This window comes from Pseudomonas sp. A6 (genome assembly GCF_052367875.1).
Lineage (GTDB): Bacteria > Pseudomonadota > Gammaproteobacteria > Pseudomonadales > Pseudomonadaceae > Pseudomonas > Pseudomonas citronellolis.
The window spans coordinates 7,026,625-7,081,622 of the sequence record NZ_CP198970.1; the positions used below are offsets into that span (position 1 = coordinate 7,026,625).

At 68.3% G+C, this 54,998-nt stretch carries 54 protein-coding genes (2 of these 54 only partly in view); 25 read left to right on the plus strand and 29 right to left on the minus strand.

The features are described from left to right. The 6 genes from alr to ACTWJ5_RS30925 form a co-directional block, all read right to left on the minus strand. Positions 1–897, minus strand: the 5' portion of a protein-coding gene (gene alr / locus ACTWJ5_RS30900; protein WP_444437158.1) for an alanine racemase. It extends 183 nt beyond the left edge of the window; the window shows 897 of its 1,080 coding nt (coding positions 1–897); it begins with the start codon at positions 895–897; its stop codon lies off the left edge, out of view. A gap of 112 nt (positions 898–1,009) precedes the next feature. After that, the gene (locus tag ACTWJ5_RS30905; RefSeq protein WP_043268137.1) at positions 1,010–1,363 is read right to left on the minus strand and encodes a RidA family protein; all 354 of its coding nucleotides are present in this window, start codon (positions 1,361–1,363) and stop codon (positions 1,010–1,012) included. Continuing rightward, a complete protein-coding gene (gene dadA / locus ACTWJ5_RS30910) occupies positions 1,338–2,633 on the minus strand; it encodes a D-amino acid dehydrogenase (RefSeq protein ID WP_116425181.1) in 1,296 nt (431 codons plus the stop codon). Before dadA ends, ACTWJ5_RS30905 begins: the two co-directional genes overlap by 26 nt. A 352-nt stretch (positions 2,634–2,985) precedes the next feature. Next, on the minus strand, positions 2,986–3,330 hold the full coding sequence (locus tag ACTWJ5_RS30915; protein WP_444437159.1) for a YdbL family protein: 345 nt from the start codon (positions 3,328–3,330) through the stop codon (positions 2,986–2,988). Positions 3,331–3,341: 11 nt separating this feature from the next. Beyond that, complete coding sequence (locus ACTWJ5_RS30920) at positions 3,342–3,533, minus strand: YnbE family lipoprotein (RefSeq protein ID WP_009614103.1); 192 nt, start codon at positions 3,531–3,533, stop codon at positions 3,342–3,344. A gap of 18 nt (positions 3,534–3,551) precedes the next feature. Further along, positions 3,552–6,110 carry an intermembrane phospholipid transport protein YdbH family protein gene (locus ACTWJ5_RS30925; protein WP_444437160.1) on the minus strand — a complete coding sequence of 853 codons (2,559 nt, stop codon included), beginning with the start codon at positions 6,108–6,110 and terminating at the stop codon, positions 3,552–3,554. A 163-nt stretch (positions 6,111–6,273) separates the two neighbouring features. Here ACTWJ5_RS30925 and dadR point away from each other — a divergent pair, with 163 nt between their 5' ends. The 3 genes from dadR (at position 6,274) to ACTWJ5_RS30940 (ending at position 9,786) form a co-directional block, all read left to right on the plus strand. Next, positions 6,274–6,762, plus strand: coding sequence for a transcriptional regulator DadR (gene dadR / locus ACTWJ5_RS30930; RefSeq protein WP_009614106.1), 489 nt, complete (start codon positions 6,274–6,276; stop codon positions 6,760–6,762). Between the two features lie 105 nt (positions 6,763–6,867). Then, the gene (locus tag ACTWJ5_RS30935) at positions 6,868–8,187 is read left to right on the plus strand and encodes an NAD(P)/FAD-dependent oxidoreductase (RefSeq protein WP_444437161.1); all 1,320 of its coding nucleotides are present in this window, start codon (positions 6,868–6,870) and stop codon (positions 8,185–8,187) included. A 45-nt stretch (positions 8,188–8,232) separates the two neighbouring features. Beyond that, entirely contained in the window at positions 8,233–9,786 is a 1,554-nt protein-coding gene (locus ACTWJ5_RS30940) for a phospholipase D family protein (RefSeq protein WP_444437162.1), read from the plus strand. 293 nt (positions 9,787–10,079) lie between these two features. Here the strand turns inward: ACTWJ5_RS30940 and ACTWJ5_RS30945 are convergent, their stop codons facing one another. Next, on the minus strand, positions 10,080–11,249 hold the full coding sequence (locus tag ACTWJ5_RS30945; protein ID WP_444437163.1) for an MFS transporter: 1,170 nt from the start codon (positions 11,247–11,249) through the stop codon (positions 10,080–10,082). 156 nt (positions 11,250–11,405) lie between these two features. Beyond that, the gene (locus ACTWJ5_RS30950; protein ID WP_009614115.1) at positions 11,406–12,899 is read right to left on the minus strand and encodes an aldehyde dehydrogenase; all 1,494 of its coding nucleotides are present in this window, start codon (positions 12,897–12,899) and stop codon (positions 11,406–11,408) included. Positions 12,900–13,170: 271 nt separating this feature from the next. Between ACTWJ5_RS30950 and ACTWJ5_RS30955 the strand changes: the two genes are divergently transcribed. Continuing rightward, positions 13,171–13,533: a cupin domain-containing protein gene (locus ACTWJ5_RS30955; protein ID WP_089390755.1), complete on the plus strand. Its 363-nt coding sequence runs from the start codon at positions 13,171–13,173 to the stop codon at positions 13,531–13,533. Between the two features lie 894 nt (positions 13,534–14,427). Here ACTWJ5_RS30955 and rpmG read toward each other — a convergent pair. Beyond that, on the minus strand, positions 14,428–14,583 hold the full coding sequence (rpmG, locus tag ACTWJ5_RS30960) for a 50S ribosomal protein L33 (RefSeq protein ID WP_009614117.1): 156 nt from the start codon (positions 14,581–14,583) through the stop codon (positions 14,428–14,430). Between the two features lie 12 nt (positions 14,584–14,595). Next, complete coding sequence (rpmB, locus tag ACTWJ5_RS30965) at positions 14,596–14,832, minus strand: 50S ribosomal protein L28 (protein ID WP_009614118.1); 237 nt, start codon at positions 14,830–14,832, stop codon at positions 14,596–14,598. Positions 14,833–15,198: 366 nt separating this feature from the next. Here rpmB and ACTWJ5_RS30970 point away from each other — a divergent pair, with 366 nt between their 5' ends. After that, positions 15,199–16,770: an ABC transporter substrate-binding protein gene (locus ACTWJ5_RS30970; RefSeq protein ID WP_444437164.1), complete on the plus strand. Its 1,572-nt coding sequence runs from the start codon at positions 15,199–15,201 to the stop codon at positions 16,768–16,770. A 48-nt stretch (positions 16,771–16,818) separates the two neighbouring features. On the opposite strand, the gene radC is transcribed toward ACTWJ5_RS30970, so the two are convergent. After that, on the minus strand, positions 16,819–17,493 hold the full coding sequence (gene radC / locus ACTWJ5_RS30975; RefSeq protein WP_074983232.1) for a RadC family protein: 675 nt from the start codon (positions 17,491–17,493) through the stop codon (positions 16,819–16,821). A gap of 140 nt (positions 17,494–17,633) precedes the next feature. Here radC and coaBC point away from each other — a divergent pair, with 140 nt between their 5' ends. From coaBC to ACTWJ5_RS31000, 5 genes are read left to right on the plus strand one after another with little or no spacing between them, the layout of a single operon-like run. Then, positions 17,634–18,842: a bifunctional phosphopantothenoylcysteine decarboxylase/phosphopantothenate--cysteine ligase CoaBC gene (gene coaBC, locus ACTWJ5_RS30980; RefSeq protein WP_444437165.1), complete on the plus strand. Its 1,209-nt coding sequence runs from the start codon at positions 17,634–17,636 to the stop codon at positions 18,840–18,842. Positions 18,843–18,849: 7 nt separating this feature from the next. After that, positions 18,850–19,305, plus strand: a complete 456-nt coding sequence (dut, locus tag ACTWJ5_RS30985) for a dUTP diphosphatase (RefSeq protein WP_009614122.1) — start codon at positions 18,850–18,852, stop codon at positions 19,303–19,305. 37 nt (positions 19,306–19,342) lie between these two features. Further along, the gene (locus ACTWJ5_RS30990; protein ID WP_444437166.1) at positions 19,343–21,949 is read left to right on the plus strand and encodes a phosphomannomutase/phosphoglucomutase; all 2,607 of its coding nucleotides are present in this window, start codon (positions 19,343–19,345) and stop codon (positions 21,947–21,949) included. Positions 21,950–21,974: 25 nt separating this feature from the next. Continuing rightward, the gene (argB, locus tag ACTWJ5_RS30995) at positions 21,975–22,883 is read left to right on the plus strand and encodes an acetylglutamate kinase (RefSeq protein ID WP_089390748.1); all 909 of its coding nucleotides are present in this window, start codon (positions 21,975–21,977) and stop codon (positions 22,881–22,883) included. Between the two features lie 57 nt (positions 22,884–22,940). Then, the gene (locus tag ACTWJ5_RS31000) at positions 22,941–23,384 is read left to right on the plus strand and encodes an acyl-CoA thioesterase (RefSeq protein WP_074983239.1); all 444 of its coding nucleotides are present in this window, start codon (positions 22,941–22,943) and stop codon (positions 23,382–23,384) included. Positions 23,385–23,388: 4 nt separating this feature from the next. On the opposite strand, the gene ACTWJ5_RS31005 is transcribed toward ACTWJ5_RS31000, so the two are convergent. Next, positions 23,389–24,027, minus strand: a complete 639-nt coding sequence (locus tag ACTWJ5_RS31005) for a DUF4124 domain-containing protein (protein WP_116425189.1) — start codon at positions 24,025–24,027, stop codon at positions 23,389–23,391. Between the two features lie 19 nt (positions 24,028–24,046). Next, entirely contained in the window at positions 24,047–24,688 is a 642-nt protein-coding gene (gene pyrE / locus ACTWJ5_RS31010) for an orotate phosphoribosyltransferase (protein WP_058072109.1), read from the minus strand. An 81-nt stretch (positions 24,689–24,769) separates the two neighbouring features. On the opposite strand from pyrE, the gene ACTWJ5_RS31015 reads away from it, so the two are divergent. Then, positions 24,770–25,549, plus strand: a complete 780-nt coding sequence (locus tag ACTWJ5_RS31015; protein WP_043315008.1) for an exodeoxyribonuclease III — start codon at positions 24,770–24,772, stop codon at positions 25,547–25,549. A gap of 276 nt (positions 25,550–25,825) precedes the next feature. Here ACTWJ5_RS31015 and ACTWJ5_RS31020 read toward each other — a convergent pair whose 3' ends face one another. Next, on the minus strand, positions 25,826–26,188 hold the full coding sequence (locus ACTWJ5_RS31020) for a DUF4870 domain-containing protein (RefSeq protein ID WP_043268113.1): 363 nt from the start codon (positions 26,186–26,188) through the stop codon (positions 25,826–25,828). A 16-nt stretch (positions 26,189–26,204) separates the two neighbouring features. After that, entirely contained in the window at positions 26,205–26,924 is a 720-nt protein-coding gene (rph, locus tag ACTWJ5_RS31025) for a ribonuclease PH (protein WP_444437167.1), read from the minus strand. A gap of 164 nt (positions 26,925–27,088) precedes the next feature. Here rph and ACTWJ5_RS31030 point away from each other — a divergent pair, with 164 nt between their 5' ends. From ACTWJ5_RS31030 to ACTWJ5_RS31055, 6 genes are all read left to right on the plus strand, one after another. Continuing rightward, the gene (locus tag ACTWJ5_RS31030; RefSeq protein WP_444437168.1) at positions 27,089–27,952 is read left to right on the plus strand and encodes a YicC/YloC family endoribonuclease; all 864 of its coding nucleotides are present in this window, start codon (positions 27,089–27,091) and stop codon (positions 27,950–27,952) included. Positions 27,953–27,993: 41 nt separating this feature from the next. Continuing rightward, positions 27,994–28,614: a guanylate kinase gene (gene gmk, locus ACTWJ5_RS31035; RefSeq protein ID WP_074983244.1), complete on the plus strand. Its 621-nt coding sequence runs from the start codon at positions 27,994–27,996 to the stop codon at positions 28,612–28,614. A 90-nt stretch (positions 28,615–28,704) separates the two neighbouring features. After that, a complete protein-coding gene (gene rpoZ, locus ACTWJ5_RS31040; RefSeq protein ID WP_009614145.1) occupies positions 28,705–28,971 on the plus strand; it encodes a DNA-directed RNA polymerase subunit omega in 267 nt (88 codons plus the stop codon). Between the two features lie 54 nt (positions 28,972–29,025). Beyond that, on the plus strand, positions 29,026–31,137 hold the full coding sequence (gene spoT / locus ACTWJ5_RS31045; RefSeq protein ID WP_043268111.1) for a bifunctional GTP diphosphokinase/guanosine-3',5'-bis pyrophosphate 3'-pyrophosphohydrolase: 2,112 nt from the start codon (positions 29,026–29,028) through the stop codon (positions 31,135–31,137). Between the two features lie 24 nt (positions 31,138–31,161). Further along, the gene (locus ACTWJ5_RS31050) at positions 31,162–31,542 is read left to right on the plus strand and encodes a RidA family protein (protein WP_089390740.1); all 381 of its coding nucleotides are present in this window, start codon (positions 31,162–31,164) and stop codon (positions 31,540–31,542) included. A gap of 71 nt (positions 31,543–31,613) precedes the next feature. Further along, complete coding sequence (locus ACTWJ5_RS31055) at positions 31,614–32,345, plus strand: hypothetical protein (RefSeq protein ID WP_444437169.1); 732 nt, start codon at positions 31,614–31,616, stop codon at positions 32,343–32,345. 28 nt (positions 32,346–32,373) lie between these two features. Here the strand turns inward: ACTWJ5_RS31055 and ACTWJ5_RS31060 are convergent, their stop codons facing one another. The 3 genes from ACTWJ5_RS31060 to ACTWJ5_RS31070 form a co-directional block, all read right to left on the minus strand. Next, a complete protein-coding gene (locus ACTWJ5_RS31060) occupies positions 32,374–32,997 on the minus strand; it encodes a LysE family translocator (protein ID WP_444437170.1) in 624 nt (207 codons plus the stop codon). 67 nt (positions 32,998–33,064) lie between these two features. Then, positions 33,065–33,865, minus strand: coding sequence for an AraC family transcriptional regulator (locus tag ACTWJ5_RS31065; RefSeq protein WP_444437171.1), 801 nt, complete (start codon positions 33,863–33,865; stop codon positions 33,065–33,067). A gap of 1 nt (position 33,866) precedes the next feature. Next, the gene (locus tag ACTWJ5_RS31070) at positions 33,867–34,724 is read right to left on the minus strand and encodes an NAD-dependent epimerase/dehydratase family protein (RefSeq protein ID WP_444437172.1); all 858 of its coding nucleotides are present in this window, start codon (positions 34,722–34,724) and stop codon (positions 33,867–33,869) included. A 94-nt stretch (positions 34,725–34,818) separates the two neighbouring features. Here ACTWJ5_RS31070 and ACTWJ5_RS31075 point away from each other — a divergent pair, with 94 nt between their 5' ends. The 3 genes from ACTWJ5_RS31075 (at position 34,819) to ACTWJ5_RS31085 (ending at position 39,317) form a co-directional block, all read left to right on the plus strand. Continuing rightward, positions 34,819–35,751 carry a hydrogen peroxide-inducible genes activator gene (locus tag ACTWJ5_RS31075; protein WP_009614159.1) on the plus strand — a complete coding sequence of 311 codons (933 nt, stop codon included), beginning with the start codon at positions 34,819–34,821 and terminating at the stop codon, positions 35,749–35,751. Continuing rightward, entirely contained in the window at positions 35,748–37,823 is a 2,076-nt protein-coding gene (gene recG / locus ACTWJ5_RS31080; RefSeq protein WP_249918389.1) for an ATP-dependent DNA helicase RecG, read from the plus strand. Before ACTWJ5_RS31075 ends, recG begins: the two co-directional genes overlap by 4 nt. Before the next feature lie 93 nt (positions 37,824–37,916). After that, a complete protein-coding gene (locus ACTWJ5_RS31085; protein ID WP_444437173.1) occupies positions 37,917–39,317 on the plus strand; it encodes an aminoacyl-tRNA deacylase and HDOD domain-containing protein in 1,401 nt (466 codons plus the stop codon). 796 nt (positions 39,318–40,113) lie between these two features. On the opposite strand, the gene ACTWJ5_RS31090 is transcribed toward ACTWJ5_RS31085, so the two are convergent. From ACTWJ5_RS31090 to glcD, 10 genes are all read right to left on the minus strand, one after another. Beyond that, positions 40,114–40,518 (minus strand): helicase, encoded by a 405-nt coding sequence (locus ACTWJ5_RS31090; RefSeq protein ID WP_074983260.1) that lies wholly within the window; start codon positions 40,516–40,518, stop codon positions 40,114–40,116. 140 nt (positions 40,519–40,658) lie between these two features. Continuing rightward, positions 40,659–40,931, minus strand: coding sequence for an HU family DNA-binding protein (locus ACTWJ5_RS31095; RefSeq protein WP_009614168.1), 273 nt, complete (start codon positions 40,929–40,931; stop codon positions 40,659–40,661). A gap of 197 nt (positions 40,932–41,128) precedes the next feature. Further along, entirely contained in the window at positions 41,129–42,283 is a 1,155-nt protein-coding gene (locus tag ACTWJ5_RS31100) for an NAD(P)/FAD-dependent oxidoreductase (protein WP_256513409.1), read from the minus strand. A 71-nt stretch (positions 42,284–42,354) separates the two neighbouring features. Then, positions 42,355–42,522 carry a rubredoxin gene (locus tag ACTWJ5_RS31105; protein ID WP_009614171.1) on the minus strand — a complete coding sequence of 56 codons (168 nt, stop codon included), beginning with the start codon at positions 42,520–42,522 and terminating at the stop codon, positions 42,355–42,357. 174 nt (positions 42,523–42,696) lie between these two features. Further along, complete coding sequence (locus ACTWJ5_RS31110; RefSeq protein ID WP_009614173.1) at positions 42,697–42,864, minus strand: rubredoxin; 168 nt, start codon at positions 42,862–42,864, stop codon at positions 42,697–42,699. 459 nt (positions 42,865–43,323) lie between these two features. Continuing rightward, positions 43,324–45,501, minus strand: a complete 2,178-nt coding sequence (locus tag ACTWJ5_RS31115; RefSeq protein WP_444437174.1) for a malate synthase G — start codon at positions 45,499–45,501, stop codon at positions 43,324–43,326. 30 nt (positions 45,502–45,531) lie between these two features. Further along, positions 45,532–45,933 carry a heme-binding protein gene (locus tag ACTWJ5_RS31120; RefSeq protein WP_009614175.1) on the minus strand — a complete coding sequence of 134 codons (402 nt, stop codon included), beginning with the start codon at positions 45,931–45,933 and terminating at the stop codon, positions 45,532–45,534. Positions 45,934–45,937: 4 nt separating this feature from the next. After that, positions 45,938–47,164 carry a glycolate oxidase subunit GlcF gene (gene glcF / locus ACTWJ5_RS31125; RefSeq protein WP_444437175.1) on the minus strand — a complete coding sequence of 409 codons (1,227 nt, stop codon included), beginning with the start codon at positions 47,162–47,164 and terminating at the stop codon, positions 45,938–45,940. Positions 47,165–47,177: 13 nt separating this feature from the next. Next, entirely contained in the window at positions 47,178–48,257 is a 1,080-nt protein-coding gene (glcE, locus tag ACTWJ5_RS31130; RefSeq protein ID WP_444437176.1) for a glycolate oxidase subunit GlcE, read from the minus strand. Continuing rightward, positions 48,257–49,756: a glycolate oxidase subunit GlcD gene (gene glcD / locus ACTWJ5_RS31135; RefSeq protein ID WP_074983271.1), complete on the minus strand. Its 1,500-nt coding sequence runs from the start codon at positions 49,754–49,756 to the stop codon at positions 48,257–48,259. Before glcD ends, glcE begins: the two co-directional genes overlap by 1 nt. 251 nt (positions 49,757–50,007) lie before the next feature. On the opposite strand from glcD, the gene glcC reads away from it, so the two are divergent. From glcC to ubiA, 3 genes are all read left to right on the plus strand, one after another. Next, a complete protein-coding gene (glcC, locus tag ACTWJ5_RS31140; protein WP_249918383.1) occupies positions 50,008–50,781 on the plus strand; it encodes a transcriptional regulator GlcC in 774 nt (257 codons plus the stop codon). Positions 50,782–50,893: 112 nt separating this feature from the next. Beyond that, positions 50,894–51,424, plus strand: coding sequence for a chorismate lyase (locus tag ACTWJ5_RS31145; RefSeq protein ID WP_083426820.1), 531 nt, complete (start codon positions 50,894–50,896; stop codon positions 51,422–51,424). Positions 51,425–51,452: 28 nt separating this feature from the next. Continuing rightward, a complete protein-coding gene (gene ubiA / locus ACTWJ5_RS31150; RefSeq protein WP_074983279.1) occupies positions 51,453–52,343 on the plus strand; it encodes a 4-hydroxybenzoate octaprenyltransferase in 891 nt (296 codons plus the stop codon). A 165-nt stretch (positions 52,344–52,508) separates the two neighbouring features. Here the strand turns inward: ubiA and ACTWJ5_RS31155 are convergent, their stop codons facing one another. Then, entirely contained in the window at positions 52,509–52,874 is a 366-nt protein-coding gene (locus tag ACTWJ5_RS31155; protein WP_074983281.1) for a COG4315 family predicted lipoprotein, read from the minus strand. A gap of 246 nt (positions 52,875–53,120) precedes the next feature. On the opposite strand from ACTWJ5_RS31155, the gene phoB reads away from it, so the two are divergent. Both phoB and phoR read left to right on the plus strand, forming a co-directional pair. Beyond that, a complete protein-coding gene (gene phoB, locus ACTWJ5_RS31160) occupies positions 53,121–53,810 on the plus strand; it encodes a phosphate regulon transcriptional regulator PhoB (protein WP_009614187.1) in 690 nt (229 codons plus the stop codon). 39 nt (positions 53,811–53,849) lie between these two features. After that, positions 53,850–54,998, plus strand: the 5' portion of a protein-coding gene (gene phoR / locus ACTWJ5_RS31165; protein ID WP_256513420.1) for a phosphate regulon sensor histidine kinase PhoR. The gene runs 147 nt beyond the window's last position; 1,149 of the gene's 1,296 nt are visible here — the first part of the coding sequence; its start codon is at positions 53,850–53,852; its stop codon lies off the right edge, out of view.

Here is a 54,998-nt window from a genome sequence, read left to right on the forward strand (position 1 = left end):
GCCAATGATGCGGCTGGCCTGGCCGTCGATGAACACCGGGGTGCCGTCTGGCGCGTGGCGCGGGTAGCCGTCGGCGTAACCCATGGCGACCACGCCGACGCGCACCGAGCGCTCGGCGACGTAGCGCGCGCCGTAGCCCACCGGCTCGCCGGCCGGCAGTTCGCGCACGCCGATGATCTTCGACTCCAGGGTCATCACCGGGCGCAGCTGGTCGGCCAGCGGCTGGGCCTGTTCGAAGGGGGTGGCGCCGTAGAGCATGATGCCCGGGCGCACCCAGTCGCTGGGCACGCTCGGCCAACCGAGAATGCCAGGGGAGTTGCGCAGGCTGACCTCGTAGGGCTGGCCCAGACCGGCGCGCACGGCCTCGAAGGCGGCGACCTGTTCCTCGGTGCGCGCACAGTCCAGCTCGTCGGCGCGGGCGAAGTGGCTCATCAGCACCACCTTGGCCACGTGCGGCAGGGCCTGCAGGCGCGCCAGGGCGGCAGCGTAGTCCTGCGGGAAGAAGCCGACGCGGTGCATGCCCGAGTCCATCTTCAGCCACAGCGTCAGCGGCTTGGCCGGGCGGGCGCGCTCGATGGCCTCCAGTTGCCAGGCCGAGTGCACCACGCACCAGAAGTCATGGCGCTCGATCAGTTCCAGCTCGCTGGCCTCGAAGAAGCCTTCCAGCAGCAGGATGGGCGCGCGGATGCCGGCTTCGCGCAGCTCCAGGGCCTCTTCGATGCAGGCCACGGCGAAGCCGTCGGCTTCCGCCTCCAGGGCCTTGGCGCAGCGCACCGCGCCGTGGCCGTAGGCATCGGCCTTGACCACCGCCAGCGCACGCGCGCCGCTGACTTCGCGGGCCAGGCGGTAGTTGTGGCGCAGGGCCTGGAGGTCGATCAGGGCACGGGCTGGACGCATGGCGGGAACTCTCTGTCATTCGGGTACGGCGCAGCCGCGGGCGAACCCGCGCCAACGAAGGCCGTGAAGCAAAAAAAGGCCTGGCAATCCGACCAGGCCCCACGCAAAGGATTTACGGCAGGGCCGCGACCACCGACATCTCCACCAGGATCTCCGGCTCGCAGAGCCTGGCTTCCACGGTGGCGCGGGCCGGGGCGGTGCCTTGCGGCAGCCACTGGTCCCAGACGGCGTTCATGCCGGCGAAGTGCGCGTCGATGTCCTTCAGGTAGATGGTCACCGAGAGGATGCGCGTCTTGTCGGTGCCGGCCTCTTCGAGCAGGCGCTCGATGCTGGCCAGGACTTCGCGGGTCTGCTGTTCGACGCCGGCAGCCATGTCGTCGCCCACCTGGCCCGCCAGGTAGACGGTGCCGTTGTGGACGACGATCTGGCTCATGCGGCCATTAGTGTGCAGGCGCTGGATGGCCATTCTGAGCCTCCGAGGCGTTGCTGTAGCGGGAAATGTCCAGGCCGTCGGTGCTGATCTGCGGGCGCTTCTTCGCCATCAGGTCGGCCAGGTAGCGGCCCGAGCCGCAGGCCATGGTCCAGCCCAGGGTGCCGTGGCCGGTGTTCAGGTACAGGTTGCGGTAGCGGGTGCCGCCGACGATCGGGGTGCCGTCCGGGGTGGCCGGGCGCAGGCCGGTCCAGAAGGTCGCCTGGCTGACGTCGCCGCCCTCGGGGTAGAGGTCGGTGGTGATCATTTCCAGGGTTTCGCGGCGGCGCGGGTTCAGCGACAGGTCGAAACCGGCGATCTCGGCCATGCCGCCGACGCGGATGCGCTGGTCGAAACGGGTGATGGCGACCTTGTAGGTCTCGTCGAGGATGGTCGAGGTCGGCGCCATGTCCGGGTTGGTGATCGGCACGGTCAGCGAGTAGCCCTTGAGCGGGTAGACCGGGGCGTTGATGCCCAGCGGCTTGAGCATCTGCGGCGAGTAGCTGCCCAGGGCCAGCACGTAGTGGTCGGCGGTGACCAGTTGGCCATCGATCCACACGCCGTTGATGCGGTCGCCGGCGAAGTCCAGGCGCTGGATGTTCTGGTTGAAGCGGAACTCCACGCCCAGGCCCTGGGCCAGTTCGGCCAGCTTGGTGGTGAACATCTGGCAGTCGCCGGTCTGGTCGTTGGGCAGGCGCAGGGCGCCGACCAGCTTGTCGGCCACCTTGGCCAGGGCCGGTTCGACGCGGGCGATGCCGGCGCGGTCGAGGACTTCATAGGGCACGCCGGAGCTTTCCAGCACGGCGATGTCCTTGGCGGCGGAGTCGAGTTGGGCCTGGGTGCGGAACAGCTGGGTAGTACCCAGGGTGCGGCCTTCGTAGGCGATGCCGGTCTCGGTGCGCAGTTCGTCGAGGCAGTCGCGGCTGTACTCGGACAGGCGCACCATGCGCTCCTTGTTCACCGCGTAGCTGGCGGCGTTGCAGTTGCGCAGCATCTGCCACATCCAGGCGTACTGGCTGGGGTCGCCGGTGAGCTTGATGGCCAGCGGCGCGTGCTTCTCCAGCAGCCACTTCATGGCCTTGAGCGGGATGCCCGGGGCGGCCCAGGGCGAGGCGTAGCCGGGGGAAACCTGGCCGGCGTTGGCGAAGCTGGTTTCCAGGGCCGGGCCGGGCTGGCGGTCGACCACCACCACTTCGAAACCGGAACGGGCCAGATAGTAAGCACTGGCGGTGCCGATCACACCGCTGCCAAGAACCAGAACGCGCATCGCTGCCTCCCACGTCGCGTGGGGCACGCGACGTTTCTTATTTTGAACGTCAGTTGCGCGCAGTATAGGAATTCGACCGCAGAAATAATCACTATTTAACAGGCGGTAATTGAAGGAAATTCTTGGTGAAAACGCCTTTCACGGAGTCGCATCCACCAGATAACCCACAAAAACACCTGAAAAATCCATAGCCATGCAAGTATGTCGGATCGCGGTTTTCAGCAACTAATTCGGTGCGCTTTGGCGAACGCGGGATTTACTCCCGCCAGGGCCAGTGCCGACAGGAATAAGCGCTGCCGCGACGCCGGGTCGCAGGCGCCGCCCGACAGGCGGCGGCGCCAGGGAAATCCCCTTACTTGCGTACCCACTTGCCATTGAGCTGGATGTATTGCCCGGACGGGGTGCGGTCCATGGCCTTCTTGCCGGCCAGGGCTTCCACGTCGCCGAGCTTGGCGCCGCTCTGGCCGGCCACCTTCTGGTACTCGGCGCGGCGCGCGGCGTTGATCTGGGCGGCGATGTCCGCCGCCTGGCCGCTGTTGCTGACCACCCCGAGGTAGCCGTCGGACTGCTCGCCGACCAGGCCCTGGGCCTTGGCCCCGCCCAGGGCCGACATGGCCTGCTCCAGGCTCATGGCCAGGACCGGCAGGCTGACGCAAAGGGCCAGCAGGGCGACGCCGAGTTTGCTGCGCAGTGTCATGTAGAAGCTCCTCAGAACAGACCGCTGTTCTCGTTGATGATGCCATCCAGGGCCTTGTCGACCTTGATGTAGATCTCGTGCTCGATCTTCACGTTGAGGTTGATGTTGATCGGCTCCTTGGGCGCCGCCAGCTGTACCGTTGGCGTACAGCCCTGGCTGAGCCCGAGCAGGGCCAGGACGGCGATGAGTGCGCATGGGCGCATGCGGTGTTCTCCTTGCGATCAGGGCGCGGCAGGTGACTGGTTGCGCAGGCGTTCCTGCACGCGCTTGCGGATGGTGTCGCTGACCCGGTCGCTCAGCTGCAGGCTGGTCAGCAGGTCCGGGATGTTCTCCTCCAGGTTGACGTTGAGGTTCACCGGCCGCCCCTGCTCCAGCGCCGGGTTATGGCCGCTGATGGCCAGGGCCAGGAGCAGGCGGCCGCCCTCAGCATAATCCACGCGGCTGGCCAGGCGCTCGTAGCGGAAGTCGTCGAGCATGGTCGCCACCAGTTGCATGGCCGGGTTGCTCTGGCCGAGGGCGCGGATCTTCTCCGAGCGGAACTGCAGGGTGCCCGGCTGCCGCGCGGCGACCTGGCCGCCCTGGATGCGCAGCCCGCCCGGGCCGAGCAGCAGCGGCAGCTCGCCGTCGAGGATGCCGTTGCCGGCCAGGCCCTCGGCGGGATAGGCCTTGAGGATTTCCTCCAGCAGCACGCCTTGCAGATGCAGGCTCTGCGCGGGGTTTTCGCGGGCCAGTTGCAGCGTGCCGCCGTCCAGCCAGGCGCGGCCGCCGAACAGCTTCAACTCGGCCTGGCGCCAGTCCAGGCGGCCGGCCAGCGGCTGGTCCAGGCTGGCGCTGTAGCCGCCCTGGAACTGCAGGGGCCCGAGCAGCACGCCGGGGTTGAGCTGCTCCACCCGCAGGCCGGGCAACTGCAGCGTCAGCTGCGAGCCGCGCAGTTGCAGCCTCGCCTCGCCGTCCAGGCCGTGGATCTCGCTGCGGTCGTAGACGCCTTCCAGGCCCCGGCCGTTCAACGTCAGGTCCAGCTGCTGGGCGCCCTGCCCCGGCGGCAGGCGCCATTGCGCGCGGGCCTGCAGGCGGCCGTTGTTCAGGCTGAGCAGCGCCGGCCAGTCGGCCAGGCTGGCCGCCAGCGGGTTGCCGCTGCGCAGGAAGAATTCCGGCAGTTGCGCCGTCAGCTCCAGGCTGCCATCGGCCTGGTGGCGCAGTTCGACGTCGGCGGCCAGGCCCCCGCTGTTCTGCAGCCGGCCCTTGAGCTGTTGCTGCGCCAGGCCAGCGCCGAGCTGGCCCTGGTAGCTCCAGGCGAGCGGCTTGAGGTGCGCCTGGCGCAGCTCGCCAGCCGACAGTTGCACCGCGCCGTCGAAGCCCAGGCTGAAGGGCTGGCCGGCGGCGTAGCCCAGCGCCAGGCTGGCCTTGTCCGTCGTCGCGCCGAGCTTGGCGGCCTTCAGCCCCTGGGGCCCGGTCAGGCTGCCCAGGCTCAGCTTGGCGCCCTTGCCCAGGCGCAGGCTGGCCGCGGCCTGGCCAATCTCGCCGTCCAGCGGCAGGTCGAGCGCCGCCTTGCCCAGGCGCAGGCCGGGCAGTTGCAGGTCCGGCACCTGGGCCAGCAGACGGGCCTGGCTCAGGGCCAGGGACAAGGCTTCGCCCTCCACCAGCGCCAGCACGCCTTGCAGGCGCAGGTCGCTGGCGCCCTTGCCGCGCAGGTCCAGGCGTACCGCGCCGGGGGCGCTGTCGTCGGGTTGCAGGCCCAGGCGCAGGCTGGCCGGGCGCAGGCCCACCGGCAGCGCCTGCAGCCAGTCGCCGTAGAGGTCGGCCAGGTAGAGGTCGCCGTCCAGCACCCGCGGCCGCCATTGCCCCGGCGTGGTCGCGGCCGCCTGCAGTTGCAGGTCGCCCTGCAACGCGCCCAGGCCCGGTAGCGGCCAGGGCTGCGGCAGTTGCATGGCCAGCTCCAGTTCGCCCTGGCTGTCGCGCAGTGCGGGCCAGTCCGGCCAGGGGCCATCGCCGCCCAGGGTGCTGTCCCAGCTCAGGCGCAGGCGCCCAGCCTCGGGTAGGGAGACCGGCAGGGTCGGCGTCGGCAACCAGGGCGCCAGCCAGGCGCGCACGGCGTCCAGCGGCGGCACTCCGGGGCTGGCCAGGCTACCGCGCCAATGGCGCTCGGTCGGCGCCCAGCTGGCGTCGAGGTCGGCCAGGCATTCGCCATCCAGATCGGCCTTCAGTGCCAGCCGCCAGGCGTCCTGTTCCGGGCGCAGGGTGCCGTCAAGGGCCAGGCGCTGGCCGCCTTGCTGCAGTTCGGCGGCCAGGGACGCGGCATTGCCGGGCAGCTGCTGCCAGTGCAGGCTGCCAACCAGGGTGCAGCGCTGCTGCCCGGCGCAGGGCAGTTCGAACTCGGCGTGCTGCAGGACGGTCCGCTGCGGCAGCAGGCCGAGCCACAGGCCCACCTGGTCGGGCGTCGGCCATTCCCCCGCCTCTTCCGTCGCCGCGGCGGCGGGCCAGGAACCCACATGCAACCGCTGCAGTTCCAGGCCACCCAGGCGCCAGCGCCCGTCGATACGCCGCGGCCAGCCCAGACGCAGTTGATCGGCCTGGATTTCCAGGCGCGAAGCGGATTTTTCCCGCGTTACGGCCAGCCGTTGCAGCGTCAGACCGTCCAATGAAATGCCCGGCCCCTGCCACTCCAGGCCAGTGATGCCCTGCTCCGCGAGCAGCCGCTGCCAGGCCTGCCCCGCCCAGACGGCGAGCAGCGCGATGAGCAGCGCCAGCAACAGCAGGATTCGGGTACGGGTCGAGCGCATGCCAGGCTCCGGCGGCGAAGTGGAAGGCCCGCGCATCCGGCGCGGACCTGGGAACAGGCTGGCGGCGTGCCCGCAGAAGATCAAGGGGCAGTGATATCCACTGGCTTAACGTCTATATTTGGCGACAATCACCAACCATAAGCACCGCCCCCGAGCAGCCTCCATGAGAACCCAGCACCAAAGCCGCCGCGAACTGGACAAGATCGACCGCAACATCCTGCGCATCCTCCAGGAAGAAGGGCGCATTTCCTTCACCGAGCTGGGCGAGCGCGTCGGCCTCTCCACCACCCCCTGCACTGAGCGGGTGCGCCGCCTGGAGCGCGAAGGGATCATCATGGGCTACAACGCCCGGCTGAACCCGCAGTACCTCAAGGCCAGCCTGCTGGTGTTCGTCGAGATCAGCCTGGACTACAAGTCCGGCGACACCTTCGAGGACTTCCGCCGCGCCGTGCTCAAGCTGCCCCACGTGCTGGAGTGCCACCTGGTGTCCGGCCACTTCGACTACCTGGTGAAGGCGCGCATCTCGGAGATGGCCTCCTACCGCAAGCTGCTCGGCGACATCCTGCTGAAGCTGCCCCACGTGCGCGAGTCGAAGAGCTACATCGTGATGGAAGAGGTCAAGGAGAGCCTGACCCTGCCGATTCCCGACTGATCGCAACAGTTTGTCGAGTTTTTACGGCTTCCCCCCTTGGCGTGGCGGGAAGCCGGCGTTTATCCTGCGTAAAATTTTAACAACACAATAATCAGGATATCGCACATGAACGCCCGCGTTCGCCTCCCGGTGCACACCGACCAGCACGCCCCTTCCTACTACGCCGCGACCGCCAACCGTCGCATCCAGTGCCCTCCCCTGGCCGGCGAGGAAGTGGCCGACGTGTGCATCATCGGCGGCGGCTTCTCCGGGCTGAACACCGCCATCGAGCTGGCCGAGCGCGGCTTCTCGGTGGTCCTGCTGGAGGCCCACAAGATCGGCTGGGGCGCCAGCGGGCGCAACGGCGGCCAACTGATCCGCGGCGTCGGCCATGGTGTCGAGCAGTTCGAGCCGGTGGTCGGCAAGGACGGCGTGCGCCAGCTCAAGCTGATGGGCCTTGAGGCCGTGCAGATCGTGCGCCAGCGCGTGGAGAAGTACGGCATCGACTGCGACCTGACCTGGGGCTACTGCGACCTGGCCAACAAGGCCGCGGACGTCGAGGGCTTCCGCGAGGACTACGAAGAGCTCAAGAGCCTGGGCTACACCCACGAGCTGCGCCTGGTCCCGCAGGAGGAAATGCGCAGCATCGTCGGCGCCGACTGCTACGTCGGCGGCATGGTGGACATGGGCTCGGGCCACCTGCACCCGCTCAACCTGGCCCTGGGCGAGGCGGCCGCCGCGCAGTCCCTGGGCGTGCGCCTGTTCGAGGACTCGCAGGTCACCCACATCGACTACGGAGCCGAAGTGCGGGTGAGCACCGCCAAGGGCAGCGTGCGCGCCAAGACCCTGGTGATCGGCTGCAACGCCTACCAGAACGGCCTGAACAACTACCTCGACGGCAAGGTGCTGCCGGCCGGCAGCTACGTCATCGCCACCGAGCCGTTGCCGGCGGACCTCGCCCACGAGCTGCTGCCGCAGAACATGGCGGTGTGCGACCAGCGCGTGGCCCTGGACTACTACCGCCTCTCCGCCGACAACCGCCTGCTGTTCGGCGGCGCCTGCCACTATTCCGGGCGCGACCCGGCGGACATTGCCGCCTACATGCAGCCGAAGATGCTCAAGGTATTCCCGCACCTGGCCGACGTGCGCATCGACTACCAGTGGGGCGGCATGATCGGCATCGGCGCCAACCGCCTGCCGCAGATCGGCCGCCTGCCCGGCCAGCCCAACGTGTATTTCGCCCAGGCCTATTCCGGCCACGGGGTGAACGCCACCCACCTGGCCGGCAAGCTGCTCGCCGAGGCCATCGCCGGGCAGCAGGGCAGCGGTTTCGAGCTGTTCGCCAAGGTCCCGCACATCACCTTCCCCGGCGGCAAGCTGCTGCGTTCGCCGCTGCTGGCGCTGGGCATGGCCTGGTATCGCTTCAAGGAGGCGCTGAGCGGCTAGAATCTCCGGCAGTTCCGCTGCGGCGGACGGCCTGGAGACTCCCGCTTGCTACAACGCTTCCTGTTGCTGGCGCTGCTGCTGCTCGGCGGTTGCGCCAGCGTTCCCCTGCCCACGCCCTCGCACGCCCTGTCGCCGGGCGGCACGGCCCTCGGCGACGCCGTGCAGCAGCGCGCGGCGGCGCACCCCGGCGCCTCCGGCTTCCGCCTGCTGGCCTCCAGCAGCGACGCCTTCCTCGCCCGTGCCGAGCTGATCCGCGCCGCCCAGCGCAGCCTGGACATCCAGTACTACATAGTCCACGACGGCCTCACCACCCGCGCGCTCATCCACGAGCTGCTCAAGGCCGCCGACCGCGGCGTGCGCGTGCGCGTGCTGATCGACGACACCAGCAGCGACGGCTGGGATTACGAGATCGGCGTGCTGGCCGCCCACCCGAACATCCAGGTGCGCCTGTTCAACCCGCTGCACCTGGGCCGCAGCACCGGCATCACGCGCAACCTCGGGCGCCTGTTCAACCTCGCCGAGCAGCACCGGCGCATGCACAACAAGCTGTGGCTGGCCGACAACAGCGTGGCCATCGTCGGCGGGCGCAACCTGGGCGACGAGTACTTCGGCGCCAAGGCGGAAATGAACTTCAGCGACCTCGACCTGCTCGGCGTCGGACCAGTGGCCACGGAGCTGGGGCAAAGCTTCGACCAGTACTGGAATAGCGCCATCAGCCGCCCCATCGAGGACTACCTGTGGGGCAAACCCGAGCGCGCCGACCTCGAACGCGCCCGGCGCGGCCTGGACAGCTACCTGGAGAAGAGCCGGGTTCGCCACTCCGCCTACCTGCAGCGCCTGCACCTGCGCGAGGCCTCGTCGAACCTGGACACCTGGCTCGACGACCTGGTCTGGGCCCCGGGCCGCGCCATCTGGGACGATCCGCTGAAGGTCCTGGACCGCGGCCAGAGCCGCCCGCTGCAGCAGCTGAGCACCCAGCTCGAACCGCTGTTCCGCCAGGTGTCGAAGGAGTTGATCCTGGTCTCGGCCTACTTCGTGCCCACCGACAGCGGCGTCACCTACCTCACCGGCCGCGCCGACAACGGCGTCAGCGTGCGCCTGCTGACCAATTCCCTGGAAGCCACCGACGTGCCCGCCGTGCACGCCGGCTACGCGCCCTACCGCATGGCCCTGCTGGAGCACGGCGTGCAGCTCCACGAACTGCGCGCCCAGCCGGACCAGCGCCTGGCCGGCGCGCCCTGGACGGTGCGCGGCTCCAGCAGCGCCAGCCTGCACAGCAAGGCGATCGTCTTCGACCGGCGCCAGGTGTTCATCGGCTCCTTCAACTTCGACCCGCGCTCGATCATCTGGAACACCGAGGTCGGCGTCATCGTCGACAGCCCGGAACTGGCGGAGCAGACGCGCAAGCTGGCGCTGGCCGGGATGTCGCCCAGTGTCAGCTATCAGGTGCGCATCGACCGCAGCGGCAGCCGACCGCGGCTGACCTGGGTGGACGAGCGCGACGGCCATCCGCACGTGCTGCACCACGAGCCGGGCAGCCTGTGGCGTCGCTTCAACGCCTGGATTGCCGGGGCCATCGGGCTGGAGAGGATGCTGTAGGAGCGCGCCCTGCGTACGAAATCGCGGGCAGGGCCCGCTGCCCAGCTTTTCGTAGGAGCGAGCTTGCTCGCGAACCCTGGGTTCCCGCGTTCGCGGGAATGACGAGGTGGGGTTAGGCGTTTCAGGATGACTCAGGATTCTCCCTTCGCTCAGGACAGCCCCCTCTCCCTTCAGGGCGGGGCGCGCAGCCGAGGGTTGGGGAGAGGGCGCTCTTAAACCCAGCACCTAAAGCCCCCTTCGCGAGCAAGAACCAGGCATCCCCTCGCCCCTCCGAAGAGCAATGAGCCCCGAACCTAACGCCCGCTAGCCTCCGGCAGCTCATCGCCCTGCAACTCCGCCGGCGGCAAGCCCTTGCGCCACACCAGCACAACGAAGCCGAAGGCGCCCAAGGCCATCATCAGCGGCAGCGCATGGCCGCTCACCCACTGGCTGACCGCGCCGGTGGTCAGCGGCCCGATCAGGCAGCCGATGCCCCACAGCTGGGCGATGTGCGCGTTGGCGCGGACCAGCGCATCGTCGCGGTAGCGCTCGCCGATGAGGATCAGCGACAGGGTGAACAACCCGCCGGCGCTCGCGCCGAACAGCACCAGCACCGGCCAGATCGCCGGCCCGTGCAGCAGCAGCGGGATGCCCAGGCTGCTCAGCAGCAGGACGATGCCGCAGCCCTTGAACAGCGTCTGCCGCGACACCCGGTCGGCCAGCCAGCCGATGGGCAGCTGCAGCAGCGCGTCGCCCACCACCACTACCGTGACCATGGTCAGCGCCACCGCCTGGGTGAAGCCCTGGCGCACGCCGTAGACCGGCAGCAGGGTGAGGATCATCGCCTCGAAACCGGCGAACAGCACCACCGCCCAGGCGATGGCCGGCAGCTTGGCGCAAAAGGCGAACAGGCCGCGCCCCGAGGCGCTGTGCGGGTCTACCTTGGGCGCGCCACCGCGACCGACGAGCAGCAGCGAACCGCACACCAGCAGGCCGACGCCCAGCCAGAAGCCGCGGTCGTCGGCGGTGCCGATGAAGGTCAGCAGCACCGGGCCGGACAGTTGGCTCAGCGCATAGCCGGTGCCGTACAGGGCCACCAGGCGGCCGCGCCATTTCTCCACGGCCAGCTGGTTGATCCAGCTTTCGCCGAGGATGAACACTACGGTCAGTTGCACACCGATCAGCAGGCGCAGCACCAGCCACACCGGGTAGTTCTGCAGCAGCGCCAGCAGGCCGACGGAAAAGGCCCCGCTGAGCAGACACCAGCGCATCAGCCGCGGCGTGCCGAGGCGGGCGGCCAGGCGCCCGGAAATGAGCGCGCCGAGCAGTACGCCGACGGCTGGCGTGGCGGCCATCACGCCGATGGCGAAACTGCCGTAGCCCCAGCTTTCCAGGCGCAAGGACACCAGAGGCATGGTCAGGCCGAGGGCCAGGCCGATGCTGATGACCGACAGGCAGACAGCGAAATAGGCACCCCAACGCATTGTCGTTCTCCCGTTCCATCCGGAGCGCACTCCGGGCCAGAGGCCGAGCCCAGCGCGCAATGCAAAGCGGCCGGGCTCCCCAAGGGAAACCCGGCCGCGGGTATGGCTCTTTGTCAGAGCCGGCCCCGGCGAGGGGGCCGACCTAGCCTGGACAGCTTACAGCTTGATCCAGGTGGCCTTCAGTTCAGTGTATTTATCGAAGGCGTGCAGCGACTTGTCACGGCCGTTGCCCGACTGCTTGAAGCCACCGAACGGAGCGGTCATGTCGCCGCCGTCGTACTGGTTGATCCACACGCTGCCGGCGCGCAGGGCCCTGCCGATCAGGTGGGCCTTGGACAGGTTGCTGGTCCAGACCGCGGCGGCCAGGCCGTACGGGGTGTCGTTGGCGATGCGCACGGCTTCCTCGGCGTCCTCGAACTCGATCACCGACAGCACCGGCCCGAAGATTTCCTCACGGGCGATGCGCATGGCGTTGGTCACGCCGTCGAAGATGGTCGGCTCGACGTAGGTGCCGCCGGTCTCTTCCAGGGTGCGCTTGCCGCCGGCCACCAGCTTGGCGCCGTCGTCGTGGCCGGCCTGGATGTAGCTCAGCACGTTGTTCATCTGGGTGGTGTCGACCAGCGCGCCGACGTTGGTTTCCGGGTCCAGCGGGTTGCCCGGCTTCCAGGCCTTCAGCGCTTCGACCACCAGCGGCAGGAACTCGGCCTTGATGGATTTCTCCACCAGCAGGCGGGAACCGGCGGTGCACACTTCGCCCTGGTTGAAGGCGATGGCGCTGGCGGCGGATTCGGCGGCGGCCTTCAGGTCAGGCGCGTCGGCGAAGACGATGTTCGGGCTCTTGCCGCCGGCTTCCAGCCATACGCGCTTCATATTCGACTCGCCGGCGTAGACCATCAGTTGCTTGGCGATCTTGGTCGAACCGGTGAACACCAGGGTGTCGACGTCCATGTGCAGGGCCAAGGCCTTGCCCACGGTGTGGCCGAAGCCCGGCAGGATGTTCAGCACGCCTTTCGGGATGCCGGCCTCGACGGCCAGCTGGGCGACGCGGATGGCGGTCAGCGGCGACTTCTCGGAGGGCTTGAGGATCACCGAGTTGCCGGTGGCCAGGGCCGGGCCGAGCTTCCAGCAGGACATCAGCAGGGGGAAGTTCCACGGCACGATGGCGGCGACCACGCCCACGGCTTCGCGGGTGACCAGGCCCAACTGGTCATGCGGGGTGGCGGCGACTTCGTCGTAGACCTTGTCGATGGCTTCGGCATTCCAGCGGATGCTATTGGCGGCGCTGGCGACGTCGATGTTCAGCGCATCGCTGATCGGCTTGCCCATGTCCAGGGTTTCCAGCAGGGCCAGCTCTTCGGCGTGCTGCATCATCAGCTCGGCGAAGCGGATCATGACCTTCTTGCGCTTGGCCGGCGCCTGGCGCGACCACACGCCGGACTCGAAGGCGGCACGGGCAACCTGCACGGCGCGCTCGGCGTCGGCGGCGTCGCAGCTGGCGACCTTGGCCAGGAAGCGACCATCCACCGGGCTGATGCAGTCGAAGGTGGCGCCATCGGCGGCATCGACGTACTGGCCGTCGACGAAGGCGCGGCCTTCGATCTTCAGGTTCTGGGCGCGAGCTTCCCAGTCGGCGCGAGTGAGGGTACTCATGACAACTTGTCCTCTTATTGAATTACTTATCGAAGTCCCGGCGCCCCGGGGATGGGCGCGCTGTCAGAAATTCTGCAAGGCGGCGCGAGGGCCACGCTGTCCGCCACCCTAAACCGGGATGGGCGAATTTTCAATATTTTTGACACTTTGGCGCCAAAACGCCTTGTCACGTTCGTTTTATTAAACATAGACTCGATCGATTCCGCCTCCGTCCGGGCCCGCCCGCAGTGGCGGGGGCACTCGCACAACCCACAATAAAACGAGAGTCAGCATGAACATCGAGCAGATCGTCGACTTCGCCCAGGCCGGCACCGCCGCCGAGCACTACCGCCCGGCGCCGGAGAAGGTCCTCAAGGGCGATCCCGAGCAAAGCGTGCGCAACCACTACGGCAGCCCCTGCGGCCAGTTCAACGTCGGCATCTGGGAAGGCGCGGTCGGCCACTGGACCGTCAGCTACACCGAGCACGAATACTGCGAGATCCTCCAGGGCGTGTCGGTGATCCGCGACGCCGACGGCGGCGCCAAGACCGTGCGCACCGGCGATCGCTTCGTCATCCCGGCCGGCTTCAAGGGCACCTGGGAGGTGCTGGAGCCTTGCCGCAAGGTTTATGTGATCTTCGAACAGAAGGCTTGATAGCTGTTTGACGAAAAACGCCGCTTTTCCGGTGAGGGGAAGCGGCGTTTTTGTTTCTGCGTGGTGCTCGCATTTCGTAGGAGCGAGCTTGCTCGCGAACAGTGGTTACCGGTGACGTGGGTGTTGGGCTCAAGAGAGCCCTCTCCCCAACCCTCGGCTGCGCGCCCCGCCCTGAAGGGAGAGGGGGCTGTTCGGAGTGGGTGGGGAGTTTGGAGTCAGCCTGGAACACCTAATCCCACATCGTCATTCCCGCGAACGCGGGAACCCAGTGACTGCGGGGTTCGCGAGCAAGCTCGCTCCTACGAAAAGCAAAAGCAGCTCTGCTCTGGCTTTTGCTCTTGGACTTCCAGAGAAACCTCCGCGCACTCCGAAACGCCCCTTCAGAAGGCCGAGCGAAACCCCCGCTCAGGAGGTCATGCGACATGGATGTCGCGAGAGCCCCGCGGGCTACAGGGACGTACCCTCGGGGCGGGCCTCCGTGGCGGGGGAATTCGCGAGGGTAGCCCGACTCTGTCGGGCCCGTATGCGGGGCAAGCCTTTTTGGTTCCTTTTGTGGCGTTTGACAAAAGGGACTCGCCCGAGGGGGCGAAACGAGAAATCTCCGCAGACTCGGAGCGGCGCGCTACACCAAGCAAGAAGGCAGCTGGGTTCCCGCGTTCGCGGGAATGACGAGGGTGGGAGGATGGCGCCTGACCGACACGTCGCTCAGGACAGCCCCCTCTCCCTTCAGGGCGGGGCGCGCAGCCGAGGGTTGGGGAGAGGGCGCTCTTAACCCCAGCACCTACGCCACCCGCAAACTCCGTTCGCGAGCAAGCTCGCTCCTACAAAAGCCCCCGCCATCCAGACATGAAAAAACCCGCCAATTGGCGGGTTTCTTCGCAAGGGCCGGATCAATTACTTGATCTTGGCTTCCTTGTAGATCACGTGCTTGCGAACGACCGGATCGAACTTCTTGATCTCGATCTTCTCAGGCTTGGTGCGCTTGTTCTTGTCGGTGGTGTAGAAGTGGCCGGTACCGGCGCTGGACACCAGACGGATCAGTTCACGCATGATTGCAGCTCCTTAGAATTTTTCGCCGCGGGCGCGCAGGTCGTTCAGGACGGCCTCGATGCCACGCTTGTCGATGATACGCATGCCCTTGGCGGAAACGCGCAGGCGTACGAAGCGCTTCTCGGACTCAACCCAGAAACGGTGGTGCTGCAGGTTCGGCAGGAAACGGCGGCGGGTTTTGTTGTGTGCGTGGGAAATGTTGTTCCCGGTAACCGGACCCTTACCGGTCACTTGGCAAACTCTCGACATGGCTCAGCCCTCTATAAACCACATGCCAAACCCGGCATGGGTTGGCTGCTTGAACTCGTTGATACTCGGTTTCCACCCGGGTCTTACCTGCCCGACCGCCACCCGATTCCGAGTCGACGGGGCAGGGCCCCAGAAAAGAGCGCAGCTTTATATCAGAAAGCCGCTTAGTGTCGCAAGGGAGCAAGCGGCTTATCCACATGCCGGCGCAGCGCGGCCGCGGCTCGGCGCCCTTGCCGTTCGTCGCCTTTCACCGTTGTCGCCGGCGGCGGCTTGGTCTAGGGTAGCCGGTTCAAGGCCGACAACGGCCTTGCATGACTGCGCCCAGCCCACGGGACGGGCATTTTCCCACCATTTCCGGAGTCCGTCATGCGTCTGCTTCCCCTCGCCCTGCTGCTCGCCCCCGCCCTGGCCGGCGCCAGCACCCTCAGTGTCTGCACCGAGGCCAGCCCCGACGGCTTCGACGTCGTGCAGTTCAATGCCCTGACCACCACCAACGCCTCGGCCGACGTGCTGATGAACCGCCTGGTGGAGTTCGACGCGGCGCAGGGCAAGGTGGTGCCAAGCCTGGCCGAGAGCTGGACGGTCTCCGCCGACGGTCTGACCTACGACTTCAAGCTGCGCGGCGGGGTGAAGTTCCACCATACCGACTACTTCAACCCCAGCCGCGAACTGGGCGCCGACGACGTGCTGTTCAGCTTCCGGCGCATGCTCGACCCCGCCGCCCCCTGGCACAAAGTGGCGCAGAGCGGCTTCCCCCACGCCCAGTCGCTGCAGCTGCCGGCCCTGATAAAAGGCCTGGAGAAGGTCGACGAACACCAGGTGCGCTTCACCCTGAGCCACCCCGACGCCACCTTCCTGCCCATGCTCAGCATGGGTTTCGCCTCCATCTATAGCGCCGAGTACGCCGACCAGTTGATGAAGGCCGGCACCCCGGAGAAGCTCAACGCCCAGCCCATCGGCAGCGGCCCCTTCGTCTTCAAGCGCTTCCAGAAGGACGCGCAGATCCGCTACACCGCCAACCCGGACTACTTCGCCGGCAAGCCGGCGGTGGACAATCTGCTGTTCGCCATCACCCCCGACGCCAACGTGCGCCTGCAGCGCCTGAAGCGCGGCGAATGCCAGATCGCCCTGTCGCCCAAGCCGCTGGACGTCGAGGCCGCGGCCAAGGACCCGGCCCTGCGCATAGAGCAGACGCCGGCATTCATGACCGCCTTCGTCGCCCTGAACAGCCAGCACCCGCCGCTGGACAAGCCCGAGGTGCGCCAGGCGATCAACCTCGCCTTCGACCGCCAGACCTACCTGAAGTCGGTGTTCGAGGGCAGCGCCACTGCCGCCGAGGGCGTCTACCCGCCGAACACCTGGAGCTATGCCAAGGACATCCCCGGCTATCCCCACGACCCCGCCCAGGCCAAGGCACTGCTGGAAAAGGCCGGCCTGAAGGACGGCTTCAAGACCACCATCTGGACGCGCCCCAGCGGCAGCCTGCTCAACCCCAACCCGAGCCTGGGCGCGCAGCTGCTGCAGGCCGACCTGGGCAAGGTCGGCATCCAGGCCGAGATCCGCGTGATCGAGTGGGGCGAACTGATCCGCCGCGCCAAGGCCGGCGAGCACGACCTGCTGTTCATGGGCTGGGCCGGCGACAACGGCGACCCGGACAACTTCCTCACCCCGCAGTTCTCCTGCGCCAGCGTGAAGTCCGGGCTGAACTTCGCGCGCTTCTGCGACCCAAAGCTGGATGGCCTGATCAGCCAGGGCAAGGCGCTGAGCGAGCAGGACAAGCGCAGCGCGCTCTACCACGACGCCCAGCAGCTGATCCACGACCAGGCCCTGTGGCTGCCGCTGGCGCACCCCACGGCCTCGGTGCTGCTGCGCAAGGAGGTCAAGGGCTACGCCGTGAACCCGTTCGGCCGTCAGGACTTCTCCAAGGTCAGCCTCTGAGGCGCCGTTCAACGTGGGGCCGGCGCGATACCGGCCCCACGGCGAGCCTCACACCCAGCCCATCTCCGCCATCGACAGCGGCTCGCCGTCGCCGACGATGAAGTGGTCGAGCACGCGCACATCCACCAGCGCCAGGGCATCCTTCAGGCGCTGCGTCAGCCTGCGGTCGGCCTGGCTCGGCTCGGTGATGCCCGAGGGATGGTTGTGACTGAGGATCAGCGCCGCGGCGTTGTGCGCCAGGGCGCGTTTGACCACCTGGCGCGGGTAGACGCTGGCGCTGTCGATGGAGCCGTGGAACAGCACCTCGAAGGCCAGGACGCGGTGGCGGCCGTCGAGGAACAGGCAGGCGAACACCTCGTGGGCCTCGTGGCGCAGCCGCGCCTTGAGGAAGTCGCGCACCGCCTGCGGGCTCTCCAGGGCGGAATCGCGGCGCAGCTGCTCGGCCAGGTGGCGGCGAGCCATCTCCAGCACCGCCTGCAGCTGGGCGTACTTGGCGCGGCCCAGGCCCAGGTGGCTGCTGAAGCTCGCCTGGTCCGCCTCCAGCAGCGCGCGCAGGCTGCCGAACTCGTGGAGCAGGCGCCGCGCCAGTTCCACCGCGCTACAACCGGCCACGCCGGTGCGCAGGAAGATGGCCAGCAGCTCGGCGTCGCTGAGGCTGGCCGCGCCGCGTTCGAGGAGTTTTTCCCGCGGGCGTTCCGCCGCGGGCCAGTGACGAATGCTCATGCAACCTCCCTGTCGAGCCGCCCGCTGTGCCGGGGCGGGCGCTGTGCTATCTTAGCCCGTCCCTTTCGCGCGACCGGAGGCCTGGGGAGGCGTCTCCGGCCCTGACGCGCGTCATCCAATTCCGAAGATAAGGCGGGCCTATGCAGCGGCTCTATCGAAAACGCATCGTCCTCGGCGTGGGCGGCGGTATTGCAGCCTACAAGAGCGCCGAACTGGTCCGCCGCCTGCGCGACCAGGGCGCGGAAGTCCGCGTGGTGATGACCCAGGGCGGCCGTGAGTTCATCACCCCGCTGACGCTCCAGGCGCTGTCCGGTCACCCGGTGCACCTGGACCTGCTCGACCCCGCCGCCGAAGCGGCCATGGGCCACATCGAGCTGGCTCGCTGGGCCGACCTGGTGCTGATCGCCCCGGCCACCGCGGACGTCATGGCGCGCCTGGCCCAGGGCGTGGCCAACGACCTGCTGACCACCCTGGTGCTGGCCACCGACGCCCAGGTCGCCCTGGCCCCGGCGATGAACCAGGCCATGTGGCGCGACCCGGCCACCCAGGCCAATGCCGAACTGCTGCGCGACCGCGGCCTGCGCTTCTTCGGCCCGGCCGCCGGCAGCCAGGCCTGCGGCGACGTCGGCCCCGGGCGCATGCTCGAGGCCGAGGAACTGGCCCAGCGCGCCGCCGACTGCTTCCAGTTCCTCTCGCTGACCGGCCAGCACGTGCTGATCACCGCCGGCCCGACCCAGGAAAACATCGACCCGGTGCGCTACATCACCAACCACAGCTCCGGGAAGATGGGCTTCGCCCTGGCCGAGGCCGCCGCCGAAGCCGGCGCACGGGTGACCCTGGTGACCGGTCCGGTGCACCTGCCGACGCCCGACCGGGTGAGCCGCGTCGACGTGGTCAGCGCCCGCGACATGCTCGCCGCCTGCGAAGCGGCGATGCCGGCCGACCTGCTGATCGCCGCCGCCGCGGTGGCCGACTACCGCCCAGAGCTGGTCGCCACGCAGAAACTGAAGAAGGACCCGACCACGGGCGACGGCCTGCTGCTTCAGCTGGTGCGCAACCCGGACATCCTCGCCACCCTCGCCCAGCGCGCCGACCGGCCGTTCAGCGTGGGCTTCGCCGCGGAGACCGAGAACCTGCTGGAGTACGCCTCGCGCAAGCTCAAGGACAAGAACCTCGACCTGATCGTGGCCAACGACGTGGCCAATCCCTCGATCGGTTTCAACAGCGAAGAGAACGCGATCACCGTGATCGACCGCGAATTGCACGAAACTGCCTTCGCCCAGACCAGCAAGGGCAAGATCGCCCGCCAGCTGATCGCCTTCATCGCCGACCGCCTCAACCAGCACTGAGAACCCGATGCATTCCCTGCAAGCCAAGATCCTCGACCCGCGCCTGGGCGCCGAATTCCCCCTGCCGCAGTACGCCACCCCCGGTTCCGCCGGCCTGGACCTGCGCGCCATGCTCAAGCAGGACACCGTCCTCGAACCCGGCCAGACGCTGCTGATCCCCACCGGCCTGTCCATCTACATCGCCGACCCGGGCCTGGCCGCGCTGGTGCTGCCGCGCTCCGGCCTGGGCCACAAGCACGGCGTGGTGCTGGGCAACCTGGTCGGGCTGATCGACTCGGACTACCAGGGCGAACTGATGGTCTCCTGCTGGAACCGCGGCAACACCCCCTTCACCATCGCCATCGGCGAGCGCATCGCCCAACTGGTGCTGGTGCCGGTGGTGCAGGCGCATTTCGAGCTGGTCGACAGCTTCGACGAAAGCCAGCGTGGCGCCGGCGGTTTCGGGCACTCGGGCAGCCACTGACACAATCCTCCAGGACGATTCGCCGAGGAGATGTTGCATGAAACTTTTCCAACGCAGTGCCAAGGGAACGGCCGACCTGCCGGAAGTCGCCCCGCCGCCGAAGGTTTCGGCGGGCCCGGCGTCCCGGCCGGAACTCAAGTCGCTGCTGCCGGCCCTCGGCGTTGCGACCCTCGGCGTGGCCGCCGCCGGCGTCCTGCTGTGGCTGACGCTGTTCGGCAGCGCCGAGCAGATGCACCGCCAGCAGCTGGCCAGCGCCTGGGGCGAAAGCCAGTCCGGCGTCCTGCGCCAGGCCCTGCTCCAGCTCGCCGCCGACACCCGTAGCGCCGCCGCCAACCCCGCGCTGCTGCCGGCGCTGGCCGATGCCAACAGCGCCCGCGCCCTGGAGGCCACCCTCGCCCACTGGCACCAGGACGGCCTGGTGGACGTCCACCTCAACGCCAGCGGCCAGGCCAGCCAGGACAACCAGCGCCCCGGCCCGCTGAACTACGCCGCCCTGGACATGCTGCGCCGCGCCGAGAGCGGGCAGAACGTCGCCCCCGAGGCCTACCGCGTCGGCCAGCGCTGGCTGCTCTACAGCGCCACGGCGCTGCGCGGCCCGGACAACGCCATCCAGGGCAGCCTGATGCTGGTCTTCGACCTGCAGCGCCTGCTCAAGGCCCTGCCGGACATGCCCGCCGACACCGGCCAGTTGCAACTGGCCCAGCAGTTCGGCAGCTCGCCGGCGCAGGTCCTGCTGCAACGCGGCGAGGCCGGTAACGCCGCACCGCTGAACCTGGCCAGCGGCAACCCGAACTGGAAACTCAGCTTCACCCCCGGCCCGGCCCTGACCGCCGCGTTGTATCCGCCGGCGCTGCTGGGCTGCGCCGCACTGCTGGCGCTGGCCGGCGCGCTGCTCGGCGTGTACCTCGCGCAGAGCGCCCTGCAACGGCGCCTGCGCCAGGACGCCCAGGCCATCGGTCAGTACTTGCAGGAACTCGGTGGCCAGCGCACTGCCAAAGCACCTGAAGTCGGCCTCGCCGCACTGCAACCGCTGGCCCAGGCGCTGGCGCGGCAGCCCAGGCGAAAGGCCGAGCCCCCGGCCCCCGCCAGCCCCGCACCGGCCCCCGAGCCCCGCCCAGTGGCGGCGAAGATCGACAAGCCGGCCAGCGCCGAGACGCAGCTGGTCGACCCACTGTTCCAGAACACCGACATTCTGGACATCGACATTCTTGATGAAGACCAGGACCTCCTGGGATTGGAGCAAACCCCCGCCATGAGCACGCCCAAAGCCCCGCAACTGCCCGCCAGCATCTTCCGCGCCTACGATATCCGCGGCGTGGTCGGCGACACCCTGACCGCCGAGACCGCCTACTGGGTGGGCCGCGCCATCGGTTCCGAGAGCCTGGCCCGCGGCGAGCCCTGCGTCAGCGTCGGCCGCGACGGCCGCCTGTCGGGCCCGGAGCTGGTCCAGCAACTGATCCAGGGCCTGCTCGACTGCGGCTGCCAGGTCACCGACATCGGCATGGTGCCGACCCCGGTGCTGTACTACGCGGCCAACGTCCTGGAAGGCAAGTCGGGCGTGATGCTCACCGGCAGCCACAACCCGCCGAACTACAACGGCTTCAAGATCGTCGTCGCTGGCGAGACCCTGGCCAACGAGCAGATCCAGGCCCTGCGCGAGCGCATCGAGAACAACGACCTCGCCAGCGGCGTGGGCAACGTGCAGCAGGTGGACATCCTGCCGCGCTACTTCCAGCAGATCCGCGACGACATCGCCCTGGCCAAGCCGCTGAAAGTGGTGGTGGACTGCGGCAACGGCGTCGCCGGCGTGATCGCCCCGCAACTGATCGAGGCCCTGGGCTGCACCGTCATCCCGCTGTACTGCGACGTCGACGGCACCTTCCCCAACCACCACCCGGACCCGGGCAAGCCGGAGAACCTCGAAGACCTGATCGCCAAGGTCAGGGAAACCGGCGCCGACCTCGGCCTGGCCTTCGACGGCGACGGCGACCGCGTGGGCGTGGTGACCAACGAAGGCACCATCATCTACCCCGACCGCCTGCTGATGCTGTTCGCCAAGGACGTGGTCTCGCGCAACCCGGGCGCCGACATCATCTTCGACGTCAAGTGCACCCGCCGCCTGATCTCGCTGATCAGCGGCTACGGCGGCCGCCCGGTGATGTGGAAGACCGGCCACTCGCTGATCAAGAAGAAGATGAAGGAGACCGGCGCGCTGCTGGCCGGCGAGATGAGCGGCCACATCTTCTTCAAGGAGCGCTGGTACGGCTTCGACGACGGCATCTACAGCGCCGCCCGCCTGCTGGAGATCATCAGCCTCGACAAACGCGACAGCGAGCATGTGTTCTCGGCCTTCCCGCTGGACGTCTCAACACCGGAAATCAACATCACCGTCACCGACGAGAGCAAGTTCGCCCTGATCGAAGCGCTGCAGCGCGACGGCCAGTGGGGCGAGGCCAACCTCACCACCCTCGACGGCGTGCGTGTCGATTATCCCAAGGGCTGGGGCCTGGTACGCGCCTCCAACACCACGCCGGTGCTGGTGCTGCGCTTCGAGGCGGATTCCGAAGCCGAACTGGAACGCATCAAGGACGTGTTCCGCAACCAGCTCAAGGCGGTCGACCCCGCCCTGACCATCCCCTTCTGACCTGACCATGCCGGAGTCCAGCACCATGTCCCAGAGCCGCGATGACGCAGCCCAGGTAGCCCGCGTCCTTGCCGAAGCGCTTCCCTACATCCGCCGTTTCGTCGGCAAGACGCTGGTCATCAAGTACGGCGGCAACGCCATGGAGACCGACGAGCTGAAGAACAGCTTCGCCCGCGACGTGGTGCTGATGAAGGCGGTCGGCATCAACCCGGTGGTGGTGCACGGCGGCGGCCCGCAGATCGGCGACCTGCTCAACCGCCTGTCCATCGAGAGCCACTTCATCGACGGCATGCGCGTCACCGACGCGCAGACCATGGACGTGGTGGAGATGGTCCTCGGCGGCCAGGTGAACAAGGACATCGTCAACCTGATCAACCGCCACGGCGGCAGCGCCATCGGCCTGACCGGCAAGGACGCCGAGCTGATCCGCGCGAAGAAGCTCACCGTCACCCGCCAGACGCCGGAGATGACCAAGCCGGAAATCATCGACATCGGCCACGTCGGCGAAGTCACCGGGGTCAACACCGAGCTGCTGAACATGCTGGTCAAGGGCGACTTCATCCCGGTGATCGCGCCCATCGGCGTCGGCGCCAACGGCGAGTCGTACAACATCAACGCAGACCTGGTGGCCGGCAAGGTGGCCGAGGCGCTGAAGGCCGAGAAGCTGATGCTGCTGACCAACATCGCCGGCCTGATGGACAAGCAGGGCCAGGTGCTCACCGGCCTGACCACCGAGCAGGTCGACAGCCTGATCGCCGACGGCACCATCTACGGCGGCATGCTGCCGAAGATCCGCTGCGCCCTGGAAGCGGTACAGGGCGGCGTGACCAGCGCGCACATCATCGATGGCCGCGTGCCCAACGCCGTGCTGCTGGAAATCTTCACCGACAGCGGCGTCGGCACCCTGATCAGCAACCGCAAGCCGCGTCACTGAGCACTACCCGCCACGGCGCCCGCCGTGGCGGTTCCCCTCTGCCTCCCGGAGGCCGCAATGCCTTCAGCCTTTCCCGAACGCCATGAATTCCGCTTCTTCCACGGCCTGCGCGTGCGCTGGTCGGAAGTCGACCCGCAGGGCATCGTCTTCAACGGCAACTACCTGACCTACGCGGACGTCGCCACCACCGAGTACTACCGCAACCTGGAGATCCGCTACCCGGCCGACCTGCTGCGCGGCGGCGGCGACCTGTTCGCGGTGAAGAGCAGCCTGGAGTACTTCGCCCCGGCGCGCTACGACGACTGGCTGGACATGGGCGTGCGCGTCGCCCGCCTTGGGCGCAGCAGCCTGACCTTCCAGGTGGCGATCTGGTGCGAGGAGCAGCCGCTGACCCTCGGCGAGCTGATCTACGCCTACGCCAACGACCAGCGACAGAGCCAGCCCCTGCCGGGCTGGCTGCGCGAGCGCATCACGAAATTCGAGCACTTGCCCGTCGACTGACGGACTAGCGGGAGGCGCCAAGCAATTGCGCCAGGCGCGCGCGGTCGGCGTCGAAGGAGGTCTTGGCCTGGGCGCGCAGCTGCTGGTAGTGGGCGATGTCGCGCAGCAGGCGCTGCTCCTCGTCCTTCAGGTTGGCCAACTGCTCGACCAGCTGCTGCGGCACCTGGCGCCCGGCGCGCTCGGCGTCGGCGGCCTGGGCCTGCAGGTTGCCCTGCTGCGTCTTCAGCGACTGCAGGTTGCCCCGGGCCACGCTGCTCAGGCCATCCAGCTCGGCCAGCTTGCGCTCGCGGGCGCGGTCGACGTCCTCGACGCTGGTGTACAGGCGCAGCAACTGGGCATCCGAACTGGCCTGGGCGGCAGCGGCCTTGCGCTGCTGGATTTCCTCCGCGGTCGGCGCCGGCGGCACCACGCGGATCACCCGCCCCTGCTCGTTGAGCACCTCGTAGCCCTTGCCGATGTACTGCGACGGCACGCCCAGGCGATCGATGACGGTCACGCCCTTGTCGTTGACGTAGCGGTACATCTCGACGGCGCCGCCGGACGAGGGTTTGCCGGCGGAATTCGCCGCCAGCAACGGCCCGGCCAGCCCGACGGCCAGCAACCCCATCAATGCACCACGGCGAAAAGCACCCTGCTTGGCCATGCCGGACACCCTGTTCTGGTTAGATTCCGTACTGCGCGCGATAGGCCTCGACCGCCGGCAGGTGGCGCTTGAGCTCGGCGTCGCCGGCCAGGTACTCCAGGACCTGCTCCAGCGACACGATGCTGACCACCGGCATGCCGAAGTCGCGCTCCACTTCCTGGATCGCCGACAGCTCGCCGCGGCCGCGCTCCTGGCGGTTCAGCGCGATCAGCGTGCCGGCGGCCTTGGCGCCCTGGGCCTCGATGATCTGCATGACCTCGCGGATCGCGGTGCCGGCGGTGATCACGTCGTCGACGATCAGCACCCGGCCGGCCAGCGGCGCGCCCACCAGGGTGCCGCCTTCGCCGTGGTCCTTGGCTTCCTTGCGGTTGAAGCACCAGGGCAGGTCGCGCCCGTGCTGCTCGGCCAGGGCCACCGCTGTAGCGGCCGCCAGAGGGATTCCTTTATAGGCCGGGCCGAACAGGACATCGAAATCGATGCCGCTGTCGACGACCGCGGCGGCGTAGAAGCGCCCCAGCTTGGCCAATGCCAGGCCACTGTTGAACAGGCCGGCATTGAAGAAATAGGGGCTGGTGCGCCCGGACTTGAGCGTGAATTCGCCGAAGCGCAGAACGCCGCGCTCGATAGCGAAACGGATGAAATCGCGTTGATATGCCTGCATGGGAGAGAACCGGCCGGTATGAATTTAGCTAAACCGTTTGAGCTCGGGTATCATACACACACGTGATTTTGGGGGCCATTTATGCGGATCATCAGTGTGAACGTGAATGGTATTCAGGCTGCAGCCGAGCGGGGATTGCTCAGCTGGTTGCAAGCCCAGAATGCCGACGTGATCTGCTTGCAGGATACCCGCGCCTCCGCTTTCGATCTGGACGACCCGTCCTACCAGCTGGACGGCTACTTCCTGTACGCCTGCGACGCCGAAGTGCCCAGCCAGGGTGGCGTCGCAATCTATAGTCGTCTGCAACCCAAGGCCGTCATAAGCGGGCTGGGTTTCGAGATGGCCGATCGTTACGGGCGCTACCTGCAAGCCGATTTCGATAAGGTGAGTATTGCCAGCATTCTTCTGCCGAGCGGGCAGGAGGGTGATGAGAACCTGAACCAGAAGTTCAAGTTCATGGAAGACTTCGCCGCCTACCTGAACAAGCAGCGCCGCAAGCGCCGCGAGTACATCTATTGTGGGTCGCTGTACCTGGCCCACAACAAGCTGGACGTGAAGAACTGGCGCGAATGCCAGCAGATGCCCGGCTTCCTCGCGCCCGAGCGCGGCTGGATGGACGAGGTGTTCGGCAACATGGGCTACGTCGATGCCCTGCGCGAGGTCAACCGCGAAGGCGACCAGTACAGCTGGTGGCCGGACAGCGAGCAGGCCGAGATGCTGAACCTGGGCTGGCGCTTCGACTACCAGATCCTCACCCCGGGCCTGCGCCGCTTCGTGCGCAACGCCAAGCTGCCGCGGCAGCCGCGCTTCTCGCGCCACGCGCCGCTGATCATCGACTACGACTGGACGTTGAGCATCTGACGGCAGCCCGCGCCCTCCCGGCCGATCGCCGGCCTTGCCGGCGGGATCGCGGACAAAGTCCGCTCCTACGGGGATATGTCGTACCGCATGACCAAGGCGCCCGGCACGGCGGCGTATAACCGCGAACGGTTATACGCCCTACGGCCCTGGGTTCCCGCGTTCGCGGGAACCCAATAGACACGCTCCTACGCCACCCCACCCGCGCCATTCCCCTGTAGGAGCGCGCCCTGCGCGCGAATCGCGGGCAGGGCCCGCTCCTACAAAGAGCGCTTTCGCCTACTTCAACGGCCGCCAGGTGAACGGATAGCGGTAGTCGCGGCCCTCGTTGGCCTTGACCCCGGCGATCACGGTCAGCACCAGGGCGCCGGCGCAGACCAGCGCCAGCAGCAGGAAGCCGATCACCAGCAGGCAGAGGAAGAAGCTGACCAGCATCGCCAGGCTGACGGTGATCTGGAAGTTCAGCGCTTCCTTGCCCTGGCTGTCGACGAAGGGATCGGACTCGCGCTTGATCTGCCAGACGATCAGCGGCCCCAACAGGTTGCCGAAGGGAAAGACCAGCCCGAGGAAGGCGGAGAAGTGGCAGAACATCGCCCACTGCCGGGCTTCCTGGCTCGGCCGCGCTTGCAGTTCGTCGTTCATCCCCGCCCCTCCCGCGTCAGTCGGCCAGCGCAGCGCGCTGCAGTTCGAAGATTTCCTGCATGCCCTGCTGCGCCAGTTCCAGCATGGCGTTCAACTCGGCCGGCTTGAACGGCTCGCCCTCGGCGGTGCCCTGCACCTCGATGAAGCCGCCGGCATCGGTCATCACCACGTTCAGGTCGGTCTCGGCGGCGGAATCCTCCAGGTAGTCCAGGTCGAGCACCGGCACGCCCTGGTAGATGCCCACGGAGACCGCGGCGACCATCTGCTTGAGCGGGTTGCCCTTGAGCGAACCGCGTTTCTTCAGCACCGCCAGGGCGTCGATCAGCGCCACGGTGGCGCCGGTGATGGACGCGGTGCGGGTGCCGCCGTCGGCCTGGATCACGTCGCAGTCGATGTACAGGGTGTTCTCGCCCAGCTTGGTCAGGTCCAGCGCGGCGCGCAGCGAACGGCCGATCAGGCGCTGGATCTCCAGGGTGCGGCCGCCCTGCTTGCCTCGGCTGGCCTCGCGGGCATTCCGCTCGCCGGTGGAGCGCGGCAGCATGCCGTACTCGGCGGTCAGCCAGCCCTGCCCCTGGCCCTTGAGGAAGCGCGGCACGCCACTCTCGGCGCTCACGGTGCAGATCACCTTGGTGTCGCCGAACTCCACCAGAACCGAACCCTCGGCATGCTTGGTGTAGTGGCGGGTGATGCGGATCGGGCGCAACTGGTCGGCGGCGCGGCCACTGGGACGGTTCATCGAGACTTCCTATGCGAGATTGAATCGGATACTGGCCGCCATTATAGAGGCCCCGGCAGCCAGGCAACCACCGCCGGCGTGCGGCGGCCGGCCCCGCTGGGGTACAATTGCCGGTTCACGATGACATTTCATCGCTTTCAGCCGAATCACAGCGAGGTAGCCCCATGGTTCACAGCATGACCGCCTTCGCCCGCGTCGAACGGGCCGGGACCAATGGGACCCTGAGCTGGGAACTGCGCTCGGTGAACCACCGCTACCTGGAACCGAACCTGCGCCTGCCGGAAACCTTCCGCGACCTCGAAGGGCCGGTGCGCGAGGCGCTGCGCCAGGGCCTGTCGCGCGGCAAGGTGGAATGCACCCTGCGCTTCAACGAGGACACCGCCGGCAAGCCGCTGCAGGTCGACCGCGAGCGCGCCGCGCAACTGGTGGCCGCCGCCGAGGGCGTGGCCGCGCTGATCAAGCAGCCGGCGCTGATCGACCCGCTGGCCGTGCTGGCCTGGCCGGGCGTGCTGGTGGGCGACGCCGCCGACCCGCAGGCGCTCAACGCCGAAGCCATGGCCGCCTTCAACCAGGCGCTGGACGAGCTCAAGGCCGGCCGTGCCCGCGAAGGCGCGGAACTGGCGCGGATCATCGACGAACGCCTGGGCGCCATGCAGGAAGAAGTGGCCAACCTGCGCGAACTGGTGCCGCAGATGCTCGGCAACCAGCGGCAGAAGATCCTCGACCGCTTCGCCGAATTGAAGCTGGAAGCCGACCCGCAGCGCCTGGAGCAGGAAATGGTCCTGCTGGCGCAGAAGAGCGACGTCGCCGAGGAACTCGACCGCCTGAGCACCCACGTCGCCGAGGTGCGCCGCGTGCTCAAGGCCGGTGGCGCCGCCGGCCGCCGCCTGGACTTCCTCATGCAGGAACTCAACCGCGAGGCCAACACCCTCGGCTCCAAGGCCTTCGACCCGCGCTCGACCCAGGCCGCGGTGAACCTCAAGGTGCTCATCGAACAGATGCGCGAGCAGGTCCAGAATATCGAGTGAGCCGCACGCTCGCTTTCCACCCATAGCCCCAGGATTCAGTCATGTCCGGCACCCTCTACATCGTTTCCGCGCCTTCCGGCGCCGGCAAGACCAGCCTGGTGAAGTCGCTGCTCGAGGCCATGCCCAGCGTGCGCGTCTCGGTCTCCCACACCACCCGCGGCATGCGCCCGGGCGAGGTGGACGGGGTGAACTACCACTTCGTCGGCCGCGACACCTTCACCGCCATGCTCGAACGCGACGAATTCCTCGAGCACGCCGAAGTCTTCGGCAACCTCTACGGCACCTCGCAGCGCTGGGTGGAAAAGACCCTCGCCGAAGGCCTCGACCTGATCCTCGAGATCGACTGGCAGGGCGCCCAGCAGGTGCGCCGGCTGATGCCCCGCGCGCAGTCGATCTTCATCCTGCCGCCGAGCCAGCACGCCCTGCGCCAGCGCCTGACCAACCGTGGCCAGGACAGCGACGAGGTGATCGAGCGGCGCATGCGCGAGGCAGTCAACGAAATGAGTCACTACGTCGAATACGATCATCTGGTGATCAACGACGATTTCGCCCATGCTCTGGAAGACCTCAAGTCGATCTTCCGTGCCCGCCAGCTGCGCCAGGACGCCCAGCAGAAGCGCCACGAGCGGTTGCTAGAGGAGCTGTTGCAGCCGTCGGCATAACAAACGGCCCTTCCATAAAGATTGGCGATTTTTTAGACTATTCAGTCCGCCCGGAAACCCGGGCTCCATTTTTCCGCAACGAGGAACACCATGGCCCGCGTCACCGTCGAAGACTGCCTGGACAACGTCGATAACCGTTTCGAGCTGGTCATGCTCGCCACCAAGCGCGCGCGCCAGCTGGCCACCGGCGGCAAGGAGCCGAAGGTAGCCTGGGAAAACGACAAGCCCACCGTGGTCGCCCTGCGCGAGATCGCTTCCGGCCTGGTCGATGCTGAAGTCGTTCAGCAGGAGGACGTGGTTGAAGAAGAACCGCTGTTCGCCGCCTTCGAAGACGAGGCCAACAACGAGGCCCTGTAATTCGATGACCGGCCGACGACCACAGGCGCCGTCCACTCGGCAGGGGGTGATGCCTTGCCGAGCATAGACGCCTTCGCCGACCGGCTCTCGAGCTATCTCGGTCCGGACCAGGTCAACCTGGTCCGCCGTGCCTACTACTACGCCGAGCAGGCCCACGACGGGCAGCGCCGCCGCAGCGGCGAGGCCTACGTCACCCATCCGCTCGCCGTCGCCAACATCCTCGCCGACATGCACATGGACCATCAGAGCCTGATGGCGGCCATGCTGCACGACGTGATCGAGGACACCGGCATCGCCAAGGAAGCGCTCACCGCGCAGTTCGGCGAAACCGTCTCGGAACTGGTGGACGGGGTCAGCAAGCTGACCCAGATGAACTTCGAGTCCAAGGCCGAGGCCCAGGCCGAGAACTTCCAGAAGATGGCCATGGCCATGGCCCGCGACATCCGCGTGATCCTGGTCAAGCTGGCCGACCGCCTGCACAACATGCGCACCCTGGAAGTGCTGTCCGGCGAGAAGCGCCGGCGCATCGCCAAGGAAACCCTGGAAATCTACGCACCCATCGCCAACCGCCTGGGCATGCACAGCATGCGCGTGGAATTCGAGGACCTGGGCTTCAAGGCCATGCACCCGATGCGCTCCGAGCGCATCCGCCAGGCGGTGAAGAAGGCCCGCGGCAACCGTCGCGAGATCGTCGGCAAGATCCAGGAATCGCTGGTCAACTGCCTCGCCCGCGAGGGCATGGAAGGCCAGGTGCTGGGCCGCGAGAAGCACCTGTTCAGCATCTACAAGAAGATGCGCGGCAAGCGCAAGGCGTTCAACGAGATCATGGACGTCTACGCCTTCCGCATCATCGTCGACAAGGTCGACACCTGCTACCGCGTGCTCGGCGCCGTGCACAACCTGTACAAGCCGTTCCCCGGTCGCTTCAAGGACTACATCGCGATTCCCAAGGCCAACGGCTACCAGTCGCTGCACACCACCCTGTTCGGCATGCACGGCGTGCCCATCGAGATCCAGATCCGCACCCGCGAGATGGAAGAGATGGCCAACCACGGCATCGCCGCGCACTGGCTGTACAAGTCCAACGAGGACGAGGTGCAGAAAGGCACCCACGCCCGCGCCCGCCAGTGGGTCAAGGGCATCCTCGAACTGCAGCAGCGCGCCGGCAACTCGCTGGAATTCATCGAGAACGTGAAGATCGACCTGTTCCCGGACGAGGTCTACATCTTCACGCCCAAGGGCCGCATCATGGAGCTGCCCAAGGGCTCCACGGCGGTGGACTTCGCCTACGCGGTGCACACCGACGTCGGCAACAGCTGCATCGCCTGCCGCATCAACCGCCGCCTGGCGCCGCTGTCCGAACCGCTGCAGAGCGGCCAGACGGTGGAGATCGTCACCGCGCCGGGCACCCGGCCGAACCCGGCCTGGCTCAACTTCGTGGTCACCGGCAAGGCGCGCACGCACATCCGCCACGCGCTCAAGCAGCAGCGCCGCTCCGAGTCCATCAGCCTCGGCGAACGCCTGCTGAACAAGACCCTCGCCGGCTTCGACAGCCACCTGGAGAAAATCCCCGCCGAACGCATCCAGGGCGTGCTCAACGAGTACCGCATGGAAGTCTTCGAGGACCTGCTCGAAGAAATCGGCCTGGGCAACCGCATGGCCTACGTGGTCGCCCGCCGCCTGCTCTCCAGCGAAGGCGACGCCGCCGCCACCAACGCCGAGGGGCCGCTGGCGATCCGCGGCACCGAGGGCCTGGTGTTGAGCTACGCCAAGTGCTGCACGCCGATCCCCGGCGACCCCATCGTCGGCCACCTGTCGGCCGGCAAGGGCATGGTGGTGCACCTGGAAAGCTGCAGGAACATCAGCGAAATCCGCAACAACCCGGAAAAATGCATCCAGCTCAGCTGGGCCAAGGATGTCACCGGCGAGTTCAACGTCGAGCTGCGCGTCGAGTTGGAACACCAGCGCGGCCTGATCGCCCTGCTTGCGACCAGCGTCAACGCCGCCGACGGCAACATCGAGAAGATCAGCATGGACGAGCGCGACGGTCGCGTCAGCGTGGTCCAATTGGTGGTCAGCGTGCACGACCGCGTGCACCTGGCCCGCGTCATCAAGAAGCTGCGCGCGCTCAAGGGGGTGGTCCGGATCACCCGCGTGCGCAGCTGATCCCACCCCTCGCAAGGAGTCGACATGACCAAGACCGTTATCCACACCGACAAGGCCCCCGCGGCCATCGGCACCTACTCCCAGGCGATCAAGGCCGGCAACACCGTCTACGTCTCCGGGCAGATCCCGCTGAACCCGCAGACCATGGAACTGGTCGAGGGCTTCGAGGAGCAGACCGTCCAGGTGTTCGAGAACCTCAAGGCGGTGATCGAGGCTTCCGGCGGCTACCTGCACGACGTGGCCAAGCTGAACATCTTCCTCACCGACCTGTCGCACTTCGCCAAGGTCAACGAGATCATGGGCCGCTACTTCACCCAGCCCTACCCGGCGCGCGCCGCCATCGGCGTGGCCGCCCTGCCCAAGGGCGCCCAGGTCGAGATGGACGCCATCGTCGTCCTGGAGTAATCCTCTCCTCCCGAACGGGGCCCTCGCGGCCCCGTTCGTTTTTCCCCCGTTCGTCCGCAAGGAGCACCCGCATGCGTCGCGCCCTCGTCCTGAGCGCCCTGCTTGGCCTGCTGACCGGCTGCGCCGGTACCCCCGATCCGTCCGGCACCTGGATCAACCAGGCCGCCATCGACGCCGCCAGCAAGAGCGGCAAGCTGCGCGAGGCGCTGCTGGCCTACGGGCCCAACCTGGAATGGCGGCTCGACACCAAGAGCCAGCAGGCGACCTACAGCAACGGTTTCGAACAGGGCGAAGGCCAGCTGAGCCAGGACCCGGCGGACAAGAAGCACTGGCAGGTGGCCTTCTACGGCAGCAAGCAGGAAGAGCTGGCGGTGGACGGCAAGCAACTGCTGCAGGTGGGCAGTGAGAACTGGCCGGAGCAGCGCTTCGCCCGTCCCGAACAGCAGGGCCCGGCGCCCATCGGCGCCAGCTTCCAGCGCGCCCTGTACGGCAGTTTCCTCAAGGGCACCTGGGTGATCCAGGAAGGTGCGGGCCAGGGCAGCAAGGTGACCTTCCAGGCCGACGGCCGCGTGGAGGGCATGCCCAGCGCCGACCGCTACGCCCTGTGCCTGGCCGGCGACTGCGCGGCCATGAGCGGCGACAGCGACAGCATCTGGCTGCAGCAGGGCCGCCAGGGCCGCGAATACCTGTTCCAGCGCGAGGACGACAAGCTGGAACTCTTCGAAGCGGTGAACCGCGCCCAGGCCGACGAAATGCCCGAATATGCCCCGGGCAAGCGCGTCTGGCTGCTGGAACGCGACTGAGCCGCCGGCGCCGCCCCGCGCGGCGCCTTCAGCGCACGCCCAGCCAGAGCAACCAGCCGCCCAGCGCCAGCAGCAGGGCGCCGCAGGTGCGGTCCAGCGTGCGCACCCGGCGCTGCAGCCAGCCGCGCCAGCGCCGCCGATCCAGCAAGCGCACCAGGGCCAGGTCCCAGAGCAGCACCACCGCACCCATCCACAGCACGCAGGCGCCCAGCGCCCAGCCCGGCAGCTGGAAGGGTCCGAGCACACCGAACAGCCCGGTGTAGAAGATCGGCAGCTTGGGATTCAGGCTGCTGGCCAGGAAGCCCTCGCGCAGGCCGTGGAAGAAACCTCCAGCGCGCTGCCCGACGGTTTCGCCGGGAATCTCCAGTTCGCGCCGCGCCAGCACGGCCTGGGCGCCCAGCCAGACGAAGTAGACCCCGCCCAGCAGCTGCACCATCCGCAGGCCGTGGCTCGCCAGGTCGGGCAGTTGGCCGAGGACCAGCAGCACCAGCCCCATGCTCGCCAGGTTGGCCAGGGCGATGCCGCTGGCGCAGCCGTCGGCATGGCGGCGACCGCGCAGCAAGGCGGCGCGGATCAGCAGGAAGAAGTCCGGCCCCGGCGACAGCAGGGCTGCGAAATGGGTGCTGGCGACCAGCGCGAAGGCGGCGAACATGGCGTTCTCCCGGAAGTGGCGGGAGGCCAGTCTGGCCAGGTGGCACGGCGGTGGTCTTGTAGGAAACTCAGGTGCGCGTGGCGCTGCGGAAACGCCCCGGGGTCACGCCGGTGAAGCGGCGGAAGGTGCCGGAGAAATGCGCCTGGTCGCAGAAGCCCAGCTCCAGTGCCGCCTCGATGGGCGTGGCGCCCTCCACCAGCAGGCGCTTGGCCTCGCGTACCCGGCGCTGCAGCAGGTAGGTGTGCGGCGGCACGCCGTAGGCGCGGCGGAAACTCTCGATCAGGTGACGCGGGTGGCGCTGCACCAGGGCGGCCAGTTGCTCCAGGCTCACCGCCTCGCGGTAATGGCTTTCCAGGTAGTCGCGCAGCCGCGCGGTGACGCCGCCGTCGCGACTCGCCAAGGCCGCCGGGCGCATGCCGCCGTGGCGCACGAAGACCAGCTCCAGCAGCGCCAGCAATTCACTCTCCAGGCCCAGCGCATCGTTGCGCTCGAATTCGCCGGCCACCCGCGCCAGGGCTTGCGCGACCAAGCCATCGTCGCCCGGGTTCAATTCCTGGAAGCCGCGCGGCAACTGCTTGCGACCCAGCAACGGCAGCAACCGCGATTCCTCGATGTAGAGCATGTGGTAGACCAGCCGCTCGCTCTCGGCGTTGCCGGTGTGCGGCTCCTCCGGGTTCATCAGCGACAGGGTACCGGCCGGCAGCACGTGGCGCGCGCCCCGGCACTGGTAGCCGCCGGCGCCCTGGAGGATGGCGCCGATGGCGAAGGCGTCGTGGCTGTGGCGGCCGAACGGCTGGCCGGAGAAGTCCGCATGGAACAGCTCCACCCCGGGTAGCCAGGAGCGCGCCAGCAGCCGGTTGGCGTCCACCTCAGTCCTCGCGCCCGGCGAGGATGGCGGCGTAGCCCTCGCGGTAGCTGGGGTAGCGCGGCGCCCAGCCCAGCGCCCTGGCGCGGGCGTTGCTGCAGCGCTTGCTACCGGTGCGGCGCACGCTCTGCTCGTCCGCCCAGTGGCTGACGCCCATGAGCTCGCGCAGGTAGCCCACAACCTCGGCCAGCGGCGCCGGCGCGTCGTCCACGCCGATATAGCAGTCTTCCAGCGGCTTGCCCTCAGCATCGGCGCGCAGCAGGCAGGCCAGCAGCCCGGCGGCGTCCTCGGCGTGAATGCGGTTGGCGTACAGCGGCGGCTCGACGGCCACCCGGTAGCCTTCGCGCACCTGCTTGAGCAGCCACTCCCGGCCCGGGCCGTAGATGCCGGTCAGGCGCACCACGCTCGCGGGAATGCCGCTGTCCAGCGCCACGCGCTCGGCATCGAGCATGATCCGCCCGGAATACTGCTGGGCCTCGGCGGGCGAGGTCTCGTCGATCCACTCGCCGTCCGCCTGGGCGTAGACGCCGCTGCTGGAGACGAACAGCACACGCTTGGGCCGCTGCCCGCGCTGCTGCAGCCAACCCAGGCAGTGGCGCAGGCCCTCGACGTAGGCGGCGCGGTAGCCGGCCTCGTCGTGCTGGGTCGCGGCGGCGGCGTACACCAGGTAGTCCAGCTCGCCCTCGGGCCAGGCCGACGGGCACTCGGCGCAGCCCAGGTCGCCGGCCACCGGCAGGATGCCCGCGGGCAGCGCGGCAGTATCACGGCGCAGCCCGTATACGCGCCAGCCCTCGGCGGCCAACTGGCGGCCGAGGCGGCTGCCGACGTCGCCGCAACCGGCGATCAGAACATTCGCAGGCATCTTCGCCTCCTAAAGACAGGGCCCCGGAGTTTAGCGCGGTTGGTTCGCAACCGCGCAGCCGCTATGCTTGGCCCAACTCAACGGATTAGTCGCCATGACCCTCACCGAACTGCGCTACATCGTCACGCTCGCCCAGGAGCAGCATTTCGGCCGCGCCGCCGAGCGCTGCCACGTCAGCCAGCCGACCCTGTCGGTCGGCGTGAAGAAGCTGGAGGACGAGCTCGGCGTGCTGATCTTCGAGCGCAGCAAGAGCGCGGTGCGCCTCACCCCGGTGGGCGAAGGCATCGTGGCCCAGGCGCAGAAGGTGCTGGAGCAGGCCCAGGGCATCCGCGAGCTGGCCCAGGCCGGCAAGAACCAGCTGACCTCGCCGTTGAAGGTCGGCGCCATCTACACCATCGGCCCCTACCTGTTCCCGCACCTGATCCCGCAGCTGCACCGGGTGGCGCCGCAGATGCCGCTGTACATCGAGGAGAACTTCACCCACATCCTGCGCGACAAGCTGCGCACCGGCGAGCTGGACGCGATCATCATCGCCCTGCCGTTCCAGGAGGCCGACGTCCTCACCCTGCCGCTGTTCGACGAGCCCTTCTACGTGCTGATGCCGGCCGACCACCCCTGGACCGCCCGGCAGACCATCGACGCCGAGATGCTCAACGACAAGAGCCTGCTGCTGCTCGGCGAGGGCCACTGCTTCCGCGACCAGGTGCTGGAAGCCTGCCCGACCACCCGCCGGGGCGAGGAGAACCGCCACACCACCGTGGAATCCAGCTCGCTGGAGACCATCCGCCACATGGTCGCCTCCGGCCTGGGCGTGTCGGTGCTGCCGTTCTCGGCGGTAGACAGCCACCATTACGCCCCCGGGGTGATCGAGATCCGCCCGTTCACCCCGCCGGCGCCGTTGCGCACCGTGGCCATCGCCTGGCGCGCCAGCTTCCCGCGGCCGCGCGCCATCGAGGTGCTGGCCGACTCCATCCGCCTCTGCTCGGTGGCCCGGCCGACCGCCAAGGGCGACGCCCAACCGGCATGACCGAGCTGGCCAACGTCCCGGTCACGACGCTCAAGGGCGTCGGCGCCGCGCTGGAGGAAAAGCTGGCGCGGGTGGGCCTGGAAAACCTCCAGGACATCCTCTTCCACCTGCCGCTGCGCTACCAGGACCGCACCCGCGTCACCCCCATAGGCGCGCTGCGCCCGGGCCAGGACGCGGTGGTCGAGGGCGTGGTCTCCGGCGCCGACGTGGTCATGGGCAAGCGCCGCAGCCTGCTGGTGCGCCTGCAGGACGGCAGCGGCACCCTGAGCCTGCGCTTCTACCACTTCAGCCAGGCGCAGAAGGAAGGCCTCAAGCGCGGCACCCACCTGCGCTGCTACGGCGAAGCCCGCCCCGGCGCCTCGGGTCTGGAGATCTACCACCCCGAGTACCGCGCGCTGAACGACGCCGCGCCGGCCCCGGTGGAGCAGACACTCACGCCCATCTACCCGACCACCGAAGGCCTCACCCAGCAGCGCCTGCGCACCCTCAGCCAGCAGGCCCTGGCGCGCCTGGGGCCGAACAGCCTGCCCGACTGGCTGCCCGAGGAGCTGGCCCGCGACTACCGCCTGGCGCCCCTCGACGAAGCCATCCGCTACCTGCACCGGCCGCCGCCGGACGCCAACCTGGAAGAGCTCGCCGAGGGCCGCCACTGGGCCCAGCACCGCCTGGCCTTCGAGGAACTGCTGACGCACCAGCTGTCGTTGCAGCGCCTGCGCGAAAGCCTGCGCGCCCAGCACGCGCCCGAACTGCCACCGGCGAAGAAACTGCCGCAGCGCTTCCTGGCCAACCTCGGCTTCGCCCCCACCGGCGCGCAACAGCGCGTGGGCGCGGAGATCGCCTACGACCTGGCGCAGCCCGAACCCATGCTGCGCCTGGTACAGGGCGACGTCGGCGCCGGCAAGACGGTGGTCGCTGCGCTCGCCGCACTGCAGGCCCTGGAGGCCGGCTACCAGGTGGCGCTGATGGCGCCCACGGAAATCCTCGCCGAACAGCATTACCTCAACTTCAGCAAGTGGATGCAGCCGCTGGGCATCGAGGTCGCCTGGCTGGCCGGCAAGCTCAAGGGCAAGGCGCGCGCCGCCGCGCTGGAGCAGATCGCCGCCGGCGTGCCCATGGTGGTCGGCACCCATGCGCTGTTCCAGGACGAGGTGAAGTTCAAGCGCCTGGCCCTGGTGATCATCGACGAACAGCACCGCTTCGGCGTGCAGCAGCGCCTGGCCCTGCGCCAGAAGGGCATCGACGGCCGGCTCTGCCCGCACCAGTTGATCATGACCGCCACGCCCATCCCGCGAACCCTGGCGATGAGCGCCTACGCCGACCTGGACACCTCGATCCTTGACGAGCTGCCGCCCGGGCGCACCCCGGTGAACACCGTGCTGGTCGCCGACAGCCGCCGCATCGAGGTGATCGAGCGCGTCCGCGCCGCCTGCCGCGAAGGCCGCCAGGCCTACTGGGTGTGCACGCTGATCGAAGAGTCCGAGGAACTCACCTGCCAGGCCGCCGAGACCACCTACGAGGAACTCGCCTCGGCCCTGGGCGAATTGCGCGTGGGCCTGATCCACGGGCGCATGAAGCCGGCGGAAAAAGCCACGGTGATGGAGGCCTTCAAGGAAGGCCTGCTGCAACTGCTGGTGGCGACCACGGTGATCGAGGTCGGCGTCGACGTGCCCAACGCCAGCCTGATGATCATCGAGAACCCCGAGCGCCTCGGCCTGGCCCAGCTGCACCAGTTGCGCGGGCGCGTCGGCCGAGGCAGCGCGGCGAGCCACTGCGTGCTGCTCTACCACCCGCCGCTGTCGCAGATCGGCCGCGAGCGCCTGGCGATCATGCGCGAGACCTGCGACGGCTTCGTCATCGCCGAGCGCGACCTGGAGCTGCGCGGCCCCGGCGAGATGCTCGGGACGCGGCAAACCGGTCTGCTACAGTTCAAGGTCGCGGACCTGATGCGCGACGCCGACCTGCTGCCGGCGGTGCGCGACGCCGCCCAGGCTCTGCTGGCGCGCTGGCCGCAGCACGTCGGCCCGCTGCTGGAGCGTTGGCTCCGACATGGCCAGCAATACGGTCAAGTGTGACCTGCTTCAATTTCACCGGTCGGGTGACTGGCCAGTCACGAATAATCGCTGGGTATACTCCCGGCTGCAGTTGCTAACCGGATCACAAAGCCCATGAGCGAAGCCGCACTCGCCGAAGCCCTCCCCGCCCCGTCGGTCATTCTCCAGCTGCTCGGCCGCCTCGGCGTGCCCTGCCGCGAACTGCCCGACGACGACCAACTGCCCAGCGCCCGCCGCGTGCAGGCGAGCCTGCTGGAAGACTCGGTGGGCACCCTGCTGGTGCTCTTCCCGCAGAACCAGCTGCTGGACCTCAACCGCCTGACCGAGCTGACCGGGCGCAAGCTGCTGGCGATCAAGCCCGAACGCCTGGAGCGCATGCTCGGCAAGCACCAGCTCAGCCGCCTGCCGGCGCTGCCGCCGCTGACCAGCTCGCCCTGCCTGTACGACGAGCGCCTGCTGCAGGAGCCGCAGCTGCTGATCGAATCCGGCAACCCCGGCACCCTGCTGGAGATCGCCACCGGCGACTTCCGCCAGGTACTGGAGAAGGCCAGCGCGGCGCGCTTCGGCGTGCCCCTGGAGCAGATCCGGCCGAACCTCGACCGCCCCAACGACGACCGCGCCGAGATCACCCAGGCGGTGCAGGCCTTCACCGCGCGGCGCATCCAGCAACGCCTGGAAGAGACCATCGAGATTCCGCCGCTGCCCAAGACCGCGCAGAAGATCATCAAGCTGCGGGTGGACCCCAACGCCACCGTGGACGACATCACCGGCGTGGTCGAGACCGACCCGGCGCTGGCCGCCCAGGTGGTCAGCTGGGCCGCCTCGCCCTACTACGCCGCGCCCGGCAAGATCCGCTCGGTGGAAGACGCCATCGTCCGCGTGCTGGGCTTCGACCTGGTGATCAACCTGGCCCTCGGCCTGGCCCTGGGCAAGACCTTGAGCCTGCCCAAGGACCAGCCGCAGCACGCCACGCCCTACTGGCAGCAGGCGATCTACACCGCCGCGGTGATCGAGGGCCTGACCCGCGCCGTGCCCCGCGCCGAGCGCCCGGAAGCCGGCCTGACCTACCTCGGCGGGCTGCTGCACAGCATCGGCTACCTGGTCCTGGCGCATATCTTCCCGCCACACTTCTCGCTGATCTGCCGCCACCTGGAGGTCAACCCGCACGTACCGCACAACCTCATCGAGCAGCACCTGCTGGGCATCACCCGCGAGCAGATCGGCGCCTGGCTGATGCGCGCCTGGGACATGCCGGAAGAGATCTACACTGCGCTGCGCTTCCAGCACGACCCGGACTACGCTGGCCCCAACGCCGCCTACGCCAACCTGGTGTGCCTGGCCACCCGCCTGCTGCGCCAGAACGGCATCGGCAGCGGCCCGCAACAGGGCGTGCCGCAAGCCCTGCTCGACCGCCTGGACATCCCCCGGGAAAGGGCCGAGGACGCAGTGCGCAAGGTGCTGGACGCCGAGGCCGTGCTGCGCGAACTGGCTTCGCAGATGAACAGCCCGCACTGATCTGGCTGCGGACAGACCTGTAGGAGCGCGCCCTGCGCGCGAAATCGCGGGCAGGGCCCACTCCTACAGGGGAATGCCGCGGGTGGCGCAGCGTAGGAGCGGATCTCATCCGCGAATCGCGCAGATATGTCCGGCTATCGCGGACAAGGTCCGCTCCTACAGGGGGAATGCCGCGCCTCGCGGTGAACCGTAGGAGTAGGAGCGAGCTTGCTCGCGAATAAACCCCGCTGCGGAATCCGTTCGCGAGCAAGCTCGCTCCTACAAGACCACACACTCCCCGTCTTAGATGACTCCACCCGCGATTTCGCGCGCAGGGCGCGCTCCTACATGGGGACGGTGCGGGTGGCGCAGCGTAGGAGCGGATCTCATCCGCGAATCGCGCCGATATGTCCGGCTATCGCGGACAAGGTCCGCTCCTACAGGGGGAATGCCATGCATCCCAGCGAACTGTAGGAGCGGGCCCTGCCCGCGATTTCGCGCGCAGGGCGCGCTCCTACATGGGGACGGTGCGGGTGGCACAGCGTAGGAGCGGATCTCATCCGCGATCTGCGCCGAAACCTCCGGCTATCGCGGACAAGGTCCGCTCCTACAAGGGGAATGCCATGCATCCCAGCGAACTGTAGGAGCGGGCCCTGCCCGCGATTTCGCGCGCAGGGCGCGCTCCTACATGGGGACGGTGCGGGTGGCGCAGCGTAGGAGCGGATCTCATCCGCGAATCGCGCCGATATGTCCGGCTATCGCGGACAAGGTCCGCTCCTACTGGGGGAATGCCGTGCCTCGCGGGACAAGGTCCGCCTCAGGCCGCTTCCTTCTCCACCGCCTTGGCCGCGGCCTTCTTCTTCGGCTTGAGGTACTTCACCAGGCCCTGGAACCAGATCACCAGCGCCGGGTTGCCCTGGATCTGGATGTCCTTGTTCTGGATGCCCTGCATGAAGGCCAGTTGCGGGTTCTTCGAGGTGAGGGTGGCGAAGCCGTAGGCGCTGTCGCGGAAGCCGATGGCGAAGGCCGGCTGCGGGTGCACGCCGCGGCGGGCGCTGACGCGTTGGTCATGGACGATGTAGTGGCGGGCGACCTTGCCGTCCAGGCTGTGCAGCTGGAACACCAGGTCCTTGCCTTCGAGCTGCTGGCGGAAAGCCGGGTTATCACGCGAGGACTTGGCCATCATACGGCCGAGGAACCACAACAGAAGACGGAATTTCATGCACAGACCTCGGCGTTCGGGACAAATGACTGCGCATTGTAGCGATTCGCCGAAAGGACTACATCCGTACTTTCGAAGGGAAATGTAACCGCGGGGGGGGGTAGCCCGGAGCCGCTCTGGCTCCGGGGCTGGGAACAGCCTTAGTTGACGGCGTCCTTCAGGGCCTTGCCCGGCTTGAAGGCAACGGTGTTGCTGGCCTTGATCTTCACCGGCTGGCCGGTCTGCGGGTTCTTGCCGGTGCGGGCGCCACGGTGGCGCTGGATGAAGGTGCCGAAACCAACGAGGGTGACGCTGTCTTTGCGGTTCAGCGCGCCGGTGATCTCATCCAGCAGCGCGTTCAGCACCTTGTTGGCTTGTTCTTTGGTGAGGTCGGCCTTCTCGGCGATCGCGGCGGCGAGTTCTGGTTTACGCATAGATGCCTCTTTGACGGTTTGTTGTTTTTGTGTCCGTGCTGTCTTCCCAACAGCGCCTAAGGCACCGCGGCCCAGGCCCTACAGGCTCTAGGCTGCGGCAGACGGGGGGAGGATGGCACGCCGCAGGCTGGTACGCCAGTATCGTCTGACAATTTGCGGATACATTCCCACGACGAAAACGCCATAAAGGATGCCTTTCAGGCCAGAAGTGCCGGCAACTCCTTGTTCAGCGAGAGTTTTTCACTGACCGCCGCGCCGGTCAGGGCGTAGCCGAGCAAGCGACCGGCGGTATCCCGGCACAGCACCTTGAGGTCCGCGCCAGAGCCTTCCACGAGCCATTGGCCATCGCTGCCGCGGGGCGGCGGCGAGACCACCAGCGGGCACACCGGAGTCTTCACGGTGACCGGCATGGGGCCGTAGGACACCGCTGTCGGCTTGCCCGCCAGGGTCTGGGCCAGGGCGCGGGCGCAGCTCATCAGCGGCATCACGTAGAGCAGGTTGAGGCCGTCGACCTCGGCGCAGTCGCCCAGGGCGTAGATGTTGGCGTGGGAGGTGCGCAGCTCGCGGTTCACCACCACGCCGCGGTTGACCTCCAGGCCCGACTCGGTGGCCAGGTCGATGCGCGGGCGCAGGCCGACGGCCGAGACCACCAGGTCGCAGGGGATCACCTGGCCATCCGACAGGTGCGCCTCCAGGCTCTCGCCGGCGCGCTCCAGGCGGTTGAGCACCGGGCCCAGGTGGAAGCGCACACCCAGGCCTTCCAGGCCGGCCTGCACGGCCGCCGCGGCGGCGGGGTGCAGCAGGCCGGGCATGACCTGCTCGCAGGGAGCGACCACGTCGATCCGGTAGCCGCCGGCGGACAGGTCGTTGGCGAACTCGCAGCCGATCAGGCCGGCGCCCAGCAGCAACACGCGGCGCTTGCCGGCGGCCGCGGCGCGGAAGCGCGCGTAGTCCTCCAGGTCGTTGATCGGGAAGATCGCATCCAGGGCGTCGCCCTGCACCGGCACGCGGATCGTCTCGGCGCCCCAGGCCAGCACCAGGTCGCGGTACTCGACCTGCTCCTCGCCGATCCAGATGCGCTTGTGCCCCGGGTCGATGCCGGTGACGCGGGTGTGGGTGAGGATGCGCGCCTTCAGTTGCTCGGCCATGGCGCCGGGCTCAGCCATGGCCAGGCCGTCGGCGTCCTTGTCCTTGGAGAAGCCGGTGGAGAGCATCGGCTTGGAATAGGAGCGGCCGTCGTCGGCGGTGATCAGCAGCAGCGGGCTTTCCGCATCCAGCTTGCGCCATTCGCGCGCCAGGTTGTAGCCGGCCAGGCCGGTGCCGATGATCACCAGCGGTGCGTTCTCGCTCATTGGATTCTCCACATCGAACGGGACCGAGCGGCTTGGCCGGCTCGGTGGAATTCAGGGTTTCGCGGGGCCTGTCAGGCGATTTCGATCATTTCGAAATCGATCTTGCCCACGCCGCAGTCGGGGCAGACCCAGTCGGCGGGAATGTCTTCCCAGCGGGTACCGGGGGCGATGCCCTCCTCGGGCAGGCCGAGGGCCTCGTCGTAGATGAAGCCACAGACCACGCATTGCCACTTGCGCATCGTCGAACCTCCTGCGGGTTGCCAGGGCAACCTAGCGCACTTTTCCGCCCCCCGCCAAGGGCAGGGTTGCCGGCGCCCGGCGGCAACCCGGCCAAGCGCGCGAAGCGCTCAAGCACGGGGCCGGACACGAAAACGGCGGCCATCGGCCGCCGCTCGCAGGGATGCCGGGACGGCTCAGCCGATTTCGATCATCTCGAAGTCCAGCTTGCCGACGCCGCAGTCCGGGCACAGCCAGTCCTCGGGCACGTCTTCCCAGCGGGTGCCCGCTGCGATGCCTTCTTCCGGCCAGCCTTGGGATTCGTCATAGATGAGTCCGCAGACTACGCATTGCCACTTTTTCATTGTCTACCCCTCGGGCGGGTTACCACGGTTGCGGCCGCACGCTAACGCAATTCCCGGCGTGCGCCAAGACGCCATCGGGCGGTTGGGCGGGCGTTGGGGGCCAACCAAAGATGGGTGGTGCGTGGGTGGGAGGTTGGCTTTTCGTAGGAGCGAGCTTGCTCGCGAACGGAGTTTTGCCGGCGGGGGTCGGTGCGCGTCCTGAAGAGCCCCTCTCCCCAGCCCTCGGCTGCGCGCCCCGCCCTGAAGGGAGAGGGGGCTTGTCCGTGCCGAGAGAAGGAAGGTTTCAAATGGAAGCCTTCGGTGTTGCCGGCTGACTCCAGAGCATCCAAGCACTCCGAACGGTCCCCTCTCCCTTCAGGGAGAGGGTTAGGGAGAGGGAGCGGAGCCACCCCAAAACACCGGCATTTCAGGTGAGCACCGTTCGCGAGCAAGCTCGCTCCTACACCTACAGGGGCAGCCTCAGTGCTGCGCCTTGTACCGCAAGCGCCAGGCATGCAGCAGCGGCTCGGTGTAGCCGCTGGGCTGCTCGCGGCCCTTGAACACCAGGTCGCTGGCCGCCTGGAAGGCCGCCGAGCCCGGGTAGTCCGCGGCCATCGGGCGGTAGGCCAGGTCACCCGCATTCTGCTGGTCGACCACCTTGGCCATGCGCTCCAGGGTCTCGCGCACCTGGGCCTCGCCGACCACGCCGTGGTGCAGCCAGTTGGCGATGTGCTGACTGGAGATGCGCAGCGTTGCGCGGTCTTCCATCAGGCCGACGTCATGGATGTCCGGCACCTTGGAGCAGCCCACGCCCTGTTCGACCCAGCGCACCACGTAGCCGAGGATGCCCTGGCAGTTGTTGTCCAGCTCTTCCTGGCGCGCCTCGGCGCTCCAGTCGGCGGACGCGGCCACAGGAATGCTCAGCAGGTCGTCGAGCAGTTCGTCGCGCACGCTGGCCAGGTCGACCTTCTGCAACTCGCCCTGTACCGCCTGCACGTCCACCTGGTGGTAGTGCAGCGCGTGCAGGGTGGCGGCGGTGGGCGACGGCACCCAGGCGGTGGTGGCGCCGGATTTCGGGTGGCCGATCTTCTGTTCCAGCATGGCCGCCATCAGGTCCGGCATGGCCCACATGCCCTTGCCGATCTGCGCCCGGCCGCGCAGGCCGCAGGCCAGGCCGACCAGCACGTTGTTGCGCTCGTAGGCGGCGATCCACTTGGTGCCCTTCATGTCGCCCTTGCGCAGCATCGGGCCGGCTTCCATGGCGCTGTGCATTTCGTCGCCGGTACGGTCGAGGAAGCCGGTGTTGATGAACACCACCCGCGCCGCGGCGGCGCCGATGCAGGCCTGGAGGTTGACGCTGGTGCGCCGCTCCTCGTCCATGATGCCCATCTTCAGGGTATTGCGCGGCAGGCCGAGGACGTCCTCGACACGGCCAAACAGTTCGTCGGCGAAGGCCACTTCGGCCGGGCCGTGCATCTTCGGCTTGACGATGTAGACGCTGCCGGTGCGCGAGTTGCCCTTGCGCTGCAGATCGTGGATGGCGACCAGGCCGGTGAGCACCGCATCCATGATGCCTTCGGGGATTTCCGCGCCGCTTTCGTCGAGGATCGCCGGGGTGGTCATCAGGTGGCCGACGTTGCGGATGAACAGCAGCGAGCGGCCGTGCAGGGTCAGGCTGGAGCCGTCGGCGGCGGTGTACTGGCGGTCCGCGCTCATGCGCCGGACGAAGCTCTGGCCGCCCTTCTCCACCGCCTCGCTGAGGTCGCCCTTCATCAGGCCCAGCAGGTTGCGATAGACCAGGGTCTTGTCCTCGGCGTCCACCGCGGCCACCGAATCCTCGCAGTCGAGGATGGTGCTCAGCGCGGCCTCGACCAGCACGTCCTTCACCCCGGCGGCGTCGGTCTGGCCGATGGGGCTGGTGGGGTCGATCTGGATCTCGAAGTGCAGGCCGTTGTTCTTCAGCAGCACGGCCTTGGGCGACAGCGGCTCGCCCTGGTAGCCGACGAATTTCGCCGGCTCGGCCAGGCCGCTGACGCTGCCGTCCTCCAGGGTCACGCGCAGCTGGCCCTGCTCGATGCGGTAGGCGCTGGCGTCGGCGTGGCTGCCCTGGGCCAGCGGCGCGGCCTGGTCGAGGAAGGCGCGGGCGAAGGCGATGACCTTCTCGCCACGGCGCGGGTTGTAGCCCTTGCCCTTCTCGGCGCCGTCGTCCTCGCTGATGGCGTCGGTGCCGTAGAGCGCGTCGTACAACGAGCCCCAGCGGGCGTTGGCGGCGTTCAGCGCGTAGCGGGCGTTCATCACCGGCACCACCAGCTGCGGGCCGGCCTGCTGGGTGATCTCGGTGTCGACGTTGGCAGTGCTGGCCTGCACCGAAGCCGGCGCCGGCAGCAGGTAGCCGATGGATTCGAGGAAGGCGCGGTAGGCCGACATGTCCTGGATCGGGCCCGGGTGGGCGCGGTGCCAGCTGTCCAGTTCGGTTTGCAGGCGGTCGCGCTCGGCGAGCAGCGCGCGGTTCTTCGGCGCCAGCTCGTGGACCAGGGCATCGAAGCCCTTCCAGAAGGCCTCGGCCTGCACGCCGGTGCCCGGCAGGGCTTCTTCCTCGATGAAGCGTTGCAGCACGTCGGCGACCTGCAGGCGCTGGCGGGTGATTCGTTGGGTCATCGCAAGGTTCTCCTGTGTTTCGTCGAGTGCTTAGAGCGCGGCCACGCCGGCCTTGGCCACCTGGGCATCCTGCGCGGCCTGCACGCCGGAGACGCCCACCGCGCCGATCACCTGGCCGTCATGGATGACCGGCACGCCGCCTTCCAGGGTGCCCTGCAGCACGGGGGCGGAGAGGAAGGCAGTGCGGCCGTTGTTGATCATTTCTTCGTACAGGCGCGTTTCGCGGCGGCCCAGGGCGGCGCTGCGGGCCTTCTCGGTGGCGATGTAGGCGCCGACCGGCGCGCAGCCATCCAGGCGCTCCAGCGCCAGCGGGTGGCCGCCGTCGTCCACGACCACGATGGCCACCGCCCATTGGTTGGCCTGGGCCTCGGCGCGGGCGGCGGCGAGGATGCGGGTGACTTCTTGCTGGGTGAGTACGGCTTTGCTTTGCATGGCGTCAGTTTCCGGTGCTGAGGGCGTGGTCGACCAGCTCGATCCAGTGCCGGACGGGGGTGCGTCCGGCGCCGTCGAGGTGGGTCTGGCAGCCGATGTTGGCGGTAGCGATCAGGTCGGGCCGACCGCTTTCCAGGGCGTCCAGCTTGTTGTCGCGCAGCTTGTGCGAGAGCTCCGGCTGGGTCAGTGAATAGGTGCCGGCCGAGCCGCAGCAGAGGTGGCTGTCGGGCACCGCGGTGAGGTTGAAGCCTAGGCGCTTGAGCACCGCCTCGACGGCGCCGCCGAGCTTCTGCGCGTGCTGCAGGGTGCAGGGGCAGTGGAAGGCGAGGGTCTGGTCGCAGTTCAGGCCGAGGCTTTCCAGCGGTTCGGCGCGGATCACTTCCACCAGGTCCTTGGCCAGCTCGCTGACGCGCCTGGCCTTGGCCGCGTACTGCGGGTCGTCGCGCAGCAGGTAGCCGTATTCCTTGACGAAGGCGCCGCAGCCGCTGGCGGTCTGCACGATGGCCTCGGCGCCGTGCTCGATGGCCGGCCACCAGGCGTCGATGTTGCGCCGGGCGCGGTCGAGGCCGGTGTCCTGGGCGTTGAGGTGGTAGTCCACGGCGCCGCAGCAGCCGGCCTGAGCCGCCGCGGTGATGCTGATGCCGAGGCGGTCCAGCACCCGCGCGGTGGCCGAGTTGGTGTTGGGCGACAGCGCCGGCTGCACGCAGCCTTCGAGCATCAGCACGCGGCGCTGGTGGCGTTCCGCCGGGCGCACGCCGGCCGGGGCGATGGCCCGCGGCAGGTGGCTGCGCAGGGCCACGGGAAGGATCGGCCGCAGCGCCTCGCCGGTGTTCACCAGCGCCTTGAACAGCGCCGGGCGCGGCACGATGGCGCGCAGGCCGCCGCGCAGCAGGCGCTCGCCCAGCGAGCGCGGCACGCGCACTTCGATGGCGGCGCGGCCGATGTCCAGCAGCTTGTGGTACTCCACGCCGGAGGGGCAGGTGGTTTCGCAGTTGCGGCAGGTCAGGCAGCGGTCCAGGTGTTCCTGGGTTTTCTCGCTGACCTGGTCCTGTTCGAGGAACTGTTTGATCAGGTAGATGCGCCCGCGCGGGCCGTCCAGTTCGTCGCCCAGCTCCTGGTAGGTCGGGCAGGTGGCGTTGCAGAAGCCGCAGTGCACGCAGCTGCGCAGGATGCGTTCGGCTTCCTCGGCGTGGGCCAGGCGTTTGGCCGCTTCGCTCAGGTTGGTCTGCATAGGTCTATCCGCGTCAGAAGTCGGCGTACATGCGCCCGGGGTTGAAGATGCCCTGCGGGTCGAGCTGGCGCTTCAGCGAGCGGTGCAGCTTGAGCAGGGGCGCCGGCAGCGGGTGCAGCGGCTCGTCGACGTGGCCCGGGGTGAAGCAGCTGGCGTGGCCGCCGACGGCGCTCACGGCCTGGCGGATTTCCGTGGCGCTGGCCTCGGACTTCAGCCAGCGCTGCGCGCCGCCCCAGTCCAGCAGCTGCTCGCCGGGCAGCGCCAGCGGCGCGCTGAGTGCCGGCAGCGACAGGCGCCAGAGCGGCCGCGGGTCGCGGAAGAAGTCCAGGCGCTGTTCGCGCAGGTCGTCCCACCAGGCGTCGTCCAGGGCGTCGCCGCCGATGCGGTCGCAGGCGGCGCGCACCGAGCCTTCGTTGCCCTCGAAGCGCAGGTACAGGTGCTCGCCGTCGTGGGCGGCGGCGCTCAGCGGCAGCGACTGCTGGCCCCATTCGCCAAGACGCAGCAGGGCGCGCTCCAGGGGGATGGCCTGGCGCAGGCTGATGCGGCAGCGCGGCTTGGGCAGGACCTTGAACGAGGCCTCGGTGATGACGCCCAGGCAGCCGAAGCTGCCGGCCAGCAGGCGCGACAGGTCGTAGCCGGCGACGTTCTTCATCACCTCGCCGCCGAAGCGCAGATGGGTGCCCAGGCCGCTGATCAGCCGGGTGCCGAGGACGAAGTCGCGCACCGCGCCAGCCCAGGGCCGGCGCGGGCCGGACAGCCCGGCGGCGAGCATGCCGCCGACCGTGGCGTTTTCCGTGAAACAGGGCGCCTCGCAGGCGAGCATCTGCCCGGCGCTGTCCAGCGCGGCGTTCAGCTCGCGCAGCGGGGTGCCGGCGCGGGCGGTGATCACCAGTTCGGTGGGGTCGTAGGAGACGATGCCGGTGTGCCCGGCCACGTCCAGCGGGCGGGCCTCCACCCAGCGGCCGAGGAAGGCCTTGCTGGAGCCGCCGCGGATGGCCAGGGCGGTCTTTTCCGCCAGGGCCTGGCGCACCTGTTCGAGCAGCTCGGCGCTGCGGTCGTGGCCGGCCCGGGGGTCGAAGTGCTGTTTGTCCATCAGAAGCGCTCCAGTTCCGGGAACGGCAGCTGGCCGTGGTGGATGTGCATGGCGCCGAATTCGGCGCAGCGGTGCAGGGTCGGGATGTTCTTGCCCGGGTTGAGCAGGCCCTGCGGGTCGAAGGCGGCCTTCACCGCGTGGAACAGCGTCAGCTCGTCGCTGTTGAACTGGGCGCACATCTGGTTGATCTTCTCGCGGCCCACGCCGTGCTCGCCGGTGATGCTGCCGCCCACCGCCACGCAGAGTTCGAGGATCTTCCCGCCCAGGGCTTCGGCGCGTTCCAGCTCGCCGGGGACGTTGGCATCGAAGAGGATCAGCGGGTGCATGTTGCCGTCGCCGGCGTGGAACACGTTGGCCACCCGCAGGCCGTGCTCCTCGGACAGCTCGGCGATGCCGTTGAGCACCCGCGGCAGCTCGCGGCGCGGAATGGTGCCGTCCATGCAGTAGTAGTCCGGGGAGATGCGCCCCACCGCCGGGAAGGCGTTCTTGCGCCCGGCCCAGAACTTGGCGCGCTCCTCCTCGTCGCGGGCCAGGCGCACGTCGGTGGCGCCGGCCTTGCGCAGCACGGCGTCGACGCGCTCGCAGTCCTCGTGCACGTCGGATTCCACGCCATCCAGCTCGCACAGCAGGATGGCCGCGGCGTCCACCGGGTAGCCGGCGTGGATGAAGTCCTCGGCGGCGCGGATCGACAGGTTGTCCATCATCTCCAGGCCGCCGGGAATGATGCCCTCGGCGATGATGTCGCCCACCGCGCGGCCGGCCTTCTCGACGTCGTCGAAGCTGGCCATCAGCACCTTGGCCACCTGCGGCTTGGGCAGCAGCTTGACGGTCACCTCGACCACCACGCCGAGCATGCCTTCGGAGCCGGTGAACAGCGCCAGCAGGTCGAAGCCGGGGCTGTCGAGTGCGTCGGAGCCGAGGGTCAGGCGCTCGCCGTCGATGGTGATGATTTCCACCTTGAGCAGGTTATGAACCGTCAGCCCATACTTCAGGCAGTGCACGCCGCCGGCGTTCTCGGCGACGTTGCCGCCGATGGAACAGGCGATCTGCGACGACGGGTCCGGCGCGTAGTACAGGCCGTGGGGCGCGGCGGCCAGGGAGATGGCCAGGTTGCGCACGCCGGGCTGCACGCGGGCGTAGCGGCCTTCGGGGTTCACTTCGAGGATGCGCTTGAAGCGCGCCATCACCAGCAGCACGCCCTGCTCCAGCGGCAGCGCGCCGCCGGACAACCCGGTGCCGGCGCCGCGGGCGACCACCGGCACCTGCATGCGGTGGCACAGGCGCAGCAGTGTCTGCACCTGCTCGACGTGTTCGGGCAGCACCACCAGCATCGGCGTGCTGCGGTAGGCGGAGAGGCCGTCGCACTCGTAGGGGCGCAGGTCCTCGGCCTCGTGGAGGATCTCCAGGTCCGGCAGCGCGGCGCGCAGTTCGGCGAGCAGCGCGGCCTTGTCCACCTTCGGCAGTGCGCCGTCGAGGCGCTCATCGTAGAGGATGTTCATCGGGTCTCACACGGTGGTTTTTCTTATGGGTGGCGCCGCCCGGCGGGCCGGGCGGCTGCTGGACTGACGGGTCTCAGGTCGGCGCAGACTGGACCACCGGGCGGCCCTGCGTCCAGTTGCCGCAGAACTGGTCCTACCAGTTTAGTCCCTGGACTTTTGGTCAAGACGCCGCTCAGCGGCCTTATCAAAGCGCTCCGGGTGTTCTACAGTGGCGCCAGGCATTCGAACTGGTAGGACCAGTTGGAGGACGAATGGAAGGCGAAAGCACGGCCACCCGCGCGCGGGTAGCCGACCAGGTGGCCGAGCGCATCGAGCGGCTGATCGTCGACGGCGTGCTCAAGGTCGGCCAGGCGCTGCCCTCGGAGCGGCGCCTGGTGGACAAGCTCGGCTGCTCGCGCTCGGCGCTGCGCGAGGGCCTGCGCATCCTCCGCGGGCGCGGCATCATCGACACCGAGCAGGGCCGCGGCTCCTTCGTCGCCGACCTCAGCCGGGCCAACGACGCCACGCCGCTGATGCACCTGTTCGCCTCGCAGCCCCGTACCCTCTACGACCTGCTGGAGGTACGCGCCCTGCTGGAAGGCGAATCCGCGCGCCTGGCCGCGCTGCGCGCCACCGACGCCGACCTGATCCTGCTCAAGCGCCGCTACGAGGAAATGCTCCTGGCGCAGAGCGAGACGCCGCCGCTGGACCCGCGCGAACACGCCCGCCGCGACCACGCCTTCCACCGGGCCATCAGCGAGGCCTCGCACAACCCTGTGCTGGTGCACACCCTGCAGTCGCTCAGCGAACTGATGCTCAGCACCGTGTTCGCCTCGGTGAACAACCTCTACCACCGGCCGGTGCAGAAGCGGCAAATCGACCGCCAGCACACGCGCCTGTACAACGCCATCGTCGAGCGCCTGCCGGACCAGGCCCAGCGCGCCGCCCGCGAACATATCCACAGCATCCGCGACAACCTGCGCGAGATCGAGCAGGAGGAGCAGCGCCTGGTCCGCGCCACCATGCGCCTGCAGGGCTGGGAATGAGCCGCGGGCGGGGTTCGGGGCGATAGGTCGCAGGCTAACGATCGGCGTTCCGTGGTACCCTGCGGCGGTCCTACGTCAGCGTTGAATTCCCGTGTCCGACCTTTCCGTACCTCTGCCGAACTGGCTCAACGAAGACCAGTTGCCGGCCAACGTCGAGCCCGCCGTACACGACTGGCTGTTCGACCAGGGCTCCCTGACCCGCCGCCTCACCGCCCTCGCCGAAGGCGCCTTCAGCGTCGAGCCGCTGCTGGAGGGCTGGCAGGTGCTGCGCGACGACGAATGCAAGGCGCTGGGCGTGCCCAGCCACAGCCAGGGCTGGGTGCGCGAGGTCTACCTGCGCGGCCACGGCCAGCCGTGGGTCTTCGCCCGCAGCGTGGCGGCCCGCTCGGCCCTGGAGGCCTCGGGCTTCGACCTGGCGCAGCTCGGCAGCCGTTCCCTGGGCGAGCTGCTGTTCAGCGACAGCGCCTTCCGCCGCGACGTCATCGAGGTGTGCCTGTACCCCGCGCCCTTCCTGCCCCTGGAGGTGCGCCGCGCGCTGCTCTGGGGCCGCCGCTCGTGCTTCCGCCGCGACCGCCTGGGCGTGCTGGTGGCCGAGGTGTTCCTGCCGCGCCTGTGGCGCGCAGCCGGAGTCGAGGCCGTATAATCCCTCCGGTCGACCGCCGGAGCCCGCCATGTTCGCCGCCCTGATCAAACCCCTCGCCCGCCTGCACCCCCGCGCCTGGGACTTCATCCAGCTGACGCGCATGGACAAGCCCATCGGCATCTACCTGCTGCTGTGGCCGACGCTGTGGGCGCTGTGGATGGCCAGCGGCGGCCTGCCCAGCCTGAAGAACCTGGTGATCTTCGTCCTCGGCACCGTGCTGATGCGCGCCGCCGGCTGCGTGATCAACGACTTCGCCGACCGCGACTTCGACGGCCACGTGGCGCGCACCAAGGCGCGCCCCCTGGCCACCGGCAAGATCAGCGTGAGCGAGGCCTGGATCGCCTTCTTCGCCCTGCTGGCCAGCAGCTTCGTGCTGGTGCTGTGCACCAACGAGCAGACCATCTGGCTGTCCTTCGGCGGCGCCGCCATCGCCGCGCTCTACCCCTTCATGAAGCGCTACACCTACTACCCGCAGGTGGTGCTGGGCGCGGCCTTCTCCTGGGGCATCCCCATGGCCTTCACCGCCGCCAGCGGCACGCTGCCGGCCGCGGCCTGGCTGCTGTTCTTCGCCAACGTGCTGTGGACGGTGGCCTACGACACCTACTACGCCATGACCGACCGCGAGGACGACCTGAAGATCGGGGTGAAATCCACCGCCATCCTCTTCGGCGACGCCGACCGGGTGATCAACCTGACCCTCCAGGGCCTGATGCTCCTGCTGCTGGTGCTGGCCGCCGGCAAGCTGCACATGGGCCTGTGGTTCTACGCCGGCCTGGTGGTGGCCGCCGGCTGCTTCGCCTGGGAATTCCACTCCACCCGCGACCGCGACCCGCAGGCCTGCTTCAAGGCCTTCCTGCACAACCACTGGGCGGGCCTGGCGATCTTCGTCGGCACCGTGGTGGATTACGCGCTGCGCTGAAAAACGTCCCCCGTAGGAGCGAGCTTGCTCGCGAACAAATGCGGTGCCATGCGGTTCGCGAGCAAGCTCGCTCCTACAAGAGCAGGATGTATCGCCCTACGCCCCGTGCTCCCTGTAGGAGCGCGCCCTGCGCGCGAATCGCGGGCAGGCGGATACCCCGCCGTGTCACGGCTTGGCGATATGCCAGGCGTTCATCTTGCCGTCGCCCTTCACTTCGCCCGCGGCCTTGTCCTGGACGAAGGTGTACAGCGGCTTGCCCTTGTAGGCCCACTGCTGGGTGCCGTCGTCGCGGGTGATCACGCTCCAGTCGCCGCTGGCCATGGCGCCGGTCTCGGCGGCCAGGGGCGGCCAGTTCTGCGCGCACTTGTCGTTGCACACCGACTTGCCGCCGCTGTCCTTGTCGAAGGTGTACAGCGTCATGCCCTTGGCATCGACCAGCATGCCGTCCTTGGTCATCGCCGGTTCCGCCGCCTGCGCCGCCAGGGCCGGCAGCGCCAGGCCCAGGGCCAGCGCCAGGTGTTTGCAGTTCATCGTGAATCTCCTCTTCTGAGGTAGGACTCGCAAGGAAGGCGCGGCGGGAACGGCGGCAGGTCGGGCAGGCCGTCACAACGGCCCCGGTGGCGCGCATGGGGCCGCCCGGAACAGGGCGGTCACGACAGCATAGTAGAGCGCCCCGTTCCCCGCCGGGCGCCTGCCTCGGCTAACATGCCCGCGTCACATCGCTGTAATAATTCCGTTATCTAATGCGGCGCAGTACAGAATTCCCGAGGCAAGACCATGGTTGGCAAGACAATCCTCATCGTTGACGACGAAGCGCCGATCCGCGAGATGATCGCCGTGGCCCTGGAGATGGCCGGCTACGAGTGCCTGGAGGCGGAAAACGCCCAGCAGGCCCACGCCACCATCGTCGACCGCAAGCCGGACCTGATCCTGCTCGACTGGATGCTGCCGGGCACCTCCGGCATCGAGCTGGCGCGGCGCCTGAAGCGCGACGAGATGACCCAGGGCATCCCGATCATCATGCTCACCGCCAAGGGCGAGGAGGACAACAAGATCCAGGGACTTGAGGTCGGCGCCGACGACTACATCACCAAGCCCTTCTCGCCGCGCGAGCTGGTGGCCCGGCTGAAGGCCGTGCTGCGCCGCACCGGCGCCGGCGACAGCGAGACGCCGATCGAGGTCGGCGGCCTGCTGCTCGACCCCATCAGCCACCGCGTCACCATCGACGGCAAGCCGGCCGAGATGGGCCCCACCGAGTACCGCCTGCTGCAGTTCTTCATGACCCACCAGGAGCGCGCCTACACCCGCGGCCAGCTGCTGGACCAGGTGTGGGGCGGCAACGTCTACGTGGAGGAACGCACCGTCGACGTGCACATCCGCCGCCTGCGCAAGGCCCTGGGCGAGGTCTACGAGAACCTGGTGCAGACGGTCCGCGGAACCGGCTATCGTTTCTCCACCAAGAGCTGACCGCGCCCCCGCGCCTGATATTCACAAGGAAAGGACCTGGTGAACCAAGACTGGCGTGGCGCCCTGATCCGCCATCTGCTGCTGTTGATAGTCGCCGCCGCGCTGATCGGCGTGGTGAGCGGGCAATACGGTTGGGCCCTGGCAGGCTGCCTGGGCGTCTACCTCGGCTGGACCCTCTGGCAGGTGCTGCGCCTGCACAAATGGCTGAAGAACCACCGCGAGGACGAACCGCCGCCGGACGGCTACGGCCTGTGGGGCGAGGTGTTCGACAGCATCTACCACCTGCAGCGGCGCAACCAGCGCGCCCGCGGGCGCCTGCAGGCGGTGATCGACCGCATGCAGGAATCCACCGCGGCGCTGCGCGATGCGGTGGTCATGCTCGACGCCGACGGCAACCTGGAGTGGTGGAACCTCGCCGCCGAACGCCTGCTCGGCCTGAAGAGCCCGCAGGACGGCGGCCAGGCGGTGACCAACCTGATCCGCAACCCGCGCTTCAAGGAATACTTCGCCCGCGGCGACTACCAGGAGCCGCTGGACATGCCCTCGCCGGTGGACGACAAGCTGCTGCTGCAGTTCCAGATCACCCTCTACGGCAACGGCGAGCACCTGATGCTGGTCCGCGACGTCACCCGCGTGCAGCGCCTGGAGCAGATGCGCAAGGACTTCGTCGCGAACGTCTCCCACGAACTGCGCACGCCGCTGACGGTGATCGCCGGCTACCTGGAGACCTTCCTCGACAACGCCGAGAACATCAACCCGCGCTGGGCCCGCGCCCTGCAGCAGATGCAGCAGCAGGCCGCGCGCATGCAGGGCCTGCTCAACGACCTGCTGCTGCTGGCCAAGCTGGAAGCCACCGACTACCCGGCGGACAACAAGCCGGTGGCGGTGGACCTGATGCTGCTGGCCATCCGCAACGACGCCCAGGCGCTGTCCGGCGCCCGCGAGCACCGCATCAGCCTGGAGGCCGACCCCAGGGTGAAGCTCAAGGGCAGCGAGGCCGAGCTGCGCAGCGCCTTCTCCAACCTGGTGTTCAACGCGGTCAAGTACACTCCCGAGGGCGGCGAGATCCGCATCCGCTGGTGGGGCGACGAGCAGGGCGCGCACCTGTCGGTGCAGGACAGCGGCATCGGCATCGACCCCAAGCACCTGCCGCGCCTGACCGAGCGCTTCTACCGCGTGGACTCCAGC

What these genes read in the sequence shown, in the direction of transcription:
- rph (WP_444437167.1), bottom strand. Translation starts at nt 26,924, where the DNA reads ATGAACCGTCCCAGTGGCCGCGCCGCCGACCAGTTGCGCCCGATCCGC.
- dut (WP_009614122.1), top strand. Translation starts at nt 18,850, where the DNA reads ATGCATTCCCTGCAAGCCAAGATCCTCGACCCGCGCCTGGGCGCCGAA.
- glcE (WP_444437176.1), bottom strand. Translation starts at nt 48,257, where the DNA reads ATGGACAAACAGCACTTCGACCCCCGGGCCGGCCACGACCGCAGCGCC.
- ACTWJ5_RS31155 (WP_074983281.1), bottom strand. Translation starts at nt 52,874, where the DNA reads ATGAACTGCAAACACCTGGCGCTGGCCCTGGGCCTGGCGCTGCCGGCC.
- ACTWJ5_RS31090 (WP_074983260.1), bottom strand. Translation starts at nt 40,518, where the DNA reads ATGAAATTCCGTCTTCTGTTGTGGTTCCTCGGCCGTATGATGGCCAAG.
- argB (WP_089390748.1), top strand. Translation starts at nt 21,975, where the DNA reads ATGTCCCAGAGCCGCGATGACGCAGCCCAGGTAGCCCGCGTCCTTGCC.
- radC (WP_074983232.1), bottom strand. Translation starts at nt 17,493, where the DNA reads ATGAGCATTCGTCACTGGCCCGCGGCGGAACGCCCGCGGGAAAAACTC.
- ACTWJ5_RS30945 (WP_444437163.1), bottom strand. Translation starts at nt 11,249, where the DNA reads ATGCGTTGGGGTGCCTATTTCGCTGTCTGCCTGTCGGTCATCAGCATC.
- rpmG (WP_009614117.1), bottom strand. Translation starts at nt 14,583, where the DNA reads ATGCGTGAACTGATCCGTCTGGTGTCCAGCGCCGGTACCGGCCACTTC.
- phoB (WP_009614187.1), top strand. Translation starts at nt 53,121, where the DNA reads ATGGTTGGCAAGACAATCCTCATCGTTGACGACGAAGCGCCGATCCGC.
- ACTWJ5_RS31030 (WP_444437168.1), top strand. Translation starts at nt 27,089, where the DNA reads ATGGTTCACAGCATGACCGCCTTCGCCCGCGTCGAACGGGCCGGGACC.
- ACTWJ5_RS31015 (WP_043315008.1), top strand. Translation starts at nt 24,770, where the DNA reads ATGCGGATCATCAGTGTGAACGTGAATGGTATTCAGGCTGCAGCCGAG.
- ACTWJ5_RS30970 (WP_444437164.1), top strand. Translation starts at nt 15,199, where the DNA reads ATGCGTCTGCTTCCCCTCGCCCTGCTGCTCGCCCCCGCCCTGGCCGGC.
- ubiA (WP_074983279.1), top strand. Translation starts at nt 51,453, where the DNA reads ATGTTCGCCGCCCTGATCAAACCCCTCGCCCGCCTGCACCCCCGCGCC.
- ACTWJ5_RS30925 (WP_444437160.1), bottom strand. Translation starts at nt 6,110, where the DNA reads ATGCGCTCGACCCGTACCCGAATCCTGCTGTTGCTGGCGCTGCTCATC.
- pyrE (WP_058072109.1), bottom strand. Translation starts at nt 24,688, where the DNA reads ATGCAGGCATATCAACGCGATTTCATCCGTTTCGCTATCGAGCGCGGC.
- ACTWJ5_RS31005 (WP_116425189.1), bottom strand. Translation starts at nt 24,027, where the DNA reads ATGGCCAAGCAGGGTGCTTTTCGCCGTGGTGCATTGATGGGGTTGCTG.
- ACTWJ5_RS31020 (WP_043268113.1), bottom strand. Translation starts at nt 26,188, where the DNA reads ATGAACGACGAACTGCAAGCGCGGCCGAGCCAGGAAGCCCGGCAGTGG.
- coaBC (WP_444437165.1), top strand. Translation starts at nt 17,634, where the DNA reads ATGCAGCGGCTCTATCGAAAACGCATCGTCCTCGGCGTGGGCGGCGGT.
- ACTWJ5_RS31115 (WP_444437174.1), bottom strand. Translation starts at nt 45,501, where the DNA reads ATGACCCAACGAATCACCCGCCAGCGCCTGCAGGTCGCCGACGTGCTG.
- glcC (WP_249918383.1), top strand. Translation starts at nt 50,008, where the DNA reads ATGGAAGGCGAAAGCACGGCCACCCGCGCGCGGGTAGCCGACCAGGTG.
- gmk (WP_074983244.1), top strand. Translation starts at nt 27,994, where the DNA reads ATGTCCGGCACCCTCTACATCGTTTCCGCGCCTTCCGGCGCCGGCAAG.
- recG (WP_249918389.1), top strand. Translation starts at nt 35,748, where the DNA reads ATGACCGAGCTGGCCAACGTCCCGGTCACGACGCTCAAGGGCGTCGGC.
- ACTWJ5_RS30955 (WP_089390755.1), top strand. Translation starts at nt 13,171, where the DNA reads ATGAACATCGAGCAGATCGTCGACTTCGCCCAGGCCGGCACCGCCGCC.
- dadR (WP_009614106.1), top strand. Translation starts at nt 6,274, where the DNA reads ATGAGAACCCAGCACCAAAGCCGCCGCGAACTGGACAAGATCGACCGC.
- glcD (WP_074983271.1), bottom strand. Translation starts at nt 49,756, where the DNA reads ATGAACATCCTCTACGATGAGCGCCTCGACGGCGCACTGCCGAAGGTG.
- ACTWJ5_RS31000 (WP_074983239.1), top strand. Translation starts at nt 22,941, where the DNA reads ATGCCTTCAGCCTTTCCCGAACGCCATGAATTCCGCTTCTTCCACGGC.
- ACTWJ5_RS31095 (WP_009614168.1), bottom strand. Translation starts at nt 40,931, where the DNA reads ATGCGTAAACCAGAACTCGCCGCCGCGATCGCCGAGAAGGCCGACCTC.
- rpoZ (WP_009614145.1), top strand. Translation starts at nt 28,705, where the DNA reads ATGGCCCGCGTCACCGTCGAAGACTGCCTGGACAACGTCGATAACCGT.
- ACTWJ5_RS31105 (WP_009614171.1), bottom strand. Translation starts at nt 42,522, where the DNA reads ATGCGCAAGTGGCAATGCGTGGTCTGTGGCTTCATCTACGACGAGGCC.
- dadA (WP_116425181.1), bottom strand. Translation starts at nt 2,633, where the DNA reads ATGCGCGTTCTGGTTCTTGGCAGCGGTGTGATCGGCACCGCCAGTGCT.
- ACTWJ5_RS31055 (WP_444437169.1), top strand. Translation starts at nt 31,614, where the DNA reads ATGCGTCGCGCCCTCGTCCTGAGCGCCCTGCTTGGCCTGCTGACCGGC.
- ACTWJ5_RS31100 (WP_256513409.1), bottom strand. Translation starts at nt 42,283, where the DNA reads ATGAGCGAGAACGCACCGCTGGTGATCATCGGCACCGGCCTGGCCGGC.
- ACTWJ5_RS31075 (WP_009614159.1), top strand. Translation starts at nt 34,819, where the DNA reads ATGACCCTCACCGAACTGCGCTACATCGTCACGCTCGCCCAGGAGCAG.
- ACTWJ5_RS31060 (WP_444437170.1), bottom strand. Translation starts at nt 32,997, where the DNA reads ATGTTCGCCGCCTTCGCGCTGGTCGCCAGCACCCATTTCGCAGCCCTG.
- ACTWJ5_RS30990 (WP_444437166.1), top strand. Translation starts at nt 19,343, where the DNA reads ATGAAACTTTTCCAACGCAGTGCCAAGGGAACGGCCGACCTGCCGGAA.
- rpmB (WP_009614118.1), bottom strand. Translation starts at nt 14,832, where the DNA reads ATGTCGAGAGTTTGCCAAGTGACCGGTAAGGGTCCGGTTACCGGGAAC.
- ACTWJ5_RS31070 (WP_444437172.1), bottom strand. Translation starts at nt 34,724, where the DNA reads ATGCCTGCGAATGTTCTGATCGCCGGTTGCGGCGACGTCGGCAGCCGC.
- ACTWJ5_RS30920 (WP_009614103.1), bottom strand. Translation starts at nt 3,533, where the DNA reads ATGCGCCCATGCGCACTCATCGCCGTCCTGGCCCTGCTCGGGCTCAGC.
- ACTWJ5_RS31120 (WP_009614175.1), bottom strand. Translation starts at nt 45,933, where the DNA reads ATGCAAAGCAAAGCCGTACTCACCCAGCAAGAAGTCACCCGCATCCTC.
- ACTWJ5_RS30950 (WP_009614115.1), bottom strand. Translation starts at nt 12,899, where the DNA reads ATGAGTACCCTCACTCGCGCCGACTGGGAAGCTCGCGCCCAGAACCTG.
- ACTWJ5_RS31085 (WP_444437173.1), top strand. Translation starts at nt 37,917, where the DNA reads ATGAGCGAAGCCGCACTCGCCGAAGCCCTCCCCGCCCCGTCGGTCATT.
- ACTWJ5_RS31110 (WP_009614173.1), bottom strand. Translation starts at nt 42,864, where the DNA reads ATGAAAAAGTGGCAATGCGTAGTCTGCGGACTCATCTATGACGAATCC.
- ACTWJ5_RS30905 (WP_043268137.1), bottom strand. Translation starts at nt 1,363, where the DNA reads ATGGCCATCCAGCGCCTGCACACTAATGGCCGCATGAGCCAGATCGTC.
- glcF (WP_444437175.1), bottom strand. Translation starts at nt 47,164, where the DNA reads ATGCAGACCAACCTGAGCGAAGCGGCCAAACGCCTGGCCCACGCCGAG.
- ACTWJ5_RS30935 (WP_444437161.1), top strand. Translation starts at nt 6,868, where the DNA reads ATGAACGCCCGCGTTCGCCTCCCGGTGCACACCGACCAGCACGCCCCT.
- ACTWJ5_RS30915 (WP_444437159.1), bottom strand. Translation starts at nt 3,330, where the DNA reads ATGACACTGCGCAGCAAACTCGGCGTCGCCCTGCTGGCCCTTTGCGTC.
- ACTWJ5_RS31050 (WP_089390740.1), top strand. Translation starts at nt 31,162, where the DNA reads ATGACCAAGACCGTTATCCACACCGACAAGGCCCCCGCGGCCATCGGC.